At 58.5% G+C, this 56,630-nt stretch carries 52 protein-coding genes, 1 rRNA gene and 1 pseudogene; 24 read left to right on the top strand and 30 right to left on the bottom strand.

The genetic code is table 11. The features are described from left to right. Nucleotides 1–148: 148 nt before the first annotated feature. The gene (locus MHY24_RS03860) at nt 149–1,480 is read left to right on the top strand and encodes an AbiH family protein (RefSeq protein WP_239228414.1); all 1,332 of its coding nucleotides are present in this window, start codon (nt 149–151) and stop codon (nt 1,478–1,480) included. 72 nt (nt 1,481–1,552) lie between these two features. After that, on the top strand, nt 1,553–1,942 hold the full coding sequence (locus MHY24_RS03855) for a histidine phosphatase family protein (protein ID WP_239228413.1): 390 nt from the start codon (nt 1,553–1,555) through the stop codon (nt 1,940–1,942). Between the two features lie 119 nt (nt 1,943–2,061). Here the strand turns inward: MHY24_RS03855 and MHY24_RS03850 are convergent, their stop codons facing one another. Then, nucleotides 2,062–2,487 (bottom strand): hypothetical protein, encoded by a 426-nt coding sequence (locus MHY24_RS03850; protein ID WP_239228412.1) that lies wholly within the window; start codon nt 2,485–2,487, stop codon nt 2,062–2,064. 279 nt (nt 2,488–2,766) lie between these two features. Between MHY24_RS03850 and MHY24_RS03845 the strand changes: the two genes are divergently transcribed. From MHY24_RS03845 to MHY24_RS03830, 4 genes are read left to right on the top strand one after another with little or no spacing between them, the layout of a single operon-like run. Beyond that, on the top strand, nt 2,767–4,761 hold the full coding sequence (locus MHY24_RS03845) for a hypothetical protein (protein WP_239228411.1): 1,995 nt from the start codon (nt 2,767–2,769) through the stop codon (nt 4,759–4,761). A gap of 52 nt (nt 4,762–4,813) precedes the next feature. Continuing rightward, entirely contained in the window at nt 4,814–6,445 is a 1,632-nt protein-coding gene (locus tag MHY24_RS03840; RefSeq protein WP_239228410.1) for a class I SAM-dependent DNA methyltransferase, read from the top strand. After that, a complete protein-coding gene (locus tag MHY24_RS03835) occupies nt 6,445–7,599 on the top strand; it encodes a restriction endonuclease subunit S (RefSeq protein WP_239228409.1) in 1,155 nt (384 codons plus the stop codon). Before MHY24_RS03840 ends, MHY24_RS03835 begins: the two co-directional genes overlap by 1 nt. Before the next feature lie 35 nt (nt 7,600–7,634). Continuing rightward, nucleotides 7,635–10,853, top strand: coding sequence for a type I restriction endonuclease subunit R (locus MHY24_RS03830; RefSeq protein ID WP_239228408.1), 3,219 nt, complete (start codon nt 7,635–7,637; stop codon nt 10,851–10,853). Here the strand turns inward: MHY24_RS03830 and MHY24_RS03825 are convergent. Both MHY24_RS03825 and glf read right to left on the bottom strand, forming a co-directional pair. After that, the gene (locus tag MHY24_RS03825) at nt 10,850–12,346 is read right to left on the bottom strand and encodes an ATP-binding protein (RefSeq protein WP_239228407.1); all 1,497 of its coding nucleotides are present in this window, start codon (nt 12,344–12,346) and stop codon (nt 10,850–10,852) included. The two genes, MHY24_RS03830 and MHY24_RS03825, sit on opposite strands and share 4 nt — an antisense overlap. A 263-nt stretch (nt 12,347–12,609) precedes the next feature. Beyond that, nucleotides 12,610–13,806, bottom strand: coding sequence for a UDP-galactopyranose mutase (gene glf / locus MHY24_RS03820; protein ID WP_200288536.1), 1,197 nt, complete (start codon nt 13,804–13,806; stop codon nt 12,610–12,612). Between the two features lie 146 nt (nt 13,807–13,952). Between glf and MHY24_RS03815 the strand changes: the two genes are divergently transcribed. Then, entirely contained in the window at nt 13,953–15,851 is a 1,899-nt protein-coding gene (locus MHY24_RS03815) for an N-acetylmuramoyl-L-alanine amidase (protein WP_239228406.1), read from the top strand. Here the strand turns inward: MHY24_RS03815 and MHY24_RS03810 are convergent. The 6 genes from MHY24_RS03810 to serS form a co-directional block, all read right to left on the bottom strand. Then, nucleotides 15,848–16,678, bottom strand: a complete 831-nt coding sequence (locus MHY24_RS03810; protein WP_239228405.1) for an HAD family hydrolase — start codon at nt 16,676–16,678, stop codon at nt 15,848–15,850. The genes MHY24_RS03815 and MHY24_RS03810 overlap by 4 nt on opposite strands. Nucleotides 16,679–16,700: 22 nt before the next feature. Next, on the bottom strand, nt 16,701–18,248 hold the full coding sequence (gene glpK / locus MHY24_RS03805) for a glycerol kinase GlpK (protein WP_239228404.1): 1,548 nt from the start codon (nt 18,246–18,248) through the stop codon (nt 16,701–16,703). Between the two features lie 28 nt (nt 18,249–18,276). Continuing rightward, entirely contained in the window at nt 18,277–19,014 is a 738-nt protein-coding gene (locus MHY24_RS03800) for an MIP/aquaporin family protein (RefSeq protein WP_239228403.1), read from the bottom strand. 3 nt (nt 19,015–19,017) lie between these two features. Beyond that, nucleotides 19,018–20,742: a glycerol-3-phosphate dehydrogenase/oxidase gene (locus MHY24_RS03795; protein WP_239228402.1), complete on the bottom strand. Its 1,725-nt coding sequence runs from the start codon at nt 20,740–20,742 to the stop codon at nt 19,018–19,020. Between the two features lie 297 nt (nt 20,743–21,039). Beyond that, nucleotides 21,040–22,575: a 1-acyl-sn-glycerol-3-phosphate acyltransferase gene (locus MHY24_RS03790; protein ID WP_239228401.1), complete on the bottom strand. Its 1,536-nt coding sequence runs from the start codon at nt 22,573–22,575 to the stop codon at nt 21,040–21,042. A gap of 101 nt (nt 22,576–22,676) precedes the next feature. Then, nucleotides 22,677–23,933, bottom strand: coding sequence for a serine--tRNA ligase (gene serS / locus MHY24_RS03785; RefSeq protein ID WP_150850412.1), 1,257 nt, complete (start codon nt 23,931–23,933; stop codon nt 22,677–22,679). 65 nt (nt 23,934–23,998) lie between these two features. Here serS and MHY24_RS03780 point away from each other — a divergent pair, with 65 nt between their 5' ends. Genes MHY24_RS03780 through MHY24_RS03770 form a run of 3 tightly spaced genes read left to right on the top strand, consistent with a single transcriptional unit; the run spans nt 23,999 to nt 26,205 of the window. Then, nucleotides 23,999–24,748: a GntR family transcriptional regulator gene (locus tag MHY24_RS03780; protein ID WP_005325388.1), complete on the top strand. Its 750-nt coding sequence runs from the start codon at nt 23,999–24,001 to the stop codon at nt 24,746–24,748. A gap of 36 nt (nt 24,749–24,784) precedes the next feature. Continuing rightward, nucleotides 24,785–25,858 carry a septum formation family protein gene (locus tag MHY24_RS03775; protein WP_239228400.1) on the top strand — a complete coding sequence of 358 codons (1,074 nt, stop codon included), beginning with the start codon at nt 24,785–24,787 and terminating at the stop codon, nt 25,856–25,858. Continuing rightward, a complete protein-coding gene (locus MHY24_RS03770; RefSeq protein WP_049377520.1) occupies nt 25,858–26,205 on the top strand; it encodes a metallopeptidase family protein in 348 nt (115 codons plus the stop codon). Before MHY24_RS03775 ends, MHY24_RS03770 begins: the two co-directional genes overlap by 1 nt. Here the strand turns inward: MHY24_RS03770 and MHY24_RS03765 are convergent. After that, entirely contained in the window at nt 26,202–26,855 is a 654-nt protein-coding gene (locus MHY24_RS03765; RefSeq protein WP_239228399.1) for a histidine phosphatase family protein, read from the bottom strand. The two genes, MHY24_RS03770 and MHY24_RS03765, sit on opposite strands and share 4 nt — an antisense overlap. Nucleotides 26,856–26,864: 9 nt before the next feature. Further along, entirely contained in the window at nt 26,865–27,761 is an 897-nt protein-coding gene (gene pheA / locus MHY24_RS03760; RefSeq protein ID WP_239228398.1) for a prephenate dehydratase, read from the bottom strand. A 33-nt stretch (nt 27,762–27,794) separates the two neighbouring features. Between pheA and MHY24_RS03755 the strand changes: the two genes are divergently transcribed. The 4 genes from MHY24_RS03755 to MHY24_RS03740 all read left to right on the top strand — a co-directional run bounded on the left by MHY24_RS03755 (nt 27,795) and on the right by MHY24_RS03740 (nt 33,347). Further along, nucleotides 27,795–28,931, top strand: coding sequence for an amidase (locus tag MHY24_RS03755; protein WP_239228397.1), 1,137 nt, complete (start codon nt 27,795–27,797; stop codon nt 28,929–28,931). Next, nucleotides 28,928–29,626, top strand: a complete 699-nt coding sequence (locus MHY24_RS03750) for a CPBP family intramembrane glutamic endopeptidase (RefSeq protein ID WP_239228396.1) — start codon at nt 28,928–28,930, stop codon at nt 29,624–29,626. Before MHY24_RS03755 ends, MHY24_RS03750 begins: the two co-directional genes overlap by 4 nt. Nucleotides 29,627–29,689: 63 nt before the next feature. Next, on the top strand, nt 29,690–30,928 hold the full coding sequence (locus MHY24_RS03745) for an LCP family protein (protein ID WP_239228395.1): 1,239 nt from the start codon (nt 29,690–29,692) through the stop codon (nt 30,926–30,928). 1,042 nt (nt 30,929–31,970) lie between these two features. Further along, nucleotides 31,971–33,347 carry a hypothetical protein gene (locus MHY24_RS03740; RefSeq protein WP_239228394.1) on the top strand — a complete coding sequence of 459 codons (1,377 nt, stop codon included), beginning with the start codon at nt 31,971–31,973 and terminating at the stop codon, nt 33,345–33,347. Nucleotides 33,348–33,901: 554 nt separating this feature from the next. On the opposite strand, the gene MHY24_RS12145 is transcribed toward MHY24_RS03740, so the two are convergent. The 3 genes from MHY24_RS12145 to MHY24_RS12135 all read right to left on the bottom strand — a co-directional run bounded on the left by MHY24_RS12145 (nt 33,902) and on the right by MHY24_RS12135 (nt 35,080). Further along, on the bottom strand, nt 33,902–34,354 hold the full coding sequence (locus MHY24_RS12145; RefSeq protein ID WP_367398049.1) for a DDE-type integrase/transposase/recombinase: 453 nt from the start codon (nt 34,352–34,354) through the stop codon (nt 33,902–33,904). 110 nt (nt 34,355–34,464) lie between these two features. After that, the gene (locus tag MHY24_RS12140; protein ID WP_367398048.1) at nt 34,465–34,653 is read right to left on the bottom strand and encodes a transposase; all 189 of its coding nucleotides are present in this window, start codon (nt 34,651–34,653) and stop codon (nt 34,465–34,467) included. Between the two features lie 214 nt (nt 34,654–34,867). Then, complete coding sequence (locus MHY24_RS12135; protein ID WP_367398047.1) at nt 34,868–35,080, bottom strand: transposase; 213 nt, start codon at nt 35,078–35,080, stop codon at nt 34,868–34,870. Nucleotides 35,081–35,404: 324 nt separating this feature from the next. On the opposite strand from MHY24_RS12135, the gene MHY24_RS03730 reads away from it, so the two are divergent. After that, on the top strand, nt 35,405–35,560 hold the full coding sequence (locus MHY24_RS03730) for an IS3 family transposase (protein ID WP_239228393.1): 156 nt from the start codon (nt 35,405–35,407) through the stop codon (nt 35,558–35,560). A 38-nt stretch (nt 35,561–35,598) separates the two neighbouring features. Here MHY24_RS03730 and MHY24_RS03725 read toward each other — a convergent pair whose 3' ends face one another. From MHY24_RS03725 to MHY24_RS03715, 3 genes are read right to left on the bottom strand one after another with little or no spacing between them, the layout of a single operon-like run. Continuing rightward, nucleotides 35,599–36,519: a DUF5926 family protein gene (locus MHY24_RS03725; RefSeq protein WP_204610761.1), complete on the bottom strand. Its 921-nt coding sequence runs from the start codon at nt 36,517–36,519 to the stop codon at nt 35,599–35,601. 20 nt (nt 36,520–36,539) lie between these two features. Further along, complete coding sequence (locus tag MHY24_RS03720; RefSeq protein WP_239228392.1) at nt 36,540–37,244, bottom strand: glycerophosphodiester phosphodiesterase family protein; 705 nt, start codon at nt 37,242–37,244, stop codon at nt 36,540–36,542. Then, entirely contained in the window at nt 37,244–38,191 is a 948-nt protein-coding gene (locus MHY24_RS03715) for an L-lactate dehydrogenase (protein ID WP_179387159.1), read from the bottom strand. Before MHY24_RS03715 ends, MHY24_RS03720 begins: the two co-directional genes overlap by 1 nt. 87 nt (nt 38,192–38,278) lie before the next feature. Between MHY24_RS03715 and MHY24_RS03710 the strand changes: the two genes are divergently transcribed. Further along, nucleotides 38,279–40,021 (top strand): alpha/beta-hydrolase family protein, encoded by a 1,743-nt coding sequence (locus MHY24_RS03710; RefSeq protein ID WP_239228391.1) that lies wholly within the window; start codon nt 38,279–38,281, stop codon nt 40,019–40,021. On the opposite strand, the gene msrA is transcribed toward MHY24_RS03710, so the two are convergent. Beyond that, on the bottom strand, nt 40,018–40,665 hold the full coding sequence (msrA, locus tag MHY24_RS03705; protein ID WP_239228390.1) for a peptide-methionine (S)-S-oxide reductase MsrA: 648 nt from the start codon (nt 40,663–40,665) through the stop codon (nt 40,018–40,020). The genes MHY24_RS03710 and msrA overlap by 4 nt on opposite strands. 164 nt (nt 40,666–40,829) lie before the next feature. Here msrA and MHY24_RS03700 point away from each other — a divergent pair, with 164 nt between their 5' ends. Beyond that, nucleotides 40,830–41,432 (top strand): superoxide dismutase, encoded by a 603-nt coding sequence (locus tag MHY24_RS03700; protein ID WP_005325362.1) that lies wholly within the window; start codon nt 40,830–40,832, stop codon nt 41,430–41,432. Between the two features lie 41 nt (nt 41,433–41,473). Here the strand turns inward: MHY24_RS03700 and MHY24_RS03695 are convergent, their stop codons facing one another. Then, nucleotides 41,474–42,328, bottom strand: coding sequence for a LysR family transcriptional regulator (locus MHY24_RS03695; RefSeq protein WP_239228389.1), 855 nt, complete (start codon nt 42,326–42,328; stop codon nt 41,474–41,476). A 71-nt stretch (nt 42,329–42,399) separates the two neighbouring features. Between MHY24_RS03695 and MHY24_RS03690 the strand changes: the two genes are divergently transcribed. Beyond that, the gene (locus tag MHY24_RS03690) at nt 42,400–43,551 is read left to right on the top strand and encodes an MFS transporter (RefSeq protein ID WP_239228388.1); all 1,152 of its coding nucleotides are present in this window, start codon (nt 42,400–42,402) and stop codon (nt 43,549–43,551) included. 10 nt (nt 43,552–43,561) lie between these two features. Continuing rightward, the gene (locus tag MHY24_RS03685) at nt 43,562–44,860 is read left to right on the top strand and encodes a copper oxidase (protein WP_239228387.1); all 1,299 of its coding nucleotides are present in this window, start codon (nt 43,562–43,564) and stop codon (nt 44,858–44,860) included. Here the strand turns inward: MHY24_RS03685 and MHY24_RS03680 are convergent. Beyond that, on the bottom strand, nt 44,847–46,280 hold the full coding sequence (locus MHY24_RS03680; protein WP_239228386.1) for a TM0106 family RecB-like putative nuclease: 1,434 nt from the start codon (nt 46,278–46,280) through the stop codon (nt 44,847–44,849). The two genes, MHY24_RS03685 and MHY24_RS03680, sit on opposite strands and share 14 nt — an antisense overlap. A gap of 69 nt (nt 46,281–46,349) precedes the next feature. Between MHY24_RS03680 and MHY24_RS03675 the strand changes: the two genes are divergently transcribed. Beyond that, nucleotides 46,350–46,982, top strand: a complete 633-nt coding sequence (locus tag MHY24_RS03675; protein ID WP_200436296.1) for a DUF6474 family protein — start codon at nt 46,350–46,352, stop codon at nt 46,980–46,982. 63 nt (nt 46,983–47,045) lie between these two features. Here the strand turns inward: MHY24_RS03675 and MHY24_RS03670 are convergent. Further along, nucleotides 47,046–48,264, bottom strand: a pseudogene (locus MHY24_RS03670) (IS3 family transposase); the annotation flags it as partial. Nucleotides 48,265–48,627: 363 nt separating this feature from the next. Here MHY24_RS03670 and MHY24_RS03660 point away from each other — a divergent pair. Continuing rightward, complete coding sequence (locus MHY24_RS03660; protein ID WP_367398046.1) at nt 48,628–48,921, top strand: Lsr2 family protein; 294 nt, start codon at nt 48,628–48,630, stop codon at nt 48,919–48,921. Here the strand turns inward: MHY24_RS03660 and MHY24_RS03655 are convergent. Continuing rightward, nucleotides 48,918–49,556, bottom strand: a complete 639-nt coding sequence (locus MHY24_RS03655; RefSeq protein WP_023020112.1) for a response regulator transcription factor — start codon at nt 49,554–49,556, stop codon at nt 48,918–48,920. The genes MHY24_RS03660 and MHY24_RS03655 overlap by 4 nt on opposite strands. A gap of 37 nt (nt 49,557–49,593) precedes the next feature. Then, a complete protein-coding gene (locus MHY24_RS03650; protein WP_179387152.1) occupies nt 49,594–50,757 on the bottom strand; it encodes a sensor histidine kinase in 1,164 nt (387 codons plus the stop codon). Between MHY24_RS03650 and MHY24_RS03645 the strand changes: the two genes are divergently transcribed. After that, nucleotides 50,756–51,292 carry a DUF2020 domain-containing protein gene (locus MHY24_RS03645; protein ID WP_204610750.1) on the top strand — a complete coding sequence of 179 codons (537 nt, stop codon included), beginning with the start codon at nt 50,756–50,758 and terminating at the stop codon, nt 51,290–51,292. The genes MHY24_RS03650 and MHY24_RS03645 overlap by 2 nt on opposite strands. On the opposite strand, the gene MHY24_RS03640 is transcribed toward MHY24_RS03645, so the two are convergent. Both MHY24_RS03640 and MHY24_RS03635 read right to left on the bottom strand, forming a co-directional pair. Then, nucleotides 51,289–51,441 carry a hypothetical protein gene (locus MHY24_RS03640; protein ID WP_239228385.1) on the bottom strand — a complete coding sequence of 51 codons (153 nt, stop codon included), beginning with the start codon at nt 51,439–51,441 and terminating at the stop codon, nt 51,289–51,291. The two genes, MHY24_RS03645 and MHY24_RS03640, sit on opposite strands and share 4 nt — an antisense overlap. Next, a complete protein-coding gene (locus MHY24_RS03635; protein WP_005327018.1) occupies nt 51,441–52,103 on the bottom strand; it encodes a class E sortase in 663 nt (220 codons plus the stop codon). The genes MHY24_RS03640 and MHY24_RS03635 overlap by 1 nt, the downstream gene beginning before the upstream one ends. A gap of 33 nt (nt 52,104–52,136) precedes the next feature. Between MHY24_RS03635 and yidC the strand changes: the two genes are divergently transcribed. Continuing rightward, nucleotides 52,137–53,081: a membrane protein insertase YidC gene (gene yidC / locus MHY24_RS03630; protein ID WP_239228384.1), complete on the top strand. Its 945-nt coding sequence runs from the start codon at nt 52,137–52,139 to the stop codon at nt 53,079–53,081. Here the strand turns inward: yidC and MHY24_RS03625 are convergent. The 4 genes from MHY24_RS03625 to MHY24_RS03610 all read right to left on the bottom strand — a co-directional run bounded on the left by MHY24_RS03625 (nt 53,038) and on the right by MHY24_RS03610 (nt 55,177). Next, entirely contained in the window at nt 53,038–53,646 is a 609-nt protein-coding gene (locus MHY24_RS03625; protein ID WP_239228383.1) for a TetR/AcrR family transcriptional regulator, read from the bottom strand. The two genes, yidC and MHY24_RS03625, sit on opposite strands and share 44 nt — an antisense overlap. 78 nt (nt 53,647–53,724) lie before the next feature. Then, nucleotides 53,725–53,973, bottom strand: coding sequence for a GlsB/YeaQ/YmgE family stress response membrane protein (locus tag MHY24_RS03620; protein WP_005325340.1), 249 nt, complete (start codon nt 53,971–53,973; stop codon nt 53,725–53,727). A 119-nt stretch (nt 53,974–54,092) separates the two neighbouring features. After that, nucleotides 54,093–54,992, bottom strand: coding sequence for a universal stress protein (locus tag MHY24_RS03615; protein WP_005325338.1), 900 nt, complete (start codon nt 54,990–54,992; stop codon nt 54,093–54,095). A 41-nt stretch (nt 54,993–55,033) separates the two neighbouring features. After that, nucleotides 55,034–55,177: a hypothetical protein gene (locus MHY24_RS03610; RefSeq protein WP_005325337.1), complete on the bottom strand. Its 144-nt coding sequence runs from the start codon at nt 55,175–55,177 to the stop codon at nt 55,034–55,036. Here MHY24_RS03610 and MHY24_RS03605 point away from each other — a divergent pair. Continuing rightward, nucleotides 55,176–56,168 carry a pseudouridine synthase gene (locus MHY24_RS03605; protein ID WP_239228382.1) on the top strand — a complete coding sequence of 331 codons (993 nt, stop codon included), beginning with the start codon at nt 55,176–55,178 and terminating at the stop codon, nt 56,166–56,168. The genes MHY24_RS03610 and MHY24_RS03605 overlap by 2 nt on opposite strands. Before the next feature lie 352 nt (nt 56,169–56,520). On the opposite strand, the gene rrf is transcribed toward MHY24_RS03605, so the two are convergent. Beyond that, nucleotides 56,521–56,630 (bottom strand): 5S ribosomal RNA (gene rrf, locus MHY24_RS03600); the annotation flags it as partial.

Here is a 56,630-nt window from a genome sequence, read left to right as displayed (position 1 = left end):
GCCACTTTAGATAACTTTCACCCCCTGCATTATCCAAGTTATCCACAACGAGGCTCCGCGACTTTTTGAGCAAACCGCCGTGTCGCTGCATTGCTATAGACTAAATCTCCACTAAATGACACCTGTGACATTTAAGGAGATTTATTTGATGTCAGCACCCCAGGACACTCCGAAGCCACAACACTTCCCGGCAACTCGCCAATACGACAGCGACGATTTTGAACGATTCCGCCCCTGGGACAACGACCCCGCCACAAAGGACAACGCTAACACCCAGCACAACATCATGATGCTTGTGGGCAATGGCTTCGACATCGCAGTTCTCAGCGAGCTAAACGCAAACTACCTAACCGATTACCGCTCATTCTTCAACCATCTTCAGATGAAGAATTTCAATCGGGACAATTCGCTATTCAAACGCATGGATGAGCTACGTCGCAAGGACGAAGCGGCAGAAACGCTGGGCGAAGAAGGTTATCCAAATTGGAGCGATTTTGAGTATTTGCTTCAAGAACACGTAGATGACCTTTCTACTCACGGCGGAACGTTTTACACAGCTCAAATCAAGCATGACCTTGAAGAACTCCAACACGAGTTCTCGGAGTTTCTCGAAATGGTCGTAAGCCCCAGCATCCTCAAAAAGCTCGATTCCGAAGCCCGCGACAAGAAATGGGCATATCGCACTTTTGCCAACTTCACGGCAGATCTGTCGGAGAATGATTACCGCACCTTCGATCTCCCGGACAGAGCAAAACACTACGATGTGTTTGCATTTAATGTCGTCAATTTCAACTTCACCCCGCTGCTGGAAAACTACCTTTCCCTTGATCAGCATCAATTTGATCCACACATCCACAAAGATGTTGATACGAACTTCGAGTTCCGAAGGAATCCGCGCAATCACTCGTTTGGGAATTACCGGGAAAGTTTCGGAAATGCCCAAACAGGTTGCTCAGCATATTTAGTAGCTGAGTTCTACCATCCTCACGGAAATCAGCACACCCCGCGCTCCTTGCTCTTTGGAATTGACGCAGATGATGTGACCGCTTCGCGGGGAGCACCTCACCAGATGGGCAAACCTTATTGGGCGCAAACGCCACGGCGTTATAAGAAGATGATCGCCGAGACAGACCTCTTCATTATCTTCGGCAGCTCACGCGGGACGAGTGATAAATGGTGGTGGCGACACGTCCTAAAAAGGTTGGCAGAGGGCGGGCAAGTCATCATTTACCAATACGTCCCTGAGAGCAAGAAGAACACAATTTCCGAGAACTCAATCAAGAATGAATTCATCCGCGAGAACTACGATCCCAGTATGTTCGGAGGAAATCCCCTGAGCGAATATGTCAGCTCCGAAATATTCCTGAATATTTTTGTCGTCATCTATAGCGACCCATCGACAATTTCAGCCTTCGGGTTCAACAAAACACCCTATAACCCTACGGACAGGAATCCAGCTAAACTCCCTAAGCTCCAATAAGACACCAGCACTAATGACCTGCGAATTCCACACGAAGCCGCAGGTCATAGGATCATTCGCTGCAAATGCCAGGTGGATCCGGGGAATTTCGGGGAATGTTCCGGGGAAGAAAATGGGAAGTGTAGAGTTTCAGGAGGTGAGGAGGTTTCACGAATCCTTCTTTACTGCACTCCCCGCCTGCGCGCACAGGAAACCGCCCAGCTCGCTGGATTATCGGACTATCAGGTCACCGAGGACCGTGCCGAGTGGGACTATGGCCAGTACGAAGGAAAGACCCGTCAGGACATCATCGCCACCATCCCTGACTGGCAGATCTGGACCCACGGCGCACCCGGCGGCGAAACCCCGGAGCAAGTCGCCGCGCGTCTCACGCGTTTCTACAACCGCATGATCGATACCGGCGACGAGCGCATTCTCGGCTTCGCCCACGGCCACGCCCTGCGCGTGCTCGCGATGACGTGACTGGGCATGCCGCTGAGCTTCGGCTTGCAGCTCCCTCTCGATACGGCGACGGTCTCGCTCCTCGGCCACTACCGCGGCCGCCGCGCACTCAAGAAATGGAACAGCCGCGTGGGCAGGCTTTAGGCCGGCACCTGCGGCACCAGCGTGCCGTCTTCTCGTTCTTCGACGAACGTCACCACAAAATTAAACGCATCAACCGACAGCTGGAAATCTCCGGGAACGCCCTGACGGTTGACGTACTGAGGCGGCAGCGGGAGCACAGATTCGACCAACTGCTCGACAACCTTGTCGTCGACGCTCGCCACGGTCACAGCCCCCTCGAGCACCTGCCCATTGGGGCCGTGCAGTTGGAAGCGTTTCGGGTACGTCCGCTGCGAAACCGTATAGAAATCAGTCGGCGCGAGTTCTTTCATCATGGCCCGCAGTGATTCGGCGTCGCCATTGAACGCATAGGGCTTCACCGCATAGGTCGCTGAAAGACCGCCCTCGGAGTAGAAAACCCACACGTTAAATCCGACTTCGGGATTCGGGCTAGCAACAGACATTCCGCGTCCTTTCTCTCGATGACTGATGAATTTTGCGACTCAGGGTAGCGGAAGCACCCGACACCAGCTACCTATACCGTCGCCACACATTGCAGCAAGCAGCAGCGCCCACCCATTTGTTTCAGAGTTAAGATAATCGACCTTAAGCACCCTTAAGGACGTTTAACATTGTATTTTCGAGCGATTGCACCAAAGTTCCCTTATGGTGAATAGCAGAGCAATCAGCAATGACTGTTCGCCCCTATTTCCCATCGCTCCCCCTACGAAAGGAGGCACACCATGACCGCCACCATGACGCTCGCCGACATCGCTCGCATGACCGGCGTCGCACGCCCTGCGGTCAACGAGTGGCTCCAGCGCTTTAATGCAGAATCCGACTCCCCCTTCCCCACCCCCTACGAAGAACATGACGGCCGCCCCTACTACGCCGTCGCCGATGTTCAAGACTGGCTGCGCACAACGCAGCTCGGCCATCGTGCCACCGCGGTGGATGATGCACTCTTCCACTCTTCTCTCTACCAGATGTTGCTCAGCCACCCTGCCCACGCCGCACTCAGCCTCTTACAGTGCAGCACGGGTTTCGAGGCGCCTTCCCTAGATTCCTCTACCGAGGTCATAAGCGCCCTCACTGCCTCATACGAACGCGCCTCAGACAGCACCCCTACTGCCGTCTCGCGCGCCGACATCAACGAGGCAGCCGAGCTCGTCACCGAGGCGGCTTTCACGCCTGCCGCAGTACTGGCCCGACTTGCCCACGACCTCGGCACCCAACGTCAGGTTCTGCTGTCCTCTCGTTTCTCTTCGCGCGTGATCTCCGCTTTGAAAGAAGCCCTCACTGTTACAGGTCCTGCGCCGCTCATTATCCCTACTGATGAGTACAGTCTGGGACTCGTCGCAGACCTGGTCCGTAGTCTCACGGAACCGATATCACTCACCATTGGTTATCGGAAAGAGTGCGCTCCTGCCTCTCTCTTCTGGGCTGAGCTGGCGTGCCGCAACGTGGAGTTCCTCGACGTCAGCGAGGAGATCCCCTCGGATTCCTTCATCATCCACGCAACGCCCGCGCAACCGGAGGGATCCCAGGAGTACTTCGACGGCCTCCAAGATTGGCTCGACCACTTGGATGACCGTGGCGCGCTTCTCTGCGTATCCTCCGCAGGCTTACTCATCGAAGATTCCTCAGCCCAGGGTATCCGCCGGCGCTTCCTTGCACCCACGGAAACCGGCGCACTGGCCCCGCTCCGCTACAGCGCGCGCCTGCCCCGCGGCATTTTCCCTGACCGTGGCCAACAGCAAGGCGCCTTGTGGATCTTCAAGCGCCCCAACCGCGCTGCAGTCGGCAACTCCGCCAACGCACCAGTAGTGCTCGCCGACGTACCCGACGTGACCGCGCCCGGACTCATCTCGGACTGGACAACCATGCTCACCACACCGGATGAAGCACGCAAGCACACCTTTGTCCGCGGTCGTATTCTTCGCGCCGCTGATGCCTGGCGCAGTCGTACTCATTCTCTCGATGACTCGGTCTTTTCTTCTACGTCGACGTCCTCCGCCGCCGATCTCATGCACACCGCGCATCAAGCAGGATTAGACATCAGTTCAGCAGGGTTGGAGGACGCGCAGCCAAAGATTGGTATGCGCGCTGAATCGAGGGCAACGCGCCTTGAGTACCTACCGTGGAAGGCCGCAACCAGCGCTCGCACTGGGGTACTGCAGAAACTCAGCGGCTCCCGCATTGCCGAACGTGATCTCACCCCTGAAGCAGTAGCAAAACTGGAGCTCATCGGTGAACCCGAAATTCTGGGGAGCATTCCACAGGGCGCGCGTTGCATCGATCGTCTCCGACTGGAAGACATTGCACCGCGCGGCACCCTCACAGAACCAGGGGACGTGGTCTTCATCAAGAGCCCAAGACCACGCGCGCTCATCGATGAGGAAGGCGGCAAGCTAGTAACTGCACCGGCGCAAGCACTACGATGCCGCACCTTCCGTGGACGCAGCCATTCTCCCTTGGAACAGGTCTGCATTCCCTACCTCGTAGAGAAGGCTATTAACGAAGCTGTCTCCTCCGAGTTGGGATCGGTGTACTTCCCCGTCTTTCCACGTGGGAATGCGAAGCACCTCGGCTCGGTGGAGCACCAGCTCCGCGCACGACGCCAGCAGCTCTTAGAACAATTACATAGCCTCGATGAACTTGAGCACGGCCTCGTCATGTCGATAGGTACCGGTGCTGTCACCATCGCTGAATCTCGTGCACAATCCCCGCCAGGCTAATAACAGAGTTCAACATTCAAACACACAAACACCGTTATATGTAAGGAGAAAAATGACTAACTCAGTCAAGGATGAGCAGAACGTAGAGTCTGCCTCCGCCACCACCCTCAAAGAACTCAAGGACACTTTATGGAAGGCAGCAGACAAACTCCGCGGTTCCATGGACGCATCCCAGTACAAGGACATCGTCCTAGGACTGGTGTTTCTCAAATACGTCACTGATGCTTTCGATGCCCGGCGCGCGGAGCTGCGTGCCGAAGGCGAGGAACGCGGGGATAGCGAAGAGTACATCCAGGAAGACCTAGAGGATATCGACGCTTACCGTGAGAAAAACGTTTTCTGGGTCGACCCCATCGCTCGCTGGACCTTCCTGCGTGACAACTCGAAGGGCAAGACGGCCGACGCCGGCCAGGAGTACCAATCCATTGGCAAGCTCATCGATAACGCGATGAAGCAGCTCATGCTGGACAATGAGTCGCTGTTAGGCACCCTGCCCACCAACTTCGCCTCGGATAGCGTTGACCAGCGTCGTTTGGGCGAACTCATCGACTTATTCAGCACCACCCGCTTCACCGCGGAGGGTCCCGAGCGTGCTCGCGATTTACTGGGTGAGGTCTACGAGTACTTCCTGGAGAAGTTCGCCCGTGCTGAGGGCAAGCGTGGCGGTGAGTTCTACACCCCGCGCCCCGTCGTCCGCACTCTCGTAGAAATCCTGGAGCCAACCCAGGGTCGTGTCTACGACCCGTGCTGTGGCTCAGGCGGCATGTTCGTGCAGGCTGAGAAGTTCCTCGAAACCACGGAAAAGGACCGCACTGCTCTGGCCATCTACGGCCAGGAGCTCAACGAGCGCACCTGGCGCATGGCCAAGATGAACTTGGCCATCCACGCCATTAGCTCTGCTGGCCTCGGTGAGCGCTGGGCCGACACCTTCGCCCGCGACATCCATCCGGATAAAAAGATGGACTACGTCATGGCCAACCCACCGTTCAACATCAAGGATTGGTCGCGCAACGAGGAAGACACTCGCTGGAAATACGGCGTTCCGCCCAAGCGCAATGCCAACTTCGCGTGGATGCAGCACATTATCTCCAAGCTCACTTCTCAGGGTGAGGCCGGCGTCGTCATGGCCAATGGCACGATGACGTCGAACTCCTCCGGTGAAGGCGATATCCGCAAGGCCATGGTCGAAGACGACATCGTTTCCTGCGTCATCGCTCTTCCTGCGCAGCTCTTCCGCGGCACGCAGATTCCGGTCTGTGTCTGGTTCTTCGCCAAAGACAAGAAGGCTGGTTCCAAGGGCACCATCGACCGCACCAACCAGGTGCTCTTCATCGATGCCCGCGAGCTCGGCCACATGATTGACCGCACGGAGCGCACCTTCAGCGACGACGACATCCAAAAGATTGCGAACACCTACCGCTTGTGGCGCGGCCGCACCTCCGCACCTGAGGGCAAGGCCTACGAGGACATCGCCGGCTTCTGTAAGTCTGCTTCCCTCGACGACATCCGCGACGCCGACTTCGCCATGACCCCCGGCCGCTACGTCGGCTTCGCCGAGGTCGAGGAAGACGACGAACCCATCGACGAGAAGATTGCCCGCCTCACCGGCGAGCTCACTGCAGCGCTTGACGACGCCGCCCACCTCGATCAGGTCGTGCGCGAACAGCTGGGGAGGTTGAAGTAATGCAAACGATCCAAATCGCTGACGGCTGTTCCCAAGTCACATCTGGCGCGACTCCTTCTCGCAAGAAACCAGAATATTTCATCGGTGACATCCCCTGGCTAAAAACCAAAGAACTCAACGACGCTTTAATAGGTGCAACCGAAGAACATATTTCAGAATCTGCATTAGCTGAGACTTCCTGCAAGCTTATCCCCGCAGGAGCTGTCGTCATGGCGATGTACGGAGCCACCGTTGGAAAGCTCGGAATTCTTGGTACCCCGATGACTACGAACCAGGCATGTTGTGCGATGATTGCCGACGAAGTATCACTTCATAGTCAATATCTGTTCTACTGGTTGCTACAAAATCGCCAGTCAGTCATCAACCTCTCAAATGGGGCAGCACAGCAAAACCTTAGCGTTCGGTCTATCAAGAACATTGCACTCAAAATACCGATGCTGGAAAAACAGATTCGTACGGCGTATGTCTTAAAATCCCTCGACGACAAAATCGCCGCAAATTCACGCATTATCAAAATTGCCACTCATCTGAACATCAACCTTGTTGAGAAGGCCGTGACAAAAGAACTTGAGCCTCTGCAGAATCTCGCAGACATCACAATGGGTTCTTCCCCCAAAGGAGAGTTCCTGAATGAAGAAGGTATTGGTGAACCTTTCTTCCAAGGCGTGCGTGACTTTGGCGAGCTCTTTCCATCTGAACGCGTCTTTGCGGAGAAGGCCGTGCGCACTGCCCAAGAAGGCGACATCCTGTTTGCAGTCCGTGCACCAATTGGTGAAGTAAATATCGCTGAACGCCCTTGCGTCATTGGCCGCGGCATCGCAGCAATTCGCGGTAAACAATCGCATCTAGGCTTGTTCTATCTGCTGAAAGGCCATCCTGAGCTCTGGGAAACGTACCAATCCAGTGGAACTGTCTTTGCCGGTATTAACAAGTCTGACCTACACAACGCAGTAATTCCTGTGCTGCGTGACTCCGAAAAACTCGAACAGCAGCTCACTCCCATCCACGAACGCGCAATGCACGCTCTACGCGAAAACCAAGTCCTCGCCCGCACCCGCGACGAGCTCCTTCCCCTCCTCATGAGCGGCCGCATTACGGTCGGTGAAGCGCAGGAGACTGCGGACGCTGCGGATGAGGCGACGTCGGAAAGCTAAGCACCCCTACCCTTACAACCCCTAAGGAGAAGCTCATGCTGAGCGAAGAATCCCTCGAACTCATTGTTCAGGACCACCTGGCGGAACTGGAATGGCAGGCCGGCCACGGCCCGGACTTTGCGCCGGGTTCTGGCGAGCGCGACACCTGGAATGACATCGTGCTGCGCGGGCGTCTGCGCAATGCCGTGCGCAACCTCAACCCGGGCGTGCCGGAGGAGTACCTCGACCAGGCGATTGGTGAGGTCATCACGCCGAAGTCGCAGTCCGCGATTTCGGAGAACCGGCGCATTCACCAGATTCTGGTGGAAGGCTACCGCGGTATCGAGTACATCGACCACGAGGGCAACGTTCAGAACCCAACCATCTGCTTCCTGTCCTCGCATCCGCACATGAACGACTATTTGTCGCTCAACCAGGTCACCGTTGCGAACCTGGACGGCGAACGTCGCTTCGATGTGGTCTGCTACGTCAACGGCATGCCGCTGGCGTTTATTGAGCTGAAGAAGACGGGCGCGAATACCTCCGTCGAGGGCGCCCACAACCAGCTGCAGACCTACGTCAAGGAATTCGGCATGGCCTTCCGCTTTGCCAATATTGTGATTCCTTCGGACGACATCAGCGCGAAGTACGGCACGCCGTTTACTCCGTGGAACCACTTTGCGCCGTGGAATGTGGATGAGGACGGCAGCCCGGTAGACCCCAACAACATGGTTGTGGCCGGCGAGCCGGTCACGCAGCTGGACCTGTTGCTTGATGGTCTGTTTAATGTGGAGCGTTTTGGACAGCTCTACAGCGACTTCACGGCGTTCGATGACACGGCCGAGGGCCTGGTCATGCGCATCGCGAAGCCGCACCAGTACTTCGCGGTGACCAAGGCTGTGGGTTCCACGATCACGGCGGCGCGCGGCGACAAGCGCGCTGGCGTCATCTGGCACACAACCGGCGCTGGCAAGTCCATGGAGATGGAGCTCTACACCGCCAAGATCATGCGCCGGTCGGAGATGCTCAGCCCGACCGTCATCGTGCTCAATGACCGCACGGAACTGGATGAGCAGCTCTTTGAGACCTTCAACCGGTCCACCATCCTGCCGGAGGCACCGCGCAATATCGAGTCGCGTGCTGAGTTGCGTGAGCTGCTGTCACAGAAGACCTCCGGCGGCATCTACTTCTCCACGCTCCAGAAGTTTGGCTTGAATGGAAAGGGCGAGCTCCGCGAAAAGGAGCACCCGTTGCTCTCTGACCGCAGCAACATTGTGGTCATCGTTGATGAGGCTCACCGCTCGCACTATGGCTTTGGCGACACCGCGGCTGACGGTTACGCGCAGCACCTGCGTAATGCACTACCGAATGCCACCATGTTGGCGTTTACCGGTACCCCGCTCAAGGAATGGGACCGCGATACGCGCAAGGTCTTCGGTGATGACGTCGACATCTACGACATGAACCGCGCCGTCGAGGACGGTGCCGTCGTTCCCGTGTATTTCGAACCGCGCCTCATCCCACTCAAGCGCATTGCTGGGATTACCGATGACGAGATTGATGACACCGCTGAGGAAGTGCTCACGGGTCTCGACGAAGTCGAGCGCGACCGGATTCAGCGCTCCGTCGCCGCGTTGGAAATCATTTACGGTTCCGACGACCGCTTGGATGCGCTCGCTGAGGACTTTGTTCGCCACTGGGAAGACCGCCGCGAGAACATGCGGGAGTTCATCGGTGCACCGGGCAAAGCCATGATCGTGACCGCCACGCGTTCCATCGCAGCACGCCTCTACTCCAAGATCGTGGCGCTGCGCCCTGAGTGGCACTCGGATGCCGATGACAAGGGAAAAATCAAGGTCATCTACTCTGCCGCGCCGTCCGATCCGGATGAGCTCAAGGTCCATATGCGCCGCCCGAGCGCGCTCAAGGCCGTGAAGAACCGCATCAAGGACGTCGACGACGAGCTGGAAATCGCCATCGTTCAGTCCATGATGCTCACCGGTTTCGATGCGCCGCCCCTGCACACGCTCTACATTGACCGCTCGCTCAAGAGCGCGCTACTCATGCAGACCCTCGCCCGCGTCAACCGCACGTTCCGAGACAAGCAGGATGGCCTCCTTGTCGCCTATGCTCCGCTGGTCGAAAACCTGGAGAAGGCGCTGGCTGAGTTCACACTCAACCCCTCCGACGACGGCACGAAGGTCACGGGACAGGACGTCGAAGAAGCGCTCAATCTGGCGAAGGGATTCCTGGCTCGTCTCGACGACATTGTGGGAATCGAATGGAAGAACACCGCTTTCATCGATGACGCCAACCTTCGCCGCGCTTTGCTCGACGTCACTGGTTTCCTTCGCAATCCAAGAACCGAAGGCAACTACGACCCCGAGAAGCCAAACGCGCGTCCGGTCGCTGATGAGTTCAAGCGTCAGGCTGGAAGGCTCGCGCGTGCATGGGCGCTTGCGTCCAACAGCCCTGCCGCCGATGAATTCCGTCCGAGCGTGCAGTTCTATTCCGAGGTCAAGAACTGGCTCATCAAGCTCGATGCGGGCGACCGCGTGGCCAATGGCGAGCCCATTAGCGACTCCATCCGCAACGCCCTAGGCAAGCTGGTCGTTGATTCGGCTGAGGCCACCGGTGTCATCGACATCTACCGCCAGGCCGGGATTGAGATTCCGAACTTGCAGGATCTCACCGTCGACCTGTTCAAGGACAAACAATCCCCCTCTGAGGTCTCGTTGCTCATCGATGCGTTGCGCCGCCAGCTCCAGCAGGAAGCCCGCACCGCCACAGGAAACAACGAGCTGCGCTCTAAGCAGTTCTCCGAGCGGATCACCGAGCTGATGAATCGGTACACCAATCAGCAGCTCACGGCCGCTGAAATCATCGCCGAACTCATCCGCCTGTCCAAGGAGATTGTCAAGGAAAGCAAGCGCGGTGAACAATTCACCCCGCCACTAGGCAATGACGAGCTCACCTTCTTCGACGCAGTGTCGACAAACGAATCCGCAACCGAGCTCATGGACGACGAAGTTCTTGCTGAAATCGCACGCCAGCTCGTTTCCATGCTGCGTCGCGATGCAAAGACCGACTGGACAGTACGCGATGACGTACGCGCGAAACTACGCCGCTCGGTCCGCAGGTTGCTACGCGACTACAAATATCCACCGGACAAGGCGCCGGAGGCCATCAAGCTCGTGCTTGAACAGATGGAGAAATTCGCGCCAAGGTATTCAGCGGCGGCGCGCGAACAAGGTGACGTTGAACACCGTGGTTAGCCCTGCAGCCGATAGCGCTGCTTCGGGCTCTTCAGCGGCTCAGTGCGCACGATGACGCCTTCCTCAACAAGTTCGTTGATGATCCTGCGCACTCCGTTGAGGGACAGCCCTGCAGCCCCTGCCAATTCGCGGCTGGACGCTGTCCTGTGTTCGCGAAGATAGTCGAGCACGCGCCCACGGGTTCCGCCGCCCGACGCCGCGGTGCGCTCCGGGGTAGTCGGATTTCGCCGCGCAAAGGTGAGTTCAAATTCGGTCAATGAATCCCGTGGTACCGGCGGCGGCAGCAGCTGCTGTTCCAGTTGGTCGAGAATCTCGATATATCCGGTACCACGATTTTCCGCAACGTACCCATCTCCGTCACCGGCAGGAGTCACCTCCAGCAGCGCAGACAAATGCTGATTGCGCGCGCTAGACATACCCGCAGTGCCCAATCGATCAACGGTGACCGTTCCATAAAGACCACCGGGGTTGAGGATCTCCAGCCGGTCGACATACAGGTTCACTTGTACCTGCGTGCCCCGCGCCTGCGGCGAATAGTCACGGTGCATAAGCGCATTAGCGACTGCCTCACGCACGGCCTCCGGAGGATAGTCCGGCAAGTCCTTACGGAAGACTCCCGCGATTACGCCTCCGACGCGCATATTGCGTCGGACTGCCCGCACGGCATCCGCGACCAGCACCGGAATGGGCCCCACCAGACTTTCGTTGTCGAGGAAGCGCTGCTTGCCCAACCCGGCCGCTTTATCGGTGCCGGGATATGCTGCAAAGGTCACGTTGAGCCGCGGGAAAAACTGTTGCGGGTAAGTGCCCGCTGCCATGAGCCCGCCCAGAGTTGGCACTAGTTTTCCGTTGTCGTTCCGGGTAATCAGGTGGAGCGCTAACATCGCCTCTTCATCGCTCAACCGTCCAAAAATGCGTTCATGGATGGAGCGCTCGCGGGCCAAGATCTCGGCCACAATGTCAGGATCCAGATCGTCGATGTCAGCAGCCGGAACCGGCTCCAGATCCCATTCCGGCTGGGTCTTGTTTTCCTCCAGTCGGTCGATCTCGTATGGCTTTAGTACGCGGTCCCCATCATGGACCCGGATATAGCTGCCGTGATACTTCGACTGAGAAACGACCCAGCAAGGCTTCTCAAAAGGAGCACATTCGGGAATGGTGCCAACGACAATGCTCGCGCCCTCCCAGTCAACAATGTCGATCTGAGCGCGAACCGACGGGGTCACGAGGTCTGCACATGCGCCAGCCAGGGCATCCGCCATGGCAGTAGCATCAAAGCCTGGTACCGTAACGAACCCGTTGTCTTCATCCAGCCCCAAGATGATGATTCCACCGGTCCCGTTAGCAAAGGCAGAGATAGAGCGAACGAGCTTCTTGGGAAAACCTCCCGCAGCTGCCTTGACCTCGACGGCGCGCGTATCGGTGTCCTGAGTTCGCAGGCTTCCAATGATCTCGGCGATCTCCGCCTGGTCATCGTCCCAGACCACAATCACTCACCCTCTATCAGCGCTCAACGCTCCTGAACACCCTCAAACACTACACACAACACTACACACACTGTGGTGTGTTGTGTAGTGTTCGCACGTGTTCCTCGTCCGAAATTCTCACAGTACAAGACATTTTCCCAGGTCAATAATAATGTTCCCGGTCTGCGCAACACTACACAACACCACATACAACACACCACCCAACACTCCATAGTGTGGTGTGTTGGGTGGTGTATTGAGTGTTAAGTGTTCTGTTGACGAAGTTCGGCTTAGTGGCCACGCTCCTGTTCGATAGCCTTGCCCTCGTTCCAAAATGGTACGAGCTTATTATCAAACATGGACAGCGCGGAACCGATAGCCATGTGCATATCCAGGTACTGGTAGGTACCCAAGCGGCCACCGAAGAGAACCCTGTTCTCCTTCGACTCCTGGGCAGCGAGCTTACGGTAGGCCTCGAGCTTGGTGCGATCCTCTGGGGTATTGATTGGGTAGTACGGCTCATCGCCCTTATCGGCAAAGCGCGAATACTCCTTCATGATGACCGTCTTATCCTTCGGGTACTTATCCTTGCGCTCCGGGTGGAAGTGGCGGAACTCATGGATGCGGGTGTAGTCCACGTCCGCATCGTTGTAGTTCATCACCGGGGTGCCCTGGAAGTCGCCGGTGTCGAGCACCTCCAAGTCAAAGTCGAGGGTGCGCCAGCCCAGCTCGCCCTCGGCAAAATCAAAGTAGCGATCCAGTGGGCCGGTGTAGACCACAGGCGCATCTGGGGACTCAGCACGCAACTCTTCGCGTACCTCGAACCAATCGGTATCCAGGCGGACCTCAATATTGTCGTGGTCGGCCATATTCTCTAGCCAGGCGGCGTAGCCGTCTACAGGCAGGCCCTCATAGGTGTCGTTGAAGTAGCGGTTATTGAAGGTATAGCGCACCGGCAGGCGGGTGATATTCGCGGCCGGCAGCTCCTTCGGATCGGTCTGCCACTGCTTTGCGGTGTAATCGCGAATGAAGGCCTCATACAGTGGGCGACCGATGAGCGAGATGGCCTTTTCCTCCAGGTTTTGTGCCTCTTCCGGGGAGAATTCGCCGGCCTGGTCCTTAATGAGCTGGCGGGCCTCATCCGGTGAGTAGTAGCGGCCAAAGAACTGGTTGATAAGACCCAGGCCCATTGGGAATTGGTAGGCGGTGCCATCGTGCATGGCAAACACGCGGTGCTGGTAGTCGGTGAAATCGGTGAACTTATTGCAGTAGTCCCACACGCGCTTATTAGAGGTATGGAAGAGGTGCGCACCGTACTTGTGCACCTCGATTCCGGTGGTGGGTTCGGCCTCGGAATAGGCATTGCCGCCGAGGTGATTGCGGCGCTCCACAATGAGCACCTTCTTATCCAGCTGGCTAGCGGCGCGCTCGGCAACCGTTAGACCAAAAAATCCAGAGCCAACAACGATGAGGTCATAAGAAGTCATGGCCTCCACTTTATTGCACTACGGCAGCTGACACGGCGCATCGGCGTGTCGCAACAGATTTCACAGAAGTCACAAACGTACCATCACTATCAACTCTTAACTTTTGGCAACCGTTTTTACAGCTGCACAACCCCAGGGAGATAACAGTGCAACAACGACGTCGACTAGTACCCACCAGGTCAAAGTGGTCCACCCCCGTCATCGCGGCGGTCACCTCCATCGCGCTCGCCGTTACGGCCGCATTCGGCGGACAGCAAGTTCTCAAGACTCAAGACTCCGGCAACGGTGGTCCCATTGAGGTCAAAAATTCCTCCTCTAGCTTCAGTGACGGCGAATCCATCGTCGTCGATGACCCAGCCGTAGCCGCACAGGGCGACGGCGAAAGCCGCCGCGCGGTCAAGCAGTTCCACCGCGACGAAACCTTCAACATGTTCGCCGTCACCTGGGAGGGCAAGCGAGATATCAACTCCTTCGTCCGTTCCAAGCAGCAGGACGGTTCCTGGAGCGAATGGCTGCCCATGGACGCAATGAACTACACCGAGGGCAAGAACGGCACCGAGCTCATCTTCGTGGGCGATACCAACGATGTGCAGGTCTCTATGGCCAACGTTGACCTCGTGACCGGTTCCAACCTCGACAAGAAGGAAGACTCCCTCCTGGACAAGGCCGCCAAGGGCGCTGATGCCAACCGCCCCGCGCCGCTTGCGTACAACGTCGGCGATATCTCCCCCGTGGCCGATGAGCGCACCCAGGTTGCGGATCTCGACGCCGTGTTTATCGACGGCAACGCCCAGGAAGGCGAAGCCATCGAGCCCACCGCAGAAACCGCGGGCATGCCCAAGGTGGTCACCCGCGCCGGCTGGGGCGCAGACGAATCTAAGCGCTGCCAGCAGCCAACCTACGACGATGGCATCAAGGCCATGACCCTGCACCACACCGCGGGTACCAATAACTACACCCGCGCACAGGCAGCGGCACAGGTACGCGGCGCCTACGAGTATCATGCGCAGAACCTGGGCTGGTGCGATATCGGATACAACGTGCTGGTGGATAAGTTCGGCACCATCTACGAAGGCCGCTACGGCGGCTTGGACAAGGCCGTACAAGGCGCCCACGTGGGCGGCTTCAACTCCAATAACTGGGGCATTTCCATGATTGGCAACTACGAGACAGCGGAGCCGTCTCGTGAGATGCTCAACTCCGTCGCCGAGATTGCAGGCTGGAAGGCTGCTACCTCCGGCATCGACCCGATGGGCACGGCCAGCTTGTACTCCGGCGGCTTCTACGGCTCCAAGTTCCCTGCCGGAACCACGGCCACCGTGCCGGCCTTCGCAGGCCACAATGATTTCCACAACACCGCCTGCCCAGGTCAGTACACCATGCGCCACTGGGACGAGATTCGAAAGAATACCAAGCGCAAGGCGGATGCCATCAAGTCCGGCAAGAACAGCACGGACCTGAACTGGCAAGAGTCTCCACAGCCAAATACCCCCAAGACCCCGCAACAGGTGGGCGGAGAAATCATGTCCTCGCTTGGCGAGGTCGAGGTACCGGTCTCCACTATCTCCGCCCTTGCCGGCATCGCTGCCGCCGTCTTCGGCGTGCTCATCGCCAATGAGCGCCTGCAGAAGCCTGATACCGATCAGAAGGTGGCGGGCAACCTGACCACCGGCGATATCCCGGAGATTGTCAATAAGGTTGTCCAGGTCTCCAGCAACGAAGGCCTGAAGGAATCGTGGACCTCCGTCCTCAACGCTTTCGGCCCAGTCCTAGGCTTGGCAGTCGGCGGCCCGGATACTACCGACGGCGGCAAGATCCTCTACCAGCTCTTCCAAAATGGCGTGGTGCTCTCCTCCAAGGAGTCCGGCACCAAGGCGCTGACGGGCGAGATTGCCAAGAAGTGGTCCGAGGGCGATAATGCCTCCAAGCTCGGCCTGCCGACCTCCAACGAGGAAAAGAATGGCAAGGAAATCCGCGTGAAGTTCCAGGGTGGCGAGATTGTCTACAACACCGAAACGGAAAAGGTAGACATCTTCACCGACTAGAACCAGCGCTCTAGCACCTTAGCGACGCCCGCCTGGTGGTTAGCCACGGTGACCGCATCCGCGGCCGCCTTTACCTCCGGGTGGGCGTTTTCCATGGCCACGCCACAGCCGGCCCACGTCAGCATCTCTATATCGTTGGGCATATCCCCAAAGGCAATAGTCTCCTGCTGGGCGACGCCGGTGTGCTGCGCCAGCCATTCCACCCCGCGGCGCTTAGTCACATCGGGCGCGGCAACCTCCAAGATTCCTTCCTGCATGGAATAGGTCAGGTGCGCGAGCTCCGGATCGATGTGCGGCGCAATGAGCTCATAGAGCTCTGGGGCGGAGTAGTCCGTGTTGCGGATGAGGAACTTCACCGCCGGCTGCCCCACTAGCTCACCCATGCTGACCACGCCGAAGCCCTCAAACAGGGCGTTTTCGGAGTAGTGGCGCTCGACTACGAAGAGGTCCTCGACGGCGTCGGCAAGCGAGCCTCCAGCCCGCTCCGCGCCAAAGCCCACGGTGCCCAGTACGGTCTGGGCCACGTCCACCACTTCCGCCAACGCGGCGGGCGAAAGCTCGTGGGCGGACATCACGCGATCCTCCGCGGAGTCATACAACACAGCGCCGTTCGAAGTCACGCATACCGGCCGCACGGGCAGCTGCTCCAGCACCGGGGCAATCCAGCGGAACGGACGACCGGTAGAAAGCGCAAAATAGGCACCCTGTTGGACTGCCCGCGCCACGGCGTCACGATTGCGACGCGGGACGCGATGGTTGCGGTCCAGCAGGGTGCCGTCAATATCGCTCGCGATGAGGCGAGGCGCGCGGGCTGGGAAATTCTCCATACCCGCGAGTTTACGTCAGGACTTAGATGTTCAGGTCCTCGTCCTCGTTATCCTCCCATTCCAGGGAGCGCTTAATAGCGCGCTTCCAGTCGCGGTAGAGCCCTTCTACCTCTTCCTTTTCGCGCTTCGGCTTGAATACCTTCATGTCTCCGGTCTGGCTGCCCAAGACGCTGAGGTCATCCCAGAAGCCGTGGTCCAGGCCTGCCGCGAAGGCAGCACCGGTGGCGGTGGTCTCGATATTCTTCGGGCGGTGTACTTCCACGCCGAGGATATCGGACTGGAACTGCATCAACAGTTCATTCATGGTCATGCCACCATCCACGCGCAGCTCGGTAATCTCCACGCCGGAGTCCGCCACCATGGCGTCGGCGACATCGCGCGTCTGATACGCGGTGGATTCGAGCACGGCGCGAGCCAAGTGCTTGCGGTTAGCAAAGCGGGTCAGGCCCACGATGACGCCGCGGGCATCCGGGCGCCAGTACGGAGCGAAGAGTCCGGAGAAGGCCGGCACGATATAAACGCCGCCGTTGTCCTTAACCTCGCGCGCCAGGTTTTCGATGGACGCAGCGTTGGGAATGATCTGCAGGTTATCGCGCAGCCACTGCACCAGGGAACCGCCCATGGATACAGATCCCTCAAGCGCGTACACGGGGCGCTCGCCCTCGCGCTGGAAGCAGACGGTGGTCAGCAGGCCGTTCTCGGAGAACTTCGGGGTGGTACCCGTATTCAGCAGGAGGAACAGGCCGGTTCCGTAGGTATTCTTTGCGGAACCTGCGCGGAAGCAACCCTGGCCGAACATCGCGGACTGCTGGTCACCTAGGATGGCGCGGATAGGCACGCCGGAAAGCGAGCCGCGCTCACGCACGGTACGGAAATCACCCAGGGACGGGCGAATCTCCGGCAGCATGGACATCGGGATGCCCATTTCCTTACACAATTCCTCATCCCACTCCAGCTTTTCGATGTCCATAAGCAAAGTGCGGGAGGCATTGGTGACGTCGGTGGCGTGCAGCGCTTCGCGGCCGGCATCGCCCTCCGCGCCGCCAGTGAGGTTCCACAGCAGCCAGCTATCAATGGTGCCGAAGAGCAGATCGCCTGCCTCGGCACGCTCGCGGGCACCTTCGACGTTATCGAGGATCCACTTCACCTTCGGTCCCGCCGGGTAGGAGTTGATAATCAGACCGGTGCGGCGGCGCCACTTTTCTGGCCCTTCCTCACCCGAGAGTTCCTTACAGATAGCGGTGGTTCGGGTATCTTGCCAGACAATGGCGTTGTAGACCGGCTTGCCGGTGTGCTTATCCCACACCACGGTGGTCTCACGCTGGTTGGTGATACCTACCGAGTCAATGTCTTCGACGGTGATATCGCCATTGGCAAGAGCCTCACCGACGGCGCGACGGGTATTGCTCCAGATTTCTTCTGGGTCATGTTCTACCCAGCCTTTTTCGGGGAAGATCTGCTCGTGCTCGAGCTGGCCAACGGCAGCCTGCTCGCCGTTGTGGTCAAAGATGATGCAGCGCGTCGACGTGGTTCCCTGGTCGATAGCAGCGACGTATTTCTTGTTAGTCATGTGTCTAGTCTCCTATACGAAGATGGAATTAGAGCGCAACGGACAACAGGCCAACGGCTACGGCCGCGACCAACGGGGCCACGATGGGGACCCAAGCATAGCCCCAGTTCGCGCTGCCTTTGTCCTGGATGGGCAAGATGAATGCATAAGCAATTCGCGGGCCCAGGTCACGGACCGGATTGATGGCATAACCCGTAGGGGTACCAAGGGACAGGCCGACCGCCACCACAACGAAAGCAACAGCGAAGTAGCTCATTGGGCCAAGCTCGCCGCCGGTGGGACCGAAGGCGATGAACATCAACAGCACGCAGGTGGCGATGAACTCCGTCACCGCATTCCAGCCGTTCTTAGGATGTGCCGGCTTGGTAAAGAAGATACCGTTGGTGTCCTTATTGGCGCCGGTGACGTTTCCGGCGTCGTCGTAATTATTGGCGTCGAAAAGCTGCTTGAAGGCAGCCCACGCCAGGATGGCACCGAGGATAGCGCCCAGGATCTGGCCCAGTAAGTAGTACGGAACCAGGGACCACTCGAGCGAGCCATTGACGGCCAACATTACGGTGACGGCGGGGTTAAGGTGCCCGCCCGTGGGATCGGCCACGCTCGCGCCGACGAAGACCGCCATGCCCCACCCCAGGGCGATAACGATCCAATCGGAGCCGCGTGCGCCAGAGGTGCGCAGGTTTACCAGCGCACATACGCCGTTGCCTAGAAGGAGCAGCAACGCAGTGCCGATAAACTCCCACAGGAATGCATCAAATCCGGTCATAACTTATACCTCGTTTTGGGTGGGTCGGGCGGATCCTGCGCGCACCAAAATGTCATTGGCCTCACGGTCAGTTACCGCAGCTTCTGCTTCAAGTTCGGCCTGCGTGTGGGCCTTGAATTGGGATACCTCGCGCTCCTTGTCGGCGTCGCTCCAGCCCAGCAGCGGTGCTACAAAATCAGCAACGGCCGGGGCGGCATTCACACCGCGGTCGCCGTACTCGATGGCGATGCGCAGGCGGCGGGACAAGATGTCTTCCAAGTGCAATGCACCCTCGTGGGTAACGGCGTAGCGGACCTCGGCCCACAGGTAGGACTCGGCACCCGGAACTGGCTCGAGCAGGGAGGCATCCTCTGCTGCCGGTGCCAAAACCTCACCCAGCAGGGAGCCATAGCGGCCGAGCAGGTGCTCAATGAACTTCTCGCTCAGGTTATAGCGACGAGCCAAGGATGGGACCTGGTTGGCCAAGGCGTGATAGCCGGCGGCGCCCAGGATCGGGGTTTGCTCGGTGATGGACTCTGGGACCTTGGTATCCAGCTCCTCCACTGCCAGGTCCACGGCATCCTTACCGATGACGCGGTACGTGGTGTACTTACCGCCGGCGACAGAGACCATACCTGGGGCCACGCGCGCAACCGCGTGGTTGCGGGAAAGGTTGGTGGTGGAATCGGACTTGCCGGACAGCAGCGGGCGCAGGCCGGAGTAGACGCCCACGATGTCATCGCGAGTGATCTTGCGGCGAACGCGCTGGTTAACCTGGTCCAAGATGTAGTCGATATCGGACTTGGTTGGTGCCGGATCTGGCAAAGATAGGCCCTTTTCCCAATCGGTATCGGTGGTACCGATAATCCAGTACTCGCCCCACGGGATAACGAAGAGGACGGACTTTTCGGTGACGAAGCACAGGGCTGCGTCTGCATCGAGCGCATCCTTCGGCACGACGATGTGCACGCCCTTGGAGGCGTGAACGGTGAACTTGCCCTCCACGCCGGCCATCTCTTGAATCTTGTCATTCCACACACCGGTGGCGTTGATAAAGACCTTGCCGCGCACGGTGGTCTCGCGGCCGGTGGCGGTATCGCGCACCTTGGCGCCTACGATGCGGCCGCCGCGGTCCTTGTCAAAGCCAATGACCTCGGTATTGGTACGCACGTCGGCACCGTACTCGGCGGCGGTACGCAGCACGGTCATGGTGTGGCGGGCGTCATCAACCAAGGTGTCGTAGTAGCGCACGCCGCCCACAATGGCATCGTCCTTCAGACCCGGGGTCACCTTCAGCACGCCCTTGCGGGTGAGGTGCTTTTGCATTGGCACGCTCTTCGAGCCACCCATGAGGTCATAAAGAGTAAAGCCACCGAACATCATCACGCGCTCCCATACGTGGTGGGTCAGCGGGAAGATAAACTTCAGCGGCTTCACCAGGTGGGGTGCCAGGGTGGACATGTTCAGCTCGCGCTCCTTGAGGGACTCCGCCACCAGGCGGAAGTCAAACATGGCCAGGTAGCGCAGGCCACCGTGGAACATCTTGGAGGAGCGAGAAGAGGTACCTGCGGCGAAGTCGCGCGCCTCAATGACGGCGGTCTTGAGGCCGCGGGTAGCGGCGTCCGCTGCCGCACCAGCGCCTACGGAACCGCCACCGATGATGACTACGTCGTAGTCCTCATCCGCGTACCCATTCCATAGATTTTCAAAGTATTCGGGGTTAAAGGATTGGTTGCTTTGCTGGGTCATTACTGACCGCATCTCCTTCCTTGGTGCTTGCATGTGCCTGCGCCATAAATCCATGAATGAGATGGCAAAAGCACAGCCAAAAGCAGTGAATTGTGGTTTCGGTGGAAAGTATCACACCGCGGCTGCAGAGACTTTATCTCCTGAAATCTATGTTAGGAGTCACGGACGCGAGTTACACATGTGGTTACTCACACGTAAGTTTCAGGCTCGTAAGCAGTCAGTTTTCTTAAAATACTTAGACATTCAAAAAGAAAAACCACCCCCTCGCGGGGGTGCAAAGCGGACGAAAATCCTTCGCTATTTCTGCGCTAACCGCGCCATTGCTTCAAGCACTTCGGACATTCCGGCTTTCTCGGCAGAATAAGTGACCGCCTGAGCGCCTTTGACCACCTCAATAGGGGCAGTTTCCAACGCCACCACCGGCAACCGGTCTAGGAAATCCTCATCTCCTGGCTCGTTAGCAAAAACCAGGGCCTCCTCCGGCTTAGCTTTCAGATCCTCGAGGATGCGCTCCACGCCTTGTACCGCAGTCGCGGCAGTGACGGACAGTGCATCGGTATCGAGTCGCGGCTGCACAGCGTCCTCATCAACGACAACGCTCCACACGGCTTGCGGAACTTCCACTTCACCGGCGGGTGATATCACGATCAGGACTTCGGCCGCCGGGTAGATATCTGCCAAAGCCTTGTGCAATCGCGGAGTTAGCGCGCCATCTTCCCAATTCAGCGCGCTGCTCTGCGCCACTACCACGCGGGGGATGGAAGAAAATTGCGCCTTCATGCGGTGCGGCAAGCGCGAGACGATAAGCCGGGATTGGGTGGCTGCTGCCAACAGGCCCTGCTCCGCTACGGAACCAGCCCATATCTCCTTACTGCTGGCCGTGATGGACGCTTGGGTTTGCGCCACATCCGACTTCAGCTGCGCCATGATATCCGCGACCTTATCGCGACCTTCATCCAAGCCGCGGGTTGCCTCTTCTACCACGGCGTTGAGGTTGTTCTTGATCCACTCCAGGGTCTCCGGGGCGGTCGGCGCCTTATTCTTTGGCTCCTCCCCGTCCGCTCCCTTGGCGGCGGCCATGTGGTTGCGCACCAAGTCAACCGTAGTAACCGAGACGCGTTCTTTGAGGCCCACTAGATCGTCGCGCAACCGGCGTACGCGGTGGCGCTCGGTTTCTACTTCAGCATCTCGAGCTTCTGCCTCTTCAAGGGTAGGAGCCCCTCCACCTTTACGGGCGGGCACCCAGTATTCACCGGCAGGCATGGGTCCAAATTCGGCTTCGTACTGTTCCCATAGCCCTTCCAATGCCTCTTGCATGCGGCGTCGAATCTCCGCGGTATCAGCCTCCGCATCGCCGGTGGGATAGTACGGTTCGAGGGCGGTAATAAAGACAGGGGTCTTGGTCCGTCCCAGGTTCTTTTTGTGTCCCTTGGTCCACAGGCGCTGCGAACCAAAAATGACCTGTGGGACTACCGGCACCCCCGCCTCATAGGCAATGCGGGAGGCGCCACTTTTCATGCTGCGGATTTCAAAGCTGCGGGAAATTGTGCCTTCAGAAAACACGCCCACGAGTTCGCCGTCCTTGGCCAGCTGTACCGCTTGGCGGAAGGAGGCGCTGCCATCTATACGGTCAACTGGCACGTGATGCATGGCCTTCAACAACGGACCCGCCACCGGTGCTTTGAAGATTCCAGCCTTAGCCAAGAAGCGCACCAGACGCTTCTTGCGATAGGCCAAAAAGGCGCCGAAGAGGAAATCCATGTAGCCGGTGTGGTTGCAGACCAACACCGCGCCGCCCTTATCGGGGATATTTTCTTCCCCCGAAAGGCGCATTTTTAATCCCTGTGCCAGAGTCACCCCCCTGCCAATGTGGGTGATCTGGCGGTACAGGAAATTCGTCGCAGCGTTCATAACTCTCCAGGACGACGGCGGACTTACTGCGGGGTCAGGACATCCTTGCCCACGAACGGGCGCAGGGCCTCAGGGACAACGACGGAGCCGTCGGCCTGCTGGTGGTTTTCCAAAATGGCAACGAGCCAGCGGGTAGTCGCCAGCGTGCCGTTCAGGGTAGCTGCGGTCTGGGTCTTGCCGTTCTCGTCGCGGTAGCGGGTGGACAGGCGGCGAGCCTGGAAGGTGGTGCAGTTCGAGGTGGAGGTCAGCTCACGGTAGGTGCCTTGGGTAGGAACCCAAGCCTCATTGTCGAACTTGCGGGCCGCCGAAGAACCGAGGTCGCCACCGGCAATGTCGATGGTGCGGTAAGGCAGTTCCATGGCTGCAAGCATGTCCTTTTCCATGGACAGAAGGCGCTGGTGCATTTCTTCCGCGTCCTCCGGCTTGCAGTAGACAAACATCTCCAGCTTGTCGAATTGGTGGACGCGCAGGATGCCGCGAGTGTCCTTACCGTGGGAGCCAGCCTCACGGCGGAAGCAGGAGGACCAGCCGGCATACTGCAGCGGGCCATTGGAGAGGTCGATGATCTCATCCTTGTGGTAACCAGCAAGGGCCACCTCAGAGGTACCGACCAGGTACATATCGTCGGCCGGCAGGTAGTAAATCTCATCGGAGTGCTGGCCCAAGAAACCGGTGCCGGACATAATGTCTGGGCGAACCAGAACTGGAGGGATCATCAGCTTGAAGCCAGCTTCGCGCGCCTTCTGCGCCGCGAGCATCAGCATTCCCAGCTGCAGGAAGGCGCCATCGCCAGTGAGGTAGTAGAAACGAGCGCCGCCTACCTTGGCGCCACGCTTGACGTCGATAAGGCCGAGGGACTCACCCAACTCAAGGTGATCCTTTGGCTCGAAGTCGAACTCAGGAATCTGGCCGACTTCTTCGACCACTACGAAGTCATCTTCACCGCCGGCCGGGGCACCTTCGACCACGTTATCGAGCTTGTACTGCAGCTCTTCCACCTTGGCTTCAGCGGCAGACTGTGCCTCTTCCGCCTCCTTGACCTTGGCCTTCAGCTCATTAGAGCCCTCCAGCAGTGCCGGACGCTCCTCCGGGGAGGCTTGGCCGATCTTCTTGCCAAAAGCCTTCTGCTCGGAGCGCAGTTCGTCGGCCTTTTGGATAGCAGCGCGGCGCTGCTCATCAGCTTCCAAAAGCTGGTCTACGAGGGAGGGATCCTCACCTCGGTTCACCTGGGAAGCACGGACAACGTCGGGGTTTTCGCGGAGTAGCTTGAGATCAATCACGAATGTAAGTTTAGCGTATTGGCAACACCTTGCGGTGGTAATAACCAGCGAATTATGATGGCTTTATGTCCGCCGTTCAGCTCCCCGCCCGCACAATTACGGACGGTCCCGTTCCAAAACACACCCAATTGCACGATATCCTCGAAGAATTGTGCCGCACGACCCTCAAACCCGGCGATATCCTGCCCGGCGAGAGGCTTCTTGAAGAAACCTATGGCGTGTCACGGATCACGGTCCGCCGCGCCATCGGGGATCTTGTCGCGGCCGGAAAATTGCGCCGCGTCCGCGGAAAGGGCACCTTCGTAGCGCCCAATCCCCTTGTCTCCCGGCTCCACCTGGCCTCATTCTCGGACGAGATGGGCGCACAAGACGTCACCGCCTCCTCCAAAATCCTTACCAGCGGACGCAGCAGCGCCCCGGAGGATGCCGCCCTCTTTTTTGATACTCCTGCCCAAACCGAACATATTCACCTGCGCCGCCTGCGCTTGGGCGATGGCGAGCCCTACTCCATTGATGACGGCTGGTATAACTCCACGTATGCGCCCAGCCTGCTAGAAAATGACACCTACAATTCGGTCTACGCCATCCTCGACTCCGTCTTTAACGTCCCCATTACCGATGCGGATCAAACGGTCTCGGCGATTTCCGCCGATGCGGACACTGCCCCGCTTCTCGACGTCCCCGTGGGCACCCCACTGCTACACATCGTGCGCTACTCCCGCTCGGGCGATAGGCCGGTGGAGTGGTGTTCCTCGGTCTACCGCACCGACCGCTACCGGCTGACTACCCGGGTGGCTAGGGAGAACAGTATCTAGCCAGCACCCTGCTTAAAAGGTAAGATTAAAGGCCTTATGAAGAAATCACCTGCGTGGCGTTCCGCTGTGGCCGTCCAGATTGTCTTGATTGCGGCAATCGCGGCGGCCGTTTTCATGGGCATCTATGGCGTTATCAGCTCCCACAAATCGGGCGGCGAAGACACTACCGCTGCCCAGCAGCACAATAGCGGGGATACTTCAGAAACCGCCGCTCCTAAACCGGAGCCCTTCACCGCTGCGGCCGCCGGCGCTTGCTTGACGTGGGACATCGCCCAGGATGGCTCCGCCACCGGGTTCAAGGAAGTACCGTGCTCCGATCAGCACCGCTTCGAGGTTTCCAAGACCGAAGACCTCAGCGTCTACCCCACCAGCGAATTCGGCCCTGATGCCAACCGCCCAGCGCTTACTCGCCAACACCAATTGCGCGATGAGCTGTGCGAATCCGCCACTGTGGGCTATCTGCACGGTAAGTGGGATCCGAATGGCAAGTACGACGTAGCGTCCATTCTGCCGCCGCAGTCCGCCTGGGATCGCGGCGACCGCACCTTGCTGTGCGGCCTGCAAACCACCGATGATCACGGCGTACCGCAGCTTACTGGCGGCAACGTCGAGGCCTCCGAGCAGGCTAACCTCGCCAAGCCGGGCGAATGCTTGGCCATCGATGACAAGCAGGTTCCGCACGTCGTCGACTGCGCCAAGCCCCACCAAATGGAGACCGTTTCCGTCATCGATGTGGGCAAGCAGTTCCCTGACGGTTACCCGGACGGCAAGGATATGGACAAGTTCCTATCCGATACGTGTACCGCCGCCACCGAGGACTACCTTGGCGGCGAGGAACAGCTCTACCAGTCCACGCTGCAACCATTCTGGGGCTCTATCACCGAGGCCTCGTGGAACGGCGGCACCAAGTCCGTCAATTGCTCCCTTGTGCACGCCCGCGAAGGCGGCGGTTTCTCTGCCATCACCGGTTCCGCTACCGGTGGCCGCCAGGCGCTGACTATCGACGGCCAACCGCCGGAGGAACGCCCTGAGCGCAATCCACTGCGTGAGAGCAAGGACAATAATCCGGCACCCGAGTCCGCCGCCCCCGCACCGGCCCCAGCGCCCTAATGGTGGAGGTATCGGAAGAGCGCTTCGATGAGATGGTCAACGAGGCGCTCGATCAAGTCCCCGAGGAATTCGTGCGCCGCATGCGCAACCTCGTCATCTTGGTCGAAGATGAAAATCCCGATAACCCTATGTTGCTAGGACTCTACGAGGGTGTGGCACTGCCTCACCGCACCTTCGATCACACCGGTTTCCTGCCCGATGCGATCTTCATTTACCGCAACACGCTGCAGCGCTGGTCCGGCAGCGAGGAAGAATTAGCAGAGCAGGTCAAGGTCACCGTATTCCACGAACTCGGCCATTACTTTGGCCTCGAGGAAGAGGAACTGCACCGCTTGGGCTGGGGCTAGAGCTCCGTATCCGCCCACCGGGTTAACGTCCACTCACCAAAGTCCTTGCCGCGCGGTTCCATCACCATAAAGCGGCAATTGGCCAGGTAGCCGGTATAGGCAAAGTCGGAGTCAACGCCCGTGGCATGTTTGGTGACCACGCGGATGGCGGCGCCGTGGCTGACAAGGATGACATCCTGGTCGTCGGCAAGCTGCTCCGCAATGCCCTCCAGCACCGGCTGGTAGCGCGCCAGCACATCATCCAAGGTCTCGCCGCCTTCCATCCCGGCGCCGCGCTCGCCATCGCACCAGCCACGCATGGCCACCATGTGCGACCTATGGGCATCCTCGCTACCGTCCATCTCCCAGTCACCGGCGAAAATTTCGTGCACGCCGGCAACTACGTCAACGCGCTGGGAAAATTCCGGCATGCCGCGCTCCTGCTCAAAGGCGCGTGCCGCCAGCATCGCGGTCTGCTGAGCGCGCAGCGCAATGGAGCATTTAAATTCCACTTCGCGCTCGCCCACCAACTGCGCTAGCTCCTGGCCTACCTCCGTGGCTTGGTCGCGCCCGCGCTCGGTAAGTTCTGCCCCGGGCGGACGGGTATCGAGGAAGCGGGAAATATTGGAATAGGTCTGGCCGTGGCGCAGCAGGATAATTCTTCCGGGCATGCTTCTAGATTATTGGCCCCTGCGTGCCCGCGCTACCCAATCATCCGCCGCTGCCAGATCGCGCGGTGGCTTTCCCGCGGGCGTTGCCGCCGGCCAGGAGCCGAGGAAAAGCAAGTCCTCTGCCCGCAACCACAAGGCCCGCAGCGCCTCTGCCACCGGTTGATCGTCAATGTGCCCGATGAGGTCCACGTAGAAGCGGTACGTACCAAAGGCCTCCCGCGTCGGCCGCGACTCAATCCGGGACAGGTGCACCCCACGGTGCGCAAAGTCCTGCAACGCCCCCACCAGGCTGCCCGGTTCATTTGGCAAGGTGAAGATGACGCTGGTGCGGTCCTGGCCAGTTCTTGCCGTGGGTTTTCCCGGACGTCCCACCAGGACGAAGCGCGTTGCGGCGCCCTCAACATCTGCCACGTCCTGGGCGATGGTCTCCAGCCCAAAGATCTCGGCGGCCCGCGCCGGCGCTGCGGCCGCATCCGCTTCCCCACGGGCTACAGCCTCGGCCGCGGCGGCATTGGAACTGGCCGGCACGAACTCTACCTCCGGCAAATTGTCCTTCACCCAGCCGCGGATTTGCTGGAATGCCACCGGGTGGGTGCTCAGCCGCGCAATGTCGCCCGCGCCTTGCCGGGTCATGATGCTAAAGGCCACGGGGATATCCACCTCGCGGTAAATCTGCACGGGTTCGGCTTCAACCAGCGCATCAAAGGTGGTGGTCACAGCGCCATCGACGGAATTTTCAATGGCTACGCAGGCGTACTCGGCGTGCCCGGCGCGCACGGCGGCCACGGCCTCCGAAGGCGAGCTAACCGGCATGGTCTCTGCCTGCGGCAGGTGCGCGGCAAACTTATGCACGGCCGCTTCCGTAAAGGTTCCGGCTGGCCCCAGGAAGGCGATGGTGGTAGTCATGCACGTCACCTTAGCCCACTAGACTGGTGCCCCATGGACTTTTCCGTAGAACAACTCCGCGCGGATCTGCACGGCCTTACCCCCGAGGAGCACGGTTTCACCTACCTGGATGTGGACCGCGAGCCCTCCGGCCGAGGCCGGCTGAGCGGCTGGGTTCTTTCCGCCAAGGATCTCTGCGATGTCCGCGGCATGCCTACTACCTTGGGAAATGTCGATCGCACTTACTACCCCGAGCGCAGCGATGCCTTTATCGAGGCCTTGGAGAAGCAAGGTGCGCGCATCATCGGCAAATCCTCCACCCCGGAGTTGGGTCTGCGCGTAGATACGGAACCAGTAGGCCTGCCCCATCCCGATAATCCCCTCTATCCCGGCTGCACCCCGGGTGGTTCCTCGGGCGGTGCGGCGGTACAGGTCGCGCGGGGGTTGCTGCGCGCGGCGCACGCCAGCGATGGCGGCGGCTCCATCCGAGTGCCGGCCGCGGCCTGCGGCGTGGTGGGCTTCAAACCGGCAGGTGATGAAATGGGTGTGCAAGGCTTTATTACCCGTACAGTGGCCGATAATGCCTTTCTGCATGGCCACCGCATGATCACCCCGCGCGCCCGCATCGGCCTGCTGGTGGAGCCGCTGTTTTGCGATGCCAACGTCGATGCCCACCACCTGCGCGCCGCCCGCGAGGCCGCCCAACGCCTACAGGCTGCCGGCTTCACCGTGGTGCCTATTTCCCCGTATCCGCAGGCCCGGGCCACCTTTGCGCATTTCCGCACGACCTTTACCTCCCGTTTGGCGGGGCTCAACCCGGCGGCAGGCTACGCCGAGTGGATTGCTCAGCAGGGCCGGCGCGTAAGCTCCGCTGAGCTGGCCGCGGCGCGGGCCCATGTCCGGCAGCTGCCCGACTTGCTGGCCCAAGAATGGGGCGTCGATGCCATCCTCACCCCAATGCTGACCACAGACCCGCCGCGTATTGGTTCTTTCCTGTCCCTGCCCCATGCGGAGAATTTCGCGGCCCAGACCCGGTGGTCTCCGTGGGGTTCCCTCTTCAACATGGCCCGCCTGCCAGCCATTTCCGTGCCATGGGCCGTTCCCAATCACCCGCCGGTGGGCGTGCACCTGGGAGGCATTACGCTTTCCGACGCCGCCCTGCTCGGCCTCGCCCACATCCTCCACCCATGACCAAGTCCCTACGCGCCGAGCTGCTCATCGTCCTCACCCTCACCTTTGGCATTTCCGGGGTGCGGGCGGTGTTAAACCTCATCAATTCCCTGGCCGCGCCGCAGCGGCTCGACGAGCAATCGGTCACCCTCAATTCCAGCCAATCCTCCCTTGCTTGGGTGGATATGGGACTGCAGCTGTGCTCGGCCGCCGTGCTCTTTTCCTATGGAGCCTTAGCGCTTTTCCTGCTGGCCAAGGACCGCTTTGTGCCCCGTGCCCACCGCGCCCGCGACTGGCTCGAAGGCGGAGGGCTTGCCGCCCTCATTGGCATCCCGGGGCTCACCCTGTATGTCGCGGCGGTGCACTTGGGGTGGAGCAAGGAAGTCATCCCGGGCGACTTCGCCAATGCCTGGGTGGAAATCCCCGTTTCCCTCCTCAAGGCCGCTGCCAACGCCTTCGCGGAGGAAACCGTGGTGGTGATGTGGCTTATGACGCGCTTGCGCCAGGCCCGCTGGTCGCTGCCAGCCACGCTGGCCGCAAGCTCCATTCTCCGCGGTTCTTACCACCTCTACCAGGGTGTTTCCGCTGGATGTGGCAATATCATCATGGGGTTAATCTACGGCTATTACTACCACCGCACGGGGCGGGTATGGCCTTTGGTCATAGCGCATTTTCTTATCGACGCCGTCGCTTTCGTAGGTTATTCCTTCCTGTGAAAATGCCCTTAAGGGAACGTCGCGAAGCAGGCGTTGCTCCCTGCTCCTTGTAAGGTATAGCGCATGACTGAATCAGGACGAGATCCGCATAGGGAGGCCCGCCGCGCCGGCGACGACTCCTCCACTGAATTCGTCCTTGGGGCCGATGGACGTCCCCTCAAGGATCGATACGGCCGCCCCATTCGACGCCGTTCCTCCGCCCGCCCGGCGCCGCGGCGGGTGGAATCCGAGCAACAATCCTTCCGCGCTCCGCAGCCACAGCAACAGCCCCCGCGCCGCACTCCGCCGCCAACACCGAGCCGCTACCCCAGCCAGTACCGCGCGCAGCAGCGCCCGCCTCGTCGCACCACGTCGAGCCCGGCGCCCCGGCAGCGCCCGCACAGCCGGCGCAAAAAGGTTAATCCGGCAAAGCACGCCCTCGGGTGCGTTGGCTTGGCGCTCGTCGTTCTGCTGGTATTCAACCTCGTCTTCATGTTCTGGACCGATGCCCGCCTCACCCGCGTGGAGGCGCTGCCAAAAGAACAAGTGCCTAATACCGCCGGCACCAATTGGTTGCTCGTCGGTTCTGACTCCCGCCAAGGCCTCAGCGAGGAACAGCAGGCTGAACTGGGCACCGGTGGTGATGTGGGCGAGGGCCGCACCGATACCATCATGCTGCTGCACATCCCACGCACCGGCAAGGCCAAGCTCGTTTCCATCCCACGCGATAGCTACGTGGAAGTCCCCGGTTTTGGCATGGACAAGATCAATGCCGCCTTTACCTACGGTGGACCGCAGCTGCTTGCCCAAACCGTCGAAGGCACGACCGGTCTGCGCATCGACCATTACGCCGAGATCGGCATGGGTGGCCTAGCCAATGTGGTCGACTCCGTCGGCGGCGTAGACGTATGCGTGAAGGAACCCATCAATGACCCGCTGGCCGGCATTGATCTCCAAGATGGCTGCCAGAAGCTCAAGGGCCGCGACGCCCTCGGGTACGTGCGCACCCGCGCCACCGCCATGGGTGACCTTGACCGCGTGCAGCGACAGCGCGAATTCTTCTCCGCATTGCTGGATAAGGTTGCTTCCCCAGCCACCCTGATTAACCCATTCCGCGCCTTCTCCTTGGTCAACCACACCGCCTCCTCGTTCATCGTGGACGAGGGCGACCACGTCTGGCACCTCGCCCGCGTGGCACTAGCCATGGGCTCCGGTGTAGACACCGAGACCGTCCCCATCGGCGGTTTCCAAGACACCGAGGTAGGAAACGTCGTCCTCTGGGACGAGGAAGCAGCCTCTGGGTTGTGGGATTCCCTCAAATAGGGATTAACACATGGCCCGGGGCCGGCCCAACGATCCGTGGGAGTAAACGTCGGTGACAAACGCGGCGTACACAAAGCCTTTCTTCGCGCACACGTACTTAATGTCGGCCACCCACAGCTTGATCGGGCTCTGAGCTTTGAATTCACGCTCGACTAAGTCCGGGCGCAGATCAGGTATGTTAGCTTTTCGGGTTGTGATAGGTGATCCGCCTTTGCCTGTGCCAGAAACACCGGCCAGGCGCATCAGCCGGGTGGATTGTTCACGTCCGATATCAATGCAATTCCGTCACGGCGGAGAGTATGCTTTTCCACGCACCGTAGACACCGCAATTATCCCGATGAACAGCACTAATGCGTTGAACCAGAACAGCATCACGAAGGCGACGAGCACTTAATCCACGGGCTTTGGACTGGCGATAACCACGCGAGGTGATAAACCCACCAGCCCCGGTTATTCTTAAACGTCTTACACATGAACTCGGGCAGTGAAACGATTCCGGTATTCATCGATGAACCGGATCATTTCTTAACGTTTTGGGCCTGGTTCCGACGTGAAAAAGCCGAGGCAGCCTTCAACAGCTCATTAGTGTCGCGTAGCTCTTGAATTTTACGGCGTAGCCGCGCGTCTTCGGCGGCCAAATCTTCAGGCACAGGTTCTGGGGTTTTCCCGCACGGCGGGTCTGCCAAAGTCCATTGACAAGCCATGTGCCATGAAACCCCGGCTATCGGGGTACAGCCTGGCACGCGGGGTGCATCGACATTTTTCCGCCACGATGCGATCTTCCCCGAGACGGACCACACGGTCCTTGGCATCTTGGTCAAATTTGCTCGTCATTTTCCGGATTTTCCCATCTGCTCAGACGGAACAAATCCTGGGACATTTCAGTTAATTCCCTTTCAGGCTTGACTACACGTCTAGAATGAATCAGGCGTGCTTACGACAGGTGTGTGGTAATTCATTGCGTCGAGTGCGTATGCGAGCTGCCCAAAAGGAATGGAAACACATGGTAACAAGAAGTCAGATGTCGCGTCGGTATAGCGACATGACGACAAGCGTTAATCAACTCAAGAACGCTGCGGAGAAACAACTTCGTGCAACACGTGTCGGAAATGCTATTTCGGCATCCGCCGCTGCACTGAACCACCGTGACCAGCAGACTACGCACAGTCTGCTGGAGGAGTCTATTGAGGTCCAGCGAGAGCAGACTCGGCGGATTGTGGGTGAACTGCGGACGATTGATGAGTCAATCAATTCTTTCGCACAAAAAACTGAGGAGCAACTTGAAGATCTCAAACATATTAACTTTGCTCAATGGCGCGATGGTGTGGGTCGGGAATATTACTACAACTATAGGCCGCAAGCAAAGAAGTATATTGAAAAATTCGAGAACCTATCCAATGCATGGCTACGCGTAGTGTCGGCAAGAATGGTAGATGTTGTCCGGGAATTTCCGCAATGGAAGGAGCAGCATTGGCGGTCTGATGCCCTTAAAACAGGTGTGTTCATTGATCCCCCTGAGCTGGAGGAGCCACCGGTAGACAAGGAGTTGCCACGGCAAAGGATCCCAGATGGGTTCGCAGGATACGTTATGATTCTCGGCCCGTCTGTGGTGATCATGATCTTGGCTACAATTCTTCTCCCAGTTATCATCGGAATCGTTGGAACCGTTGCACAGGTTGGGCTCGAGGGCGATATGAAGAGTCGATTTGATGCACTGGCCGAAGAATATCCCGAGTTTGTGGAGAATCAGGAAAATCTAATTCCTGATTTTTATGATGCAGCTGAAGCTCAAATGCTGCTAGATGAGGGCTGTACGGCCGAGACCATGCAAGAAGACTTAGACCGAGCTTCCTCAAAGGGAGTCGAACTTGATCTGGCAGCATTCCCTCAAGACGCCGCCGGTGTGGAGCGATACTGCTCGACAAGAACGAGCGTGCTGCAAACCGCCCGCGACATGGAAAACCAATCCGACCAATCTGTGAATAACGGCACCAACGTTATAATGAAGGTCCTCGGTTTGGCGTTTCTCGTCGCTATTATTCTCCCCTTTATCATCGCATTTCTTAGGCGTAAAATGCGGCAGGATCGACGTGAAGTCGAGCAGCAGAACCAGGCCGCGATTGAGGCTTGGCAGCAGCGTGCAGAACAACGCAAGGTGGAATTCCAGCAGCGAAACGACCAAGCACGCGAAGAAGCATTTGAAAAATTCCAACGAGTTTTGGGTGTGCCGATTAACAAAAACCTCGGCACCCTTTGGGCAGATAGGTCAACGCGTAATATGGCCCAGACGTTGTCCTCCATCGTAGGAAATGAATTGCGCCGTCCGCCGGTGGTGGAGGAGCTTCCGAAGGTTGGAGAGCCCAGGCTAAATCCTCAAATTCCGTCTGTATTGAGTGAGGCTCTCGTTAGCAGTAAATAAGGTTGCCGCAGCTCTTAACATCCTTGTCTGGGAAACTATGCCAGACAAGGATGTTGTCGTTTTCTCTACTGTTTGAGCTTTGCTTCCTCCAGCACAGAAGGTCCATGATGTGAGTTTACCGGGTCTTCTACATTTCGTTTCCGTGACGGAGGAATTGAGGTGTTCGCAAAGCTTTGAGGGTCTCTTTTGATGCTTGAACAAGAAGGGAAAATCGATCTACCTGACACAGCGCGTGAAATCAAAAATACCGTGTAACAACTCCGTGGTCGCCGCAGATTCTGCCACCAACATTTCCACTACGGAGCTAGTACAAATCAACACGGTTTGAGGCCTCATTTGTTGTGCTTTTGAGGATTACCCTTAAATGTGTAGCAGCGTTCCTAAATAGTATGTCAATCTCGCGGGTGAACTGCTCCCCACTATTTGGTAGCTGATTGGGCCTGCCCCGGAAAGTTAAGATTACCCTCGTTTAGTGGACACCCTATTAGTACGGATCTTGTGTCCGTAGGAGAGGATGGGGCCAACCCTCGGAAAGTGGACACATCGGGGGTTAACTATGCGTCTTTAGCCAGTGTAGCTGAAGTCTCGGCTTCAAAAACATCAGGAGCCACAATATTGCACCAGGAGTGTCGTCTGCGCGTGTTGTAGCGCATGCACCACCGGAAGACATCCTGACGGCAGGCGATCGGATCCTTAAAGACTTTCCGATCACGCAAAACTTCCCGCTTTAAGGTAGCGTTAAACGATTTCGCTAGGGCGTTTACCGCGCCCATGGATTGGCGTCCACCCAGCGACAAGCAGTAGTTTCTAAACGCTTGTGAGGTGTACGCACTGCCGCGATCGGAGTGGAAAACAGCCTCATCAAGACTGCCACGCACACCGTGTGCGTGGGCTAGGACATCGATGACCAGTGAGCCTCGCATGTGGTTCGCGAGTGCATAACCTGCAAGTTTACGCGAATAGGTGTCAATGACTGTAGCCAAATACATGTTTTGCCTCCCCTGCACGGCAGGTAGGTAATATCGCCGACATAAACACGGTTCGGCGTATCAGCGGTGAATGTACGGCCCACTAGATCTGGCATGACACGGTGACCAGGCTTGCGCCGGGTGGTGATTCATCGACGCCGTTTGCTAAAACCTTTTAGTCCCATGGCTTTCATGATTCGTGCGACCTTCTTATGGTTGATCGGAGCCAGGTCCGTATCGTCGTTGAGCCTTGCAGCGATACGTTCAGCACCATAAAGACCATGCTCGTCATTAAAGATGGAACTAATTTTTACCCCAATAAGACCGTCAGAATGCATCTTTAACCTGTACTTTTACGGGTGCTGACCCATTTATAGAATGAGGAACGATTCAGCTTTAAAACGTGGCACATCCGTGTAAGCCGAGTACTCGGTTCGGTGGTCATAGACAAACTGGAAGCGGATCACCAGTGAGTCTCTTTAAGCAAAATTTTTCGCGGCCCTACGCAGGATGTCTCGTTCTTCGCGCAGCTTAGAGACTTCCTTTGTCACACTAGCGGATTCGCGCAGAATCATTCGCCGCTTGGGCTTGATCGTGTACGGCTTTTATGCGGGCACGTTTGCCGGTGCCGTTCTTTTTGACCCATGAATGCAGCGAGGCACGGTTGATGCCGAGCTCTGCTGATGCTGAGTTCAGCGAGAGGTCCTTGTTGTTCTCATAGAGGGCCACGGCATCGCGCTTGAACTCTTCGGAGTACCTGGACATGGTGGTAGATTACCTTTTTCCCAGCTCGACTGGGCTGGATATCAGGTGTCGACCAAATGGGGGTCAGGCCCCTCACCCACTCTCGAGATCCGTAGACGTCGCTCGGAAAAGCCGAACTGGTCATCTTGCAGAGGGCGCATTGATGGAGCACCAGGCAGCTTCTTGAAGCATTCGACTGCGCCAGCCCACAAAAAGTAAAAACCAGGTACTAATCCAGCCCATCAACACAGGGTCGAAAAATAGGGGAAACTAAGCCCAGGACGCTTCAGCCAACTGTTACGACAATGCAGCAATGGAGAATTTCTGCGGCCACGTAAAACCGAGATGTACCACGGAGTAGCCTCTAACAACGTCGAGGGATTCACCCCAGATATCGAAGACTACACCCAGTGGTACTACGCCGCACGCATCCAACAACGACTAAAGGGCCTGGCCCAGATGCACTATCGGAACCAGGCCCTTAAACCCCTAACCACCTAGAATTAAACCAGTCCAACAGGAGGGGCCAATTTATGTCTTTAACGCAAAGTCACCTGGCGGGACTTGATGTTTTCTAGCTGCTTGCGCTCATCGGCGTTCAGCTGGGCATCATTAGAGATTTCTTCCTCCAAGGCCTTGTCCACGCGGGTGAGGTGCTCCTCATAGGAAGCGTGGTCAACCTCTGGATCCAAGTCGAAGACTGGAGCGATGAGACCGTGGGTGCGGAAAACACCGGCGAACTTGGTGCCCTCGCCCAAGTTCAGCTCACCGCGGGCGGCGACGCGCGCCAGTGCGTTCAGGAATGCGGCTTCATCATCACTCGGGCGGACCCAACGGATGTGGGCCTTGCCGCCGCCGGCATTTGCCCAGAAGGCCGCACCGGTGATGTTCTCGCCCACCTGGTGGGACTCGATGACGGAATCATTAGCGGCGCGTAGCGACTGCGCAATCTGCGGGGTGACCTGTGCTCCCTCCGGAATCCACCATTCGAAGTCCTGGTGAACCTGCACGTCGAGGGTAGCGGAGGCATCGATAAGCTCCTCCAGCTTCGGCTCCGAGCCGTCAGCCGCGGTGGATTCCAGGGTGGCGCCCGGCTCGTTATTCTTCACCCAGTTGAGGGCGAAGGCGAGGTCGCGGCCTGGGTTGTGGGTGTGGGACTGCACCTGCAGGCCCACGAAAGCATCGCCGCCAAATTCGGTGTCCCGAATTAGCGCAGCAGAAGCACCCGGCAGGACGGTGGCTACATACACGTTCTTGTCGCAGCCTTTGACGTCAAGCTTGGCAAAAGCGGAGGGGACGAACTCCTGCATGGCGACCAGGGAGGCCTCCGCAGCAAGTCCGCCGTAGGGGCGGGGATCCTTTTCCAGGGCGGCGCGCTCTTTGGCGCGGGCAGCGAGCTTTGCCTGGCGGCGGGACATGCCCTCAGGCAGCTGTTCCTTGTTCTTTTTCTTCTTGGCCATGCCTCCAAGATACCTGCTTACTAGAGCTCAATGGCATGTAGGGCCACTTCGGGTTGATTGGTGGCGAGCATATCTACCCCGTTAGCCCACGCCCACTTCATATCCTCCGGCTTGTCTACGGTCCACAGGTAGGTAGGCAATCCCTGCGCGCCGATAATTGCCGGCTGCAGCTTCGCGCGCAACAACGATACGCCAAGCGCGGTGGGCCTGGACAGCATTACATCGGGACGGTTGACGTGGCGCTCCCAATCGCGACGAAGATAAATCCGGTCCATGTGCGGCGCCAAATTCTGCATGCGGCGAATGGCATGGTGGGAAAAGGAAATGACGTGGATCCGGGGGTCATCGAAAAGCCCCGCATAACGCAGGCGCAGCACCGTTTGCTCCTCCAGGATGTCGCCCTGCCCGGAGGGGTGCTTAGTCTCGATATAAAGGTGGTGCGGTGTGCCCTCGAGTAGTTCCAAAAGTTCATCGAGAAGCATCATGCGTTGGCCCGAACCGATGTCAACGCCGCGCAAATCTTCCCAGTCCATCTTGGAAATGCGGCCGGGGCGCCCCGCGGTGCGGTCCAACGTGGGATCGTGCTGAACCACTACTTTTCCATCGCGCGTCAAGCGCACATCGCACTCGACGCCGTGAATTGGCAAATCTAGGGCTTTTTCAAAAGCTAGAGGGGATAGCTCCGGATATTTTCCGGAGTATCCCCTATGAGCGACAATCTTCACTAGCCGAAGAACTCTTCCTTGATGTCATTCAGGGTCTTAGCAGAAGCATCGAAGCGCTCCTTTTCGTGCTCACTGAGCTGCAGCTCAATCGCGCGCACGATGCCGGAACGGTTGATGATGGCAGCGGTGCCGATGTAGAGATCCTCTACGCCGTACTCGCCCTGCAGGTAAGCAGATACTGGCAGTGCCACGTCCTGGTTCTGGATGACGGCGGCGGTGATGCGGGCCAGGCCCATGCCGATGCCAAAGGAAGTAGAGCCCTTAGCGTCAATGATGGAGTAGGCGGCATCACGGGTATCTTCGAAGATCTTCTCGATGCGCTCTGCATACTCCGGATCCGAGTCCAGCTTCTTGGACATCGGGACACCAGCGATATTCGCGGTGGAGACGGCCGGCAGCTCGGAATCGCCGTGCTCGCCCACGATGTAGGCGTGTACGGACTTCGGTGCAACATCTTCCAGCTCGCCCAGCATGTAGCGGAAACGAGCGGAGTCCAGCACGGTGCCCGAGCCGATGACGCGCTTGTGGTCCAGGCCGGAAGCCTTCCATACGGCGTAGGTCAGGATATCCACTGGGTTGGAGGCAACCAGGAAGATGCCATCAAAGTCATTCGCCATGACGTCAGAGACGATGCTGTTCATGATCTTGACGTTCTTGCCCACCAGGTCCAGGCGGGTCTCGCCCGGCTTCTGTGCGGCACCGGCGCAGATGACGACCATATCGGCGTCTGCGCAATCAGCGTAGGTGCCCTTGGTGACGCGGGTGCGGGTGGGGGCCCAAACAACACCGTGGTTGAGGTCCATGACGTTGCCTTCTAGCTTCTTTTCATCGATGTCGATGATTGCCAGGTGGTCAACGATGCTTTGGTTGATGAGAGCGAAGGCGTAGGCGACTCCTACGTCGCCGGCGCCGATGAGAACTACCTTGTTTCCTACATGATTTGCCATGACCCCATTGTGCAACTATTTGGGGATCTTTGCACGGGCTAGATCTCACTCTGAAATTCCCACCGAAATCTGGGACAATCGGGCATTATGAAACGCGCTCTCCGCCGCGCTGCACTAATCGCTCTTGGCGTAGCCGCGGATCTCACGCCCATCGTCCGTATGACCAGCCGGCAAACCTTACCGCCCAATATGTCGGCTGGAATTTTGGGTGCGGAATTGGCCACGTGGGCGGCTATTTCGCCCTCTCTCCTTCCTCGCCCGTGGTGGGTGACCGCCGCCAACGTGGCAATTGGTCAGGGCATTGGGCATCTTGGGGCGGCGTCGACAAGCTTTGTCCTCAATAGCATTGGCAAGCGCCCGCAGGACCGCCTTGGCCCTCAACATCGACAAATTGTGCACCTTGCTATTGGCGCCGGGACTGCATTTAATGCCGTGCTTTCGCTGCGCAACCAGAAAAAGCAGGCGGAGTTGGTCAATAAGCAACTCGTGCGTGGGCCCGCCACGGCGGCCATCGGCTTGGCCGCGGGCACCGCGGGCTACGGCACTCTCCTACTCATCGGGGAAGCAACGCAGCTTGCCGTCACTAAACTGTCACGCCAGCTAGGCCGCTGGGTGCCTGCACTCATTGCTTGGCCGGTGGTTACCGCCGGACTGAGCCTCACGGCATTTGCGCTTTCTGATCGCGTGGTCTTTCGACGCTGGCTGCGCTCACTATCGCACCAAGCGCAGCGAATTAATAAACAGATTTTTCCCGGCACTTCTATGCCGTGGGAGCCGGAGCGCTCCGGCAGCCCGTGGTCGCTCGAGCCGTGGTCGGCATTGGGACAGCAGGGACGCCGGTTTGTCTCCAATGGCCCCCGCGCCCGCGATATCCGCACAGCGACGGGAATCGATGCCAAGGAACCCATCCGCATCTACGCCGGATACATCCCAGGGCGCTCCTTCCAGCAATCCGCGGAGAAGATCCGCGCCGAACTCGAACGCACTGGTGCCCTGCGGCGAGAGACTATCGTCATCCAAATGCCCGCCGGCTCGGGGTGGATCAATAATTGGGGTGCTTGCTCTTATGAGTTTTTGACCGGCGGTGATTGCGTCACCGTCACCATGCAGTACTCCTACCTGCCCTCGGTTTTTGCCTACCTCGTGGATAAAAACGCCCCGAAGCAGGCGGCGCGCGAATTGATTCGGGTGATACAAGAAGAAATAGATAAGCTGCCCGAGGAAAACCGCCCACGGCTCTATTTTGCAGGTGAATCGCTTGGCGCCTACGCCATTATGGATAACTACCATAATGTGGAAGACCTACTTTCCGCGTGTAATGGCGCAGTTTTTTCCGGCCCCCCGCGCATGACACACTTTACTCAGCGCCTGCGCCGGGATATTGGTTCCCTAGAACGCCTGCCCGTTATCGATGGCGGCAAGCATGTGCGCTACGCGGCGGCTCCTGACCATACGCTGCACGATGCCTTTGGCAATGACTACGCCCACACCTGGCGCCGCCCCCGCATGCTCATTGCCCAGCATGCTTCCGACGCCATCGTGTGGTGGGATCTCAACCTTCTCGTGCGCAGGCCCACCTGGATCCATGAACCGCAGCCGGAAGCGCTGCACGCGGATACCTTCCGGCAGCTGCATTGGGTTCCGTTTATTACCTGGTGGCAAATTGGCTTGGACCAGATCAATTCCCTCAACGTCCCTGGCGGGCACGGGCACAACTATTTTGAGGAAATGCTCTGGTACTGGGATGAGGTCTTAGGATCCCAATCCCGCCAATCGCTCACGCCGAAGTTAGCCAAAAAGATTGCCCGCTTTATTCGGCGCGATGCTTAGTCGCATTTCACCCCAGTACTGTGGTGCGGGCAGTACCCATTAGGTACCTTATATAAGTACTGCTGATGCTCATCCTCAGCCAGGTAGTACTCCCCAGAATCAGTTTCGGAGAGGAGTTTGACTTCCGTGGTGGTATCTCCAAATCCGAATTCTTTGAGCTTCTCTGCATAGGAATCCACGATGCCCTGGATTTCTACGCGCTCTTCCTCCGTGCGTGGGTAGAAAGCAGAGCGGTATTGCGTTCCTACATCGTTGCCCTGGCGGAAGCCCTGGGTGGGATCATGCGCCTCAAGGGCCTGCACCACAAGATCACGCAGGCTGATACGCTGCGGGTCATAGACCACCTCCACCGCCTCGGCATGGTTGGTTAGCCCACGACACACCTCGTAGTACGTGGGATTCGGGGTGGTACCGCCTGCATAGCCCACCGAGGTGGATTCCACGCCTTCGGTCTCCCAAAACATCTTCTCCGCGCCCCAGAAACATCCCAACGCAATGAGAATGGAGCGCTGCCCGTCCTTCCACGGTCCGGTAATCGGTGTTCCTAGAACGGCGTGCGGGGCGGGGTCTAGGATTGGCTCGGATCGACCCGGCAGAGCCTCGTCTGCAGCAACAAGTTTGGGCTCCGGCTTAAACATCCACATGAGGTATAGCTCCTTCCTTATTCCTTCTTCCCAACGTTGTACTGCGAAAAGCTATTCCGCGGCCAGTTAATATTCGCGCTAGTTCCACATTTCGAATTAATCATGGCGAAATCTTTCAACCGTGCCTATCATCGGGACACGTACCCGAAGAAAGGATTTAACAAATGGCTGTTTACGAACTTCCTGACCTCCCATACGCATTCGACGCACTGGAGCCACACATCTCCGCAGAGATCATGGAGCTCCACCACGATAAGCACCACGCAACCTACGTTGCTGGCGCTAACGCTGCACTCGAGGCACTCGAGGAAGAGCGCAACGGTGAGGCTAACCCGGATCGCATCCGCGCCCTCTCCAAGAACTTGGCATTTAACCTGGGTGGCCACACCAACCACTCCATCTTCTGGAAGAACCTGTCCCCGAACGGTGGCGGCGAGCCTACCGGCGAGCTGGCAGAGGCCATCAACCGCGACTTCGGCTCCTTTGAGAAGTTCAAGGCTCACTTCTCCGCTGCTGCTACCTCCCTGCAGGGCTCTGGCTGGGCAGTTCTGGGCTACGACCACATTGCTGGCCGCCTCATCATCGAGCAGCTGACTGACCAGCAGGGTAATACCTCCATCAACTTCACCCCGCTGCTGATGCTGGATATGTGGGAGCACGCTTTCTACCTGCAGTACAAGAACGTTAAGGCTGACTACGTTAAGGCCGTATGGAACGTCTTCAACTGGGATGACGTTGCTGAGCGTTTCGCTGCAGCCACCAAGTAACTCCTTGTAGTTACTTCGGCCGCCCTCCGGGGCGGCTTTTTCTATGCCCGGATAAATTCCCGGAATTGCCGCACTGGGGGCGCATCATCCCCGGCGCGCCACACCAAACCGAGCTCGCGGTACGCTGGCGGCGTGAGGGGGATCAGGCTCCCCACCTGCAGATAGGGATCATCCAGCGGCAACAGTGCCACCCCGAGTCCTGCCGCTACCAGCCCCGCAACGGTAGTAAGCTCCATTGACTCGAAGACGAGGTGGGGGCTAAAGCCGGCATCTTCTGCAAGGGCATCGAGAAGCATGCGCGTGCCATAGCCCGGCAGCATGCCGATGAACGGTTCTGCAGCGAATTCCGCTAGTTTCACCTCCCGCCGGTTCGCTGCCCAGTGGCCTTCCGGCACCGCAAGGCCTAGCCGCTGCACCTTTATCTGATGCCAGCCCAGGGCTGCATCAGGCCGCGGGCCCACGAGGGCAAGGTCGGATTCGCCGTTTTCCACCCTGCTCACCAGCTCCTGCGCCGCGCCTTGATGCAGGCGAATATCCACGTGCGGGTGCTGCGCGCGATAGCTCTTGAGCAGGTCCGGAACCAGCCAGGTACCCAGCGAGTGCATGAAATCTAGGCGCACGGTGCCGCGTTCTGGATCCATGAGGCGGGCAACATCGTCTCGCCCTATTTGGTAGGCGCGGAGCATGTCCCGCCCGGCCGCAGCAAAGGCCCTCCCGCGCGAGTTCACGTGCAGGGTGCGCCCAGTGCGCTCGAAAAGGCGGGCGCCAAGACTAGCTTCTACGCGCTGTACGCGGCGGGTCAGCGCGGATTGGGAGATCCCCAGTTCATCGGCCGCAGCGCCCACGCGGCCATGATCCACCACGGCGAGGAAGCCGCGAACATCCTCCACATTCATGCATACTCCGCATCGATTAGTGTGATTTTCCACATTTTACACATGCTGCGTGTCCGGGCAGGCTAAATGATATGACTCGAACGCGGCGCGCTACGGTAGCCATGCTCCTTGTGGGCTTGGCTATATTCTCCAGCCTGTATTCCACCCAAGCTATTCTTCCCACGCTGGTAGACAACATGGGCCTTTCTTCCACCGAGGCGGCCATGACCGTATCGGCCGCCACGGGCGCGCTGGCCCTATGCGTGGTGCCCGCATCCATCCTCTCCGAGCGTTTCGGTCGCGGACGTATCCTGCTCATTTCAGCCGTTGCCGCGACCGGCGTGGGGCTCATTGTTCCCTTCGCCCAAGAGGGGTGGCAGCTCATCGTGGTGCGCGGCCTGCAGGGTGCGCTGCTCTCTGGCGCCCCCGCCACCGCAATGGCATGGCTTTCTGAAGAACTCGAGGACAAAGCCCTGCCGCGGGCTATGGGCCTATACATTGCAGGCACCTCCGTCGGTGGCCTTACCGGCCGCCTCATCCCCACCGGATTGGTGGAAATCTCCACGTGGCGCTGGGCGCTCTTCGGCTCGGCGCTGGTCTCACTCGCCTTTGCCATTACGGCTTGGCTGCTGCTTCCTACCCAACGCAATTTCCGGCCTAAATCCATCCATCTCAAGACCGAAAGCCGGGCGCTCTTGGGTCATTGGGCCAACCGGGATTTGGCCTTGCTCTTTCTCACCGCATTCCTGTCCATGGGCACGTTTGTCTCCATGTATAACTTCTTAACCTTCCGGCTCATCGATGATTTTGGCTTGGCCCCTTCGCTAGCCGGCTTGGCTTTCCTGTTCTACCTTTCTGGCACCTGGTCCTCGGCTCGAGCTGGAGCGCTAGTGGCCCGAATCGGCCACGGAAAAACCCTGTTCGGCTCGGCCGCGCTTTTTACTGTGGGCATCGCGTTGTGCGCCGGTAGCCTTCCGCTGACGCTTCTCGGCATGATCGCCTTTACCGTGGGCTTTTTCGCCGTACACTCCACCGCCTCCGGGTGGGTGGGCCAGATTGCCACCCACGACCGCGCGGAGGCTTCCTCGATGTACGTGTTCTGCTATTACTTTGGCTCTTCTGTGGTGGGCGCATGTGCCGGCCTGCTTTTCGACGTCCTGTCGTGGCCCCTTTTCATCGCCTTCTTCACCGCCGTAGCCCTCGCCCTTACTGCGCTGACTTGGACCAAGATTAAAACCGACTAAAATCGGTTTTATGCCTGAGAATAAGTGGTCGGCGCGGACATGGCACCGCAAGGCCTCCCGTCCCGTATCCCTGTGGATGATGGTCTTCATCCTCGTGGGTGCAACGCATACCTTGGTCCCGAACTACCGGTGGGTGCTCATCCACCTATTCACCCTCGGACTGGTGAGCAATAGCATCATCGTGTGGTCCCAGCACCTCACGGAGAAATTCACCCAACAGCGCCTCCCCGAATCCACTCGACCTGCCCAATTGGCCCGCATCTATGGCCTCAATGCCGGAATCATCCTCGCGTTAATCGGCCAAATCCTCATGGAGTTCTGGTCCCAGCACTGGATTGTCACCCAGGTGGGCGCCACGCTCATTGCCCTGATGATGCTCTGGCATGCGGCATCGCTCTTCCAGCAATGGCGCAGTGCCAAAGATAAGCGCTTCCGCCCCGTGGTGGGCGCCTATGTACTTTCCGCCCTGTGCCTGCCGGTGGGTGCCATCTTTGGCGGCCTGCTGGCCGTCTATCCCGGCCAGCCCACGTTGCTGCTCGCCCATATCGCCGCCAATATCGGCGGATTCATCGGCTTGGCCGCGGCCGGTTCTCTTACCATCCTTTTCCCATCCATCTGGCGCACCCAAGGTATTAATCGCCACATACACTCCTCCTTTGCGCTGCTCGCAGTCGGTGTGGTTGCCACCATCGTGGGCGCTTTCCTCGGCTTCCCCCAGTTGGGACTTATAGCCTACTGCTGCGGTTGGGCGCTGAGCTTGCAGCAGTGGCTCGCTAATGTGCTGACGGTGGCTAAGGACCCGCGCGATCGCATCACCTTTGCCTCGGTCTCCGTGCTCATGGCCTCGCTATGGCTGGTGCTGTCTTTGGTGTATTACACGGTGCAGCATTTCTTTATGCCCGAGCCGGCGCTGCCCACCCTCTCCTTGCTGGTGGGGTTTGCCGGTCAACTGCTCATCGGCGTGATGAGCTACCTCTTGCCCAGCACCATGGGTGGCGGCCCCGCTGCCGTCCGGGCGGGCTTGCAGCAACTGGACAAACTCGGCCTCCTGCGCGCCACCTTCGTCAACGGTGGGCTGCTCATCTGGATCGGCACCGATATTTCCCTGCTTAAGGTGGTCGCCTCCCTCTTGTGCATCCTGCCCCTGGCGGTCTACCCCGTGCTCATCGCCCGGGCGGTCAAGGCCCAGAAGCAGGTCTTGATGAAGAAGGCGGAGGGCCCGGATCCGAAGCCGGGGCCAGAATGGAACCAGGTCTATGCGGGCGTAGCGATCCTCGCGGTCGTCTACGCCCTATTTACAGCGCTGTAGTACCCAGCGCGCCGGTATCCATCCACTCGCGGACCGCGCGGGTAGCCTGGACGTCGCCGGAGTTATACTCCAGCAAGCGCTGCCGCGCCACGAGGTCACCGGCTAGCGCCTCGCGGCGCGCGTTCACGGATTCTTCGCCGTCGAAGTCTTCTTCTGGCCAGGTAAAACCCGCTTCCGGGGCGACTACCTTCAGGCCTAGGCCGAAGGGGCCGGCGAAGGATCGTTTGACGTGGGCGAACATATCCACCCACTCCGGTGAGGAGATAAACTCTTCTACCTCCTGCTCATCCACCTCGCGGAAGCGCTGCGCGGACATCCGCATCCAATGGTTCTCGCCGTGGGCCGAGTAGCAATATGCAGCAAAGGTTTTGCCCTCCGCATGGGCCTTAGCACGCACATCCATCAACCAGCGCCAGAAGGCCGCAAAGTTTTCCGCCTCGGCGCGCCCGCCCAACGGCTCCCACGTAACGAACGGGACGTAGTTACCGTCGTGCCAGGCTCCCCATAGGTACGCGCCCTGGTCCAGGTAAGCTTCCATATCCACATCCACCTCCACGTCTGCGCGCGGAGCGTGCACGTCGCCGCGGCGCAGCAACACTTCCCCGGCGCGCCAGGCAGCAGCAAGGCGGGAGGACTCGCCCAGGTCGGCGTCGATAAGCGCCTGCACGGTAGTAATCCCGCGCTCGCGGTAAGGCTTAGCGCGGTCGCCGGATAGGAAAAGCGAAATATCATCCGCCGCCACCAGCTCTTGCTCGCACAAAGACCAAAAGCGGCAGCTCGCACACTCCTTGACCCGCACCGGGGCGGTAGGAAGCGGCTGATTCCAGGCGCGTTCCAGATCAAACTTGGCTGTTTCCGTAAAAAATGCCCGGGTGCGGTCCTGGCCGATGGCCCCGCCCCGGCCGGAATCGAGTCCGAGATCCTGCAAAGCACGGGCGGCAAACGCTAAGCGGTAACCATCTACCGCATGATGGCGCAGCTTATACGGCGCCTCGAGCGGCTCACTCAGACCCAAGCGGTGGGTAGGCACCGCCGGCGTCGTCTTGGTGTCGTTCTTGCGGGCCACACGGTGATTGGACACGATAATTGGGGTGTACTTATCGCCCTCGCGCAGCAGCAAATCTACGCGCACCATCCACTCCGCGGTGGCGAAGACCGCGTTGGTGATGTGCGTATACCCGGAAGCTAAGGCCTCAAGGGTGCGCATGGAGCGCTCCCACTCATCGCCTTCCAGATCGATGCGGCGGAACCGGGCAGAGCCCTTGCGGGGAAACATCTCCATGACGGCCTCCACTGCGGCCGCGTGGCGTTCTGCTCGGGCAATCGAGGCATGGATACGCGGCATCTCGGGGTGCGCGCGCCGCTGTACTAAGCGGTAGCGGCACCCCACAAGGTCCGAAGCAACAACCACATCCTCCACACCGGGTGAGCTTAATAGAACGGCAAGGTAAAGTTGAATCCAGACTCGATCAAACGTGAGGGAAATTTAATGAGCATTCTGAAGAAAGTTAAAAAGGCCCGTCAAGAAGCACGCGCACAGGCAAAGGCCGCCAAGACCCGTGCCAAGGCAGAGGTAAAGGCCCAGTCTAAGGACCGTCGCCGCCAGCAAAAGCTCCTGGCCAAGCAGGAAAAGCACCTCATTAAGTCGGAGGAAAAGGGCCTCAAGAAGCGCCGCAAGCATGAGGAGAAGATGGCCAAGAACGAGCTAGCCAAGCTCAAGGCCGGCCGCTTTAACTCCGATAATGTCAAGCGTTATGCCGGTGCACTGCGCACCGCCGCACCCCTGCTGCTGCCGCTCCTCTACCGCGGCTACGTGGGCCTGAAGACCGAGGGCGAAAAGCGCAAGGCCGCTAAGGCCGGCGTGAGCTCGGATCAGATGGCTTCCTTCTCCGGCTACGGTGCGCCGCTCAAGGCCCGCACCGCCGGCATCCGCAACTCCCTCGATAACACGGACGTTCCGGCCGGCTTCAAGCGCGATGTGCGTGACCGCCTGCAAGAAGTAGACTCCGCCATCGATAATGCCGAGTTCATGACCGAGCAGCAGCGCCGCCGCGCACACAAGACCATTAGCTCGGAAATCGACTCCATTACTGCGGAAATCCAGCAGCACCTGGCACAGTAAAAATATTCACGCCGCCACCGCCCCCTATTTGAACTGGCCCCCGAAAGTTGGACTGGTTTAATTCTAGGCGGTTAGGGCTTCAAGGGTCTGATTTCGATATTGCATCGGGGTTAGACCCTTGAGTCGTTGTTGGATGCGTTCGGTGTTGTACCACCGGATGTACTCGTCGATTGCCTGGTTGAACTCTGCGACGGTGTCGAAGGCTTCTCCGTGGTACATCTCGGTTTTCAGGTGGCCGAAGAAGTTCTCCATGACCGCGTTGTCGTAGCAGTTGCCTTTGCGTGACATCGATTGGACTCCCTGGTGCTGGCTAATCAGGGTGCGCCATGATGAGTGCTGGTATTGGAATCCTTGATCGGTGTGGATCATCCAGCCCGGCTCTGGAGCACACGCTTTGATCGCCTGCGCCAACGAAGCCGAGGTAAACGCTGTAGACGGCGATGTGGCCACTGTGTGGGCGACGATTGAGCGGTCGAACAGGTCCATCACCGGTGAGAGATACACCTTGCGGCCAGCGACTTTGAACTCGGTGACGTCGCTGACGAAGACAGTGTTGAGCCTATCGGGGGTGAAGTTGCGCTCGAGTGTGTTCTCAGCGATGTAGCTGATTGTGCCAGTGTAGGAGATGTAGGGCCTGCGCTGGCGGATCTTGGCTTTCAAGCCCATGGCGCGCATGAGCTTGTAGACAAGTTTGTGGTTGACCACCCAGCCCTGGTTACGCAGGTCGAGCAGTACCCGCCGGTAGCCGTAGCGGTGTTTGTTGCGCTGAAAACTGTCCCGGATCGCTTGTTTGAGCTCGGCATGTTTATCCGGTGCGGTGAGTCGTTTTTGGTGGTAGAAGAATGTCGAGCGTGCCATGCCGGCCGCATCCAGGAGGTAGTCCAAGCGGTGGTGTGACTTGAGGATGACGATTGCCTGGGCTTTCAGGCGTGTCCCTGGTTCCTCAAGTCTCGCAATTTTTTTAAGTAGGCGTTTTCCGCTTCCAGCCGCTCAACCTGGCGGCGAAGCTTTTCCTCTTCCGTGAGGCGTTTCGGCCCAGCCGATCCTTTGGGCCTGCCCTTCGGCTTCGGGCGCAGAGCCTCGTCGCCGCCTCTGCGCCACTTAGCCACCCAGTCCTTGACGAGGTGGTCGGATGAAAGATTGAACTCTCGGGCAAGATCCATCATCGACTCACCCGCAAGATGACGTTCTACAACCTCCTTCTTCGCCTCGAAGGAGTAGTGCTGCTTGTTTGGTTTCTCCACGAGACATAGTCTGCCACGCAGTTGGAAACGACGATAAAGTCTACGCGTTGCGTCTCTCGAGACACCGACAACACGAGCAGCGGCTCGGCAACCCATTCCCTGCTCGAAAAGCTCCACTAACTGCTCACGCTGAACTTCACTCAGCGAACTACGTGCTCTCAAAGAAAATGCTCCCCACTAGTTGTTGGCAACTGATTTCTCAGTCCAACTAATGGGGAGCAGTTCAATTCGGTGGTGGCGTTTATTTATTTTCTATAAAGATCCGGGATTTTTCGGGAAAAGTATTTTCAGCCAGAAAAAGTTGCTGAGAATCTTCTCACCGCCCTACCCCTTTAACACCGTTTATGCTCTCTGTGCTTGGTGCAATTTTTAAAATTGGAGGAAATATATCCCGCCGTGAAGTGACCCAATTTTACGACGACTTGGACCACACCCTAATCCCCGAAGACCAGCTAGAAGTCGTTCGCTTCAGCGTAAACGGTCAAAATTACCTTATCGATCTCTCCACGGATAACGCGCGGCATTTCCATAATCTGCCCCCCTACGTGGACGCCGCCCGGATTGCCCCGGCCTTCGATGCGCAGCGGGCAAACCCCAGCCAAATCCGCGAATGGGCGCGCGCCGAAGGCCTGCCAGTGGCGCACCGCGGAAAGATCCGGCAAGACGTTATCGAGGCGTATAACGCCGCTAATTAAAGCACGCCTTGCTCGCGCGCTGCCGCCACAGCAGAGGTGCGCGAGCGCACACCCAATTTGTCATAAATGTGCACCAGGTGGGACTTCACCGTGGCCTCAGACAGCATGAGGTCCTGGCCAATCTGGCGGTTCGACGCGCCCGCCGCAACTAGCTGCAAGACCTCCAGCTCACGCGGCGTGAGCGAGGTGCGTGGCGTACGCACGCGAGTCATCAGCCTATCGGCCACGATGGGAGATAACGCCGAATCACCCTCCGCAGTCGAGCGCACTGCGGCCAGCAACTCCTGCGGTGGTGCGTCCTTGAGCAAGTAGCCCACGGCACCGGCTTCGATTGCGCCGAGGATATCCGCATCAGTGTCATAGTTGGTAACCACGAGGACCTTGGGCGGGGTGGCCATCGCGGAGCGAATCTGCGCGGTTGCCTCCGCGCCGCCCATAACGCGGGTCCCTTCCACGCCCGCGCCGAAGCGCAGGTCCATCAAAATGACATCGATGCCGCCCGCCTGCGCTGCCGACACCGCAGCTTCGGCCGTAGCGACCTCCCCTACGACGTCGATATCCTCTGCGCCCTCAAGCACGGAGCGCAGACCCAGGCGGACGATTTCGTGGTCATCTGCCAATAGGACCCGAATCACGACATTCCTCCTATCGATGTCATTGTCAACCAAAAGTTTAATCTACCCGGTTGCCTAAGGGCATACTAACTGACACGGCAGTGCCCTCCCCCGGCGCGGATTCAATAATGACCTCCCCGCCGAGCTCCTGGGCGCGGCGCCGAATTGCGGCCAGCCCAATATGCCCCAGCCCAGCCGGGGTACTTTCCACCGCGGCCGGATCAAAGCCCTTGCCGTTATCCACCACATCCAGGCGCACCTCATCGCCCTCATAGGTCACCGTGATCCGGGCGCGGCTTGCTTCTGCATGCTTGACGACGTTCCCCACAGCGCCCTGCGCAATCCGCAGCAGCGCCGCCTCTACCTTCATGGGCAGCTGCTGTACCTCTCCTTCGGATTCCACCTCGACGTGGATATCTCCGGTAGCGCCGAAATTTTCCGCCATACGGGTCAACGCGGCCTCAAGGGATGCCTCATTGAGCGTCGGCGGCTGCAAAGCGGCAATCATTGCCCGCGCTTCGTGTAAATTATCCGCGGCCGTCCTGCGGGCCAGCTCGATGCGCTCTCGCGCCTTGTCCGCGTCCTGCTTATCCAGATCACGGTCCGCCGAATGCAGGAGCATTTGAATGGAAGACAGTCCCTGGGCAAGGGTGTCATGAATCTCGTGCGCAATGCGCTGACGTTCGGCCACCATGCCGGCATCGCGCTCCGTGGCTGCCAGCTGCGAACGGGTTTCAATCAACTCTTTATTCATCCGCGACAGTGTCCGGAAGGCGTAGGTGATCGCTATCGTCACCAGCGCCGAGACCGCCGGCCCCATGACGCCGCCGAAGGTCAGACCCTGCGGAATCTGCACCACCACGGTGATGATCGAGGCAACGATGACGCACGCGATGCCCGCCGCCATGTCCAGCACCGTGAGGTACAAAAAGAACATGGCGAAAACCAAATAGATTGCCGCGGGGGCCACGAACAGATCCGCAACCCACAGCACCGAGAGTATGCACAGCCACAGGTAGCGCACAGGCCGGGCCCAATATTCCCCGTATACCGAGCCTGCGAAGTACACGGCCGCAAAGCCCACCAAGAGCAGCAGGTTGATGATCGCTTGCGAAAGCGGCATTCGTGCGGAGGTAAAAATGCCTACCACCAGCAGGCCAGCGGTCAGGATATGGATGCCGGTGCGCAACGCATCGGTATCCCGGTCTATTGTGGGGCTCATGCGCAAAAGCCTACTTCCCCTACTCGCCTTAGCCACTTTTGGGATCGCCGGCTGCGATTCATCCGCACCCACCCCTGCACCAACCACTACGGTGACTCCGGAGGCTTCGGAGGCACCGGAGGTTAACGTGGCCCAAACCGCGGAAGTCAATGACTGGAGCGATTGCCCCTACATCGGCCCTGGCTGGCTCGAAGAAACCAACGGCCAGCGCCTGACCAAGCAGGGCATCGACACGCGCTTTCCCACCCCGGCCTGCGTCTTTTGGTCCTACCAGGACGACCCACAAGCCACCGTCATCGTGCGCGATATGCCCACGGTCGACGACGCCCGCGCCGCAGTGGATTGGGCCGCGCCTATCGACGCCACCGAACCGGCCTCCTTCGACGGCTGGGAAGGTGGCCGGGGCGTAGTCAATGAGCACGCCGTGTACGCCGTCCAGAAGGACACGCACGCGGTGCTGGTGTGGAGCAACCAGCAACAAACCGTTAAATCAGAGCAGATCGCCCACGAAGCGATCGCCAACTTGGGCCTTTAAACCGCGACGTCGTTGTACGGCATCATCGGCGACAGCCACGGGAATACAACCTCCATAAGTAGGAAGAAGACTCCCACCGCAATAACAATGGCCAAGATGGCCTTCACCGGCGTCGGCCCCGGCAAGAGATTCCACAAAGCGCGATACATTATTTCTCCTCTTTTTCTACTTCCATAGCGTGCACAATCATGCGCTCCGCGTTGGAAAACTGCGGGTGACACGTGGTCAAGGTCAAGATCTCGCGGCTCGGTTCGGCGTCCGACTCTGGCACGGGGTTGGTCACCGAGACGTCGCCAGGCGTCGTAATATGCCGGCCAGCTACGTGCGAATACTCCGGCGGAATTCCATTGAAACAGTCCGCCTGCTCACCATCGATGGGCAATACGCGATAGGTAATTCGCTCCTTCTGCGTCTCCACCACGATGTCATCGCAGGTCTCTAGCTTGCCCAAGTCATTAAAGGGAGCTCCCTTGCCCACGCGGTGGCCCGCAACCGCAAAATTGCCCATCTCTCCCGGCATCTGGGAATCCAGGTAACGCCCCGGGCCGCGCAGCAGATCATCTTCATTGGTGCCCTCAATGATGGCGAAGCGGTAGTCAGAACCGAACGTGGGAATATAAAGCTGCGCGAACGCCTCACCCAACTCCGGCTCCAACTTCTGCCGCGGATTGCGCCATTGCTCGTCGAGGTGGGCGCTCGCCTCCTCCTGCAGCTGACCGGATTCTACATTTGTCCAATAGGCTTCATAGAATGCAAAGAGTAAAAGAACCACGCCAATGGTTAGCATGAGTTCCCCAAGAACTTTAGTCATGCCTTAGACCATACTGCCCATGAAAGGTTAAGCATGTACGAAGTCTTCATGTACCCAGTTTCCGGAATCATGAAATTCTGGCACTGGCTCATCAGCAGCTTCGTCGGTGAATCTACGGCCTGGCTGATCTCCATCATCCTGCTGGTTATCACCGTGCGCGGCGTCGTTGTTCCCTTGAACTGGATATCCGTACGCTCCGCCCGCATCGGCGCACTCATCCGCCCGGAGAATAACCGCATCAAAAAGCAGATGAATAACGCCACCACCACCGAGGAAATGGCGGAGCTCATGCAAGAGGAAAAGAACCTCATGAAGAGCTATAACTACAACCCCGCAGCTGGTTGTGTTCCCCCGCTCATCATGATTCCGGCCTTCATCGGCCTCTATCAAGTGCTCCTGCGCATGTCCAATATTGAGCGCGGCTCCACCACCGTGGGCATGTTGAATGCCTCCGACGTCTCGGCCTTCCGCGAAACCACCTTTTACGGCGCTCCGCTGACGGATTTCGCCCGCGAGCACGACGACCTCATCAATCCCATCCTCATTGCCGCCATCGCCTTTACCATGGCTAATTCCGTCATTTCCCTCGTGCGCAGTTTCCGCACCACTCAATTTGATCAGAAGGTCAACCGCCGCGTCTTCATTCTCATGGGCTTTTTGCTCCTGGTGATCCCATTCTTCCTGTGGCACCTAGCCCAAACCGGACCTATCCCAGTGGCCATCATCCTTTACTGGGGCTGCGCCTATCTCTTCATGCTGATCCAAACCGCTATCTTTGAGATCATTTTGCACCGCGACTACCCGCTTACTGAGGATGTCCACGCTATGCGCCGCGAAAGCATTCGCCGCTGGCGCAAGCGCGAAAAAGAACCCGCCCTCTCCAAGGAGGAGAAGAAGCGGGTCAGCCAGCTACGTATGGAGGCCCGAAAGTACCTTAAATCGAATAATCAGCAGGGGGAGCAGAAAGCATCTGAGTAGCTAGGTCGCGGGCCGTCTGCAGCGGCCCAATCTCCTTGGTGAGCCGAGCACCCGCACGGCCGCCATCCAGGAAAATCAACAGCTGGCTCGCCTGCGAGGACGATGGGTAACCATTGCGCTCTGTCAGCAAGGCCGTCAGGGTGGAATGCACCCATTTGCGGTGTTCAACGCAGGCAGCCACGATACCGTGTTCCGCCTCGGTTTCGGGTCGCGGATACTCTCCGGCCGCATTCAGGAAATGAGAGCCGCGGAATTCCTGCTGGGGTTCTTCTTCGATCGCCTTATCAAAAAAGGCCAGGATCTTTTGATCCGGATCCGTCATCTCCGCGGTACGCTGTTCCCAATCTTGGCGGAACTTCTCGTCCAAAGCTTCTAGATAAGCGATAACGAGCGCGTCTTTGGAACCAAATAAAGAGTACAAAGAAGCTTTAGCCACATCCGCCTCGCGCAGGATGCGGTCGATTCCGATGACACGAATGCCTTCGGTAGTAAATAGCTTGGTCGCTGATTCCAGCAGCCGGCTGCGCGGGCTGGGCCGATTACGGCGCGACTTCTTCTCTGCCATGGGTTCCTCTCTAAAACGACAAAGCCGGTTCATCTATACTTTATAGACAAACCGGTTTGTACGCGAATTAAGTTCGGGCTACTTCTTGATGAGCCCCACGATCCACAACAGGATACAAGCACCACCCGTAGCGGCAATCAAGGAGAAGATCCATCCACCTTCCTCGATATTCAGGAAGTGGATAATCATGCCACCGATGATGCCACCCAGCACACCAACAATAAGGTTGGTCAGCAGGCCGTGGTCGCGCTTCATAATCTTCTCTGCCAGCCAGCCGGCAATGATACCAATAACAATCGAGCTAAAAAGCCCCAGTCCCAAATTCATGCAATCCTCCTAAAATAGCGGGTATACCTTAGCGTACACGAGCGCACACTACCTAAGGCGGCCCCACACAACAAGAGCGCTCCGCCCTTGTGGGCGAAGCGCTCTATGCACAGCAGCTTTTAGCTTTCCTCATCCGGACGGACAACCATCATCGGGCACGGTGCGGACTGCAACAGTGCGCGAGAGGTCGATCCCAGGAGCATACCTTTAAAGCCGCCGCGGCCGTGCGAGCCAACAACCAGTAGCTGCGCGCCTTCTGCAGCCTCGGTCAAAGCGCTCACTGGACGATCGCGGGTAATGAGCTTCTTTACCTCAACTTCTGGGTATTCCTCACGCGGCTCCTTCAGATTCTCAGTCAGAAGCTCGCTCTGTTCCTTTTCAATATCAGCCCACTCGGACTGGGCGGCCGACAGACCCGCCAAGGAAGCCTGCACCTGCATATCCATCCAAGTATGCACGGCAATCAAAGCAGCACCGCGGGCCTGCGCCTCTCGGAATGCGTAAGCCGTGGCCTTCTGCGAAACCTCGGAACCATCCACACCAACGACGACAGGGCCGTACTTGGTGGAGTCCGTAACATGATTATCCTCGCGAACGACGACCACCGGGCAAGAGGCGTGGGATACAACCGAAGCGGAGACAGAACCCATTACCATGCCGGACAGGCCACCCATGCCGCGGGAGCCCATGACGATCATGGTGACATCGTGCGACATTTCTAGCAGCATGTCGATCGGGGAGCCCTCGGCCACAGTGTGACCAATCTTCAGCTCTGGGGCTACCTCATGAGCGATGGCGCGAGCTTCCTCGATCTTCTCGAGGGTCTCGGCCTGCAAGTCGTCGAAAAGCTCCTTTGGCGGAACCATGCCCTCTGCGTACAGGAACTGTGGCATGGTGTAGCTAGATGCGATTCGCAGTGGAATCTCGCGCTTCATAGCCGTATTTGCGGCCCAACGAACTGCATTCTTCGATGCATCCGAACCGTCAACGGCAACGACTACAATGTCTTCCTTAGCCATGATGTGTCCTTTCGGTGGTTATACCTTAATTGTAGTACGGATTAGGCTTGAGGGTTGACGGTTGCAGCCTCGGAATTCGACGGGAACATAACGGTGTACACAAACTCCAGGACGGTGCGAATTACGGCACCAATACCTTCAGAGAAAAAGGCAACAACCGGTTCAATGAGAGAGTTAAAATCCATGGACAAAACATTAATACATCGCCGAAAAGGTTTCACGCCTTTGCCGATCAAAGACGGTCTGAATCCAACCCGCGTGCGCACTCCCGAGGCAGGCATAACGGCCTGGGATTTTCTTAGTGCAGTAATTTCGGCACAACGCCATCGACACCCCGACGACGACGCCTCGGCGCTCCAGGCGCGCTTCGACTCTGGCGAGGTTGTCCTACGCAATCAGACCAAGCTTCGGCCGGACTCAATATTAGGCAACGACGAGGACGTCTTTTTCTACCGCATTCCGGCACCCGAAACACCGGTGCCTTACGACGTCCCCATTCTCTTCGAGGATGAACATATCCTCGTCGCCGATAAGCCGCCGTTTATGGCAACCATGCCACGCGCACGCCACATCGTACAGACAGCTACAGTCCAGCTCCGACGAATGACAGGAAACGACGAGCTCGCACCGGCGCACCGCCTAGACAGACTTACCTCCGGAATTTTGCTATTCACCAAACATCGTGATGTTCGCGGCGCCTACCAAACGCTCTTTGCGGAAAAGAAAGTACAAAAGACCTATCAGGCGATCGCCGAATACCGCCGCTTTCCGACGCCCCTACAGTGGGCCTCCCACCTCACCAAAACCCCCGGCGAAATCCAAGGCCGCATAGGCAATGGCACCCCCAACGCGTTTACTACTCTGACTGCAGTAGAACTAATAGATAGCGCCCCGTATGAAAAGATCCACGGAGAACTGCCACAATTAGGCAAATACACGCTCAAACCCACCACGGGCAAGACCCATCAATTGCGTCTCCACATGTGGCAGGCTGGAATACCCATCCTGGGTGATCCTGTCTATCCAGAAATCCTCCCTGAAGACGCGGAGGATATGCGGATCCCAATGCATCTCACCGCAGCCCACATCGAATTTACTGACCCCCTCAGCGGGAAGTACCGAGAGTTCGAGTCCGCCCTTCCTCTCTACACGCACCGCCTAATCGATCAGGCATAGCCGACACATTGTGTAGTCCATGAAACTGTCACGTGGCGAAAAAGTATAGCCAAAGCCGGTGCCCTTTACGAGTAGATAAAGGAAAATCACCGAGCCATTCCTAGTCCGTAGATCCCAGTAACAAGCACAGTTCGGTGCGGGAACACTCTCAATCGCTCGTCCTGAAGTGTTCTCCTGGGGGCCTAATGCCTATAAACTTCAGCTACGACGAAAGGGCGGCGGTGTGCAACTTGCTACGTGTTCCGTCGCGTGATGCTTGCACCCTGCAAAACGTGAAAGAAGGGAAGAGGACGGTGGGTGTTCCGTTCTCTTCCCTTCTTTTGGGTTATTGAATTATGTTATTGTTGTTTGGTGTCGGCGGTGACTTACTCTCCCACAACCTCCCGGTTGCAGTACCATCAGCGTGTGCAGGCTTAGCTTCCGGGTTCGGAATGGGACCGGGCGTTTCCCTGCAGCTATTGA

The organism is Corynebacterium sp. ACRPQ, assembly GCF_022347225.1.
In the GTDB taxonomy this organism is placed as follows: Bacteria; Actinomycetota; Actinomycetes; order Mycobacteriales; family Mycobacteriaceae; genus Corynebacterium; species Corynebacterium tuberculostearicum_D.
This window is presented reverse-complemented; position numbering and strand designations above follow the sequence as displayed.

What these genes read in the sequence shown, in the direction of transcription:
- MHY24_RS03860 (WP_239228414.1), top strand. Translation starts at nt 149, where the DNA reads ATGTCAGCACCCCAGGACACTCCGAAGCCACAACACTTCCCGGCAACT.
- MHY24_RS03850 (WP_239228412.1), bottom strand. Translation starts at nt 2,487, where the DNA reads ATGTCTGTTGCTAGCCCGAATCCCGAAGTCGGATTTAACGTGTGGGTT.
- MHY24_RS03845 (WP_239228411.1), top strand. Translation starts at nt 2,767, where the DNA reads ATGACCGCCACCATGACGCTCGCCGACATCGCTCGCATGACCGGCGTC.
- MHY24_RS03840 (WP_239228410.1), top strand. Translation starts at nt 4,814, where the DNA reads ATGACTAACTCAGTCAAGGATGAGCAGAACGTAGAGTCTGCCTCCGCC.
- MHY24_RS03835 (WP_239228409.1), top strand. Translation starts at nt 6,445, where the DNA reads ATGCAAACGATCCAAATCGCTGACGGCTGTTCCCAAGTCACATCTGGC.
- MHY24_RS03830 (WP_239228408.1), top strand. Translation starts at nt 7,635, where the DNA reads ATGCTGAGCGAAGAATCCCTCGAACTCATTGTTCAGGACCACCTGGCG.
- glf (WP_200288536.1), bottom strand. Translation starts at nt 13,806, where the DNA reads ATGACTTCTTATGACCTCATCGTTGTTGGCTCTGGATTTTTTGGTCTA.
- MHY24_RS03810 (WP_239228405.1), bottom strand. Translation starts at nt 16,678, where the DNA reads ATGGAGAATTTCCCAGCCCGCGCGCCTCGCCTCATCGCGAGCGATATT.
- glpK (WP_239228404.1), bottom strand. Translation starts at nt 18,248, where the DNA reads ATGACTAACAAGAAATACGTCGCTGCTATCGACCAGGGAACCACGTCG.
- MHY24_RS03800 (WP_239228403.1), bottom strand. Translation starts at nt 19,014, where the DNA reads ATGACCGGATTTGATGCATTCCTGTGGGAGTTTATCGGCACTGCGTTG.
- MHY24_RS03795 (WP_239228402.1), bottom strand. Translation starts at nt 20,742, where the DNA reads ATGACCCAGCAAAGCAACCAATCCTTTAACCCCGAATACTTTGAAAAT.
- MHY24_RS03790 (WP_239228401.1), bottom strand. Translation starts at nt 22,575, where the DNA reads ATGCGCCTTTCGGGGGAAGAAAATATCCCCGATAAGGGCGGCGCGGTG.
- MHY24_RS03780 (WP_005325388.1), top strand. Translation starts at nt 23,999, where the DNA reads ATGTCCGCCGTTCAGCTCCCCGCCCGCACAATTACGGACGGTCCCGTT.
- MHY24_RS03775 (WP_239228400.1), top strand. Translation starts at nt 24,785, where the DNA reads ATGAAGAAATCACCTGCGTGGCGTTCCGCTGTGGCCGTCCAGATTGTC.
- MHY24_RS03770 (WP_049377520.1), top strand. Translation starts at nt 25,858, where the DNA reads ATGGTGGAGGTATCGGAAGAGCGCTTCGATGAGATGGTCAACGAGGCG.
- MHY24_RS03765 (WP_239228399.1), bottom strand. Translation starts at nt 26,855, where the DNA reads ATGCCCGGAAGAATTATCCTGCTGCGCCACGGCCAGACCTATTCCAAT.
- pheA (WP_239228398.1), bottom strand. Translation starts at nt 27,761, where the DNA reads ATGACTACCACCATCGCCTTCCTGGGGCCAGCCGGAACCTTTACGGAA.
- MHY24_RS03755 (WP_239228397.1), top strand. Translation starts at nt 27,795, where the DNA reads ATGGACTTTTCCGTAGAACAACTCCGCGCGGATCTGCACGGCCTTACC.
- MHY24_RS03750 (WP_239228396.1), top strand. Translation starts at nt 28,928, where the DNA reads ATGACCAAGTCCCTACGCGCCGAGCTGCTCATCGTCCTCACCCTCACC.
- MHY24_RS03745 (WP_239228395.1), top strand. Translation starts at nt 29,690, where the DNA reads ATGACTGAATCAGGACGAGATCCGCATAGGGAGGCCCGCCGCGCCGGC.
- MHY24_RS03740 (WP_239228394.1), top strand. Translation starts at nt 31,971, where the DNA reads ATGACGACAAGCGTTAATCAACTCAAGAACGCTGCGGAGAAACAACTT.
- MHY24_RS12140 (WP_367398048.1), bottom strand. Translation starts at nt 34,653, where the DNA reads ATGCATTCTGACGGTCTTATTGGGGTAAAAATTAGTTCCATCTTTAAT.
- MHY24_RS12135 (WP_367398047.1), bottom strand. Translation starts at nt 35,080, where the DNA reads ATGTCCAGGTACTCCGAAGAGTTCAAGCGCGATGCCGTGGCCCTCTAT.
- MHY24_RS03730 (WP_239228393.1), top strand. Translation starts at nt 35,405, where the DNA reads ATGTACCACGGAGTAGCCTCTAACAACGTCGAGGGATTCACCCCAGAT.
- MHY24_RS03725 (WP_204610761.1), bottom strand. Translation starts at nt 36,519, where the DNA reads ATGGCCAAGAAGAAAAAGAACAAGGAACAGCTGCCTGAGGGCATGTCC.
- MHY24_RS03715 (WP_179387159.1), bottom strand. Translation starts at nt 38,191, where the DNA reads ATGGCAAATCATGTAGGAAACAAGGTAGTTCTCATCGGCGCCGGCGAC.
- MHY24_RS03710 (WP_239228391.1), top strand. Translation starts at nt 38,279, where the DNA reads ATGAAACGCGCTCTCCGCCGCGCTGCACTAATCGCTCTTGGCGTAGCC.
- msrA (WP_239228390.1), bottom strand. Translation starts at nt 40,665, where the DNA reads ATGTGGATGTTTAAGCCGGAGCCCAAACTTGTTGCTGCAGACGAGGCT.
- MHY24_RS03700 (WP_005325362.1), top strand. Translation starts at nt 40,830, where the DNA reads ATGGCTGTTTACGAACTTCCTGACCTCCCATACGCATTCGACGCACTG.
- MHY24_RS03695 (WP_239228389.1), bottom strand. Translation starts at nt 42,328, where the DNA reads ATGAATGTGGAGGATGTTCGCGGCTTCCTCGCCGTGGTGGATCATGGC.
- MHY24_RS03690 (WP_239228388.1), top strand. Translation starts at nt 42,400, where the DNA reads ATGACTCGAACGCGGCGCGCTACGGTAGCCATGCTCCTTGTGGGCTTG.
- MHY24_RS03685 (WP_239228387.1), top strand. Translation starts at nt 43,562, where the DNA reads ATGCCTGAGAATAAGTGGTCGGCGCGGACATGGCACCGCAAGGCCTCC.
- MHY24_RS03675 (WP_200436296.1), top strand. Translation starts at nt 46,350, where the DNA reads ATGAGCATTCTGAAGAAAGTTAAAAAGGCCCGTCAAGAAGCACGCGCA.
- MHY24_RS03645 (WP_204610750.1), top strand. Translation starts at nt 50,756, where the DNA reads ATGCGCAAAAGCCTACTTCCCCTACTCGCCTTAGCCACTTTTGGGATC.
- MHY24_RS03650 (WP_179387152.1), bottom strand. Translation starts at nt 50,757, where the DNA reads ATGAGCCCCACAATAGACCGGGATACCGATGCGTTGCGCACCGGCATC.
- MHY24_RS03640 (WP_239228385.1), bottom strand. Translation starts at nt 51,441, where the DNA reads ATGTATCGCGCTTTGTGGAATCTCTTGCCGGGGCCGACGCCGGTGAAG.
- MHY24_RS03635 (WP_005327018.1), bottom strand. Translation starts at nt 52,103, where the DNA reads ATGACTAAAGTTCTTGGGGAACTCATGCTAACCATTGGCGTGGTTCTT.
- yidC (WP_239228384.1), top strand. Translation starts at nt 52,137, where the DNA reads ATGTACGAAGTCTTCATGTACCCAGTTTCCGGAATCATGAAATTCTGG.
- MHY24_RS03625 (WP_239228383.1), bottom strand. Translation starts at nt 53,646, where the DNA reads ATGGCAGAGAAGAAGTCGCGCCGTAATCGGCCCAGCCCGCGCAGCCGG.
- MHY24_RS03620 (WP_005325340.1), bottom strand. Translation starts at nt 53,973, where the DNA reads ATGAATTTGGGACTGGGGCTTTTTAGCTCGATTGTTATTGGTATCATT.
- MHY24_RS03615 (WP_005325338.1), bottom strand. Translation starts at nt 54,992, where the DNA reads ATGGCTAAGGAAGACATTGTAGTCGTTGCCGTTGACGGTTCGGATGCA.
- MHY24_RS03605 (WP_239228382.1), top strand. Translation starts at nt 55,176, where the DNA reads ATGGACAAAACATTAATACATCGCCGAAAAGGTTTCACGCCTTTGCCG.
- MHY24_RS03610 (WP_005325337.1), bottom strand. Translation starts at nt 55,177, where the DNA reads ATGGATTTTAACTCTCTCATTGAACCGGTTGTTGCCTTTTTCTCTGAA.